This is a genomic window from Acinetobacter sp. WU_MDCI_Abxb74 (genome assembly GCF_025513915.1).
GTDB classification, from domain to species: Bacteria; Pseudomonadota; Gammaproteobacteria; order Pseudomonadales; family Moraxellaceae; genus Acinetobacter; species Acinetobacter calcoaceticus_C.
This window is the reverse complement of record NZ_JAHPRP010000001.1, coordinates 115343-173013: the sequence shown is the minus strand read 5'-3', so window position 1 is coordinate 173013 and position 57671 is coordinate 115343. Positions and strand designations below refer to the sequence as shown.

The window sequence follows — 57671 nt, the reverse complement described above, 5'->3', positions numbered from 1 at the left end:
AACACCGGAAGCACAGCCAATTCCAGTAGAACGCACACTTAATGGATAATATTGAGCAACGTAGCTATAAAGAAGAATTGAGGTACCAATGGTTGCAGCTCCTGCAACAGTCACCAAACCATATAAAACATAGGCTGGTGAGTTAAAGCCTAAACCGATTAATGCCACAACACCCGCTAGCAGCATTACCATAATTACAGGTTTTAAATGGAATTTATCAGAAAGAATACCACCAGCGATCGAACCGATCATTGCACCGACATTTAGGGCAAATAGGAATAAAATACTCTTTCCGAGTGAATACCCTGCGGCAAGCATGAGTTTTGGTAACCAGCTACTTAAGGCATATACCATGAGTAAGCACATAAAGAAAACTAACCAAAACATGAGTGTATTGAATGCGCGGCCTTGTTGAAATAATCCTTTTACAGAACTACCTGCTGGAACATTATCTTCATTAAGCACTAACTGCGTATTGATCGTCATGGTTTGTTCAGGTGAAATTTTTTGAATAATGCGCTGTGCTTGTTCCGTTTTACCAGTTTTAACCAAAAAGGTTAAAGACTCAGGTAAAAACTTCCATATAACAGGCAGCAAAAATAAAGGGATGCCTGCAATCAAAAACATAATTTGCCATCCCTGACTTTCAACCAAATAACTGCCAATCAATGCTGAAAGAATCCCCCCAATGGCATAGCCACTAAACATGGTCCCCACTAAGGTACTGCGTATACGTTTGGGTGCATATTCTGATGTGAGTGCAACTAAATTTGGCATGACTCCACCAATGCCTAGTCCCGCTAAGAATCGAAGCACCCCAAACTCAAGTGGGCTTGATGCAAAAGCACCTAAAAAGGTAAAGCCACTAAAAAGAGCGACACAAATTAAAATCACATTTTTACGGCCTATTTTGTCTGCCAAAGTTCCAAAGAACATTGCTCCAAACATCATTCCGCATAGAGCCGTACTCGCTAACATCCCTGCTTGTACAGCCGTCAATGACCACTCTTGCATCAGCAAAGGTAGCACGACACCATAAATAACCAGATCATAACCATCAAAAATAATAATTAATAAACACCAAAGCAAAATACTCCAGTGATAAGATCTAAATTTGGCCTGATCAATAATTTCATTTACATTTAATTTAGATATTGTCATTTACTCACCTCCTGTGAGATAAATTCATATTCAATTTTTTAAAACGACATACTGCACCCTAAAGAAAAACAGATTATTCAAGGTTTTATTGAATTAATTAAAAATCGTAACTCGCCATCATGTTAAAGCGGTTATCAGTCCCGTTACGGCCATCAAAAGTTTCGCGTTCGCCATAAACATATTCGACACCCAAAGTAATTGGTTTGTAAGGGTTATAAAGTGCATTCACCCAGCCCTGCCAAAGTTCTTTGTTTTGAGTCGTGCTAGTGCGTTGTAATTCGGCAAAACGGTTATCATCTTTGGCTTTCATATAGCCATAACCTAAGGTTGAACGAATTTGTGGCGTAAACTGATGAGTTATGCCCAATGAAACAGTGTCAAATTCATTGTTATGTATATTGTTTTGATCATCTATTGCATAGCCACTGTTACTCCATAGTAGGAAACGTCCATCTCCTTTGACATGGTAGTAATCCGCTTTCAGCAAAGTATCTGGCGTAATCTGATATTTCCCCCCTAGGCCTACACCCCAAGCCACTTCTTCATCATTATTGGTTCTCTTTTCAGCCATAAAACTACGACCTGATAGCATTGAACCATTGGTAAATTTATGATTTAAGCGCCCTACCAAAGCAGGTAAACGCATTTTATTATCAGGGTCTGATGTAGCGGTATATTTCGGATCTTCAACCGATATTGCAAAGCTTGTATTCGCACTTAAGTTGTCGCTATAGCGAACCAGCGGTGATCTTAATAATGCTCCACCTACAAATGTGCCTGCATCAATCGTTTCTGGATAATATTCTGGTGCAATAAATGTCGACCACGTTTGACCGATAAGCCATTTATCAAAAGTTAAATAAGCATGGCGTATACGGAACTGATCACGAGTGGCTGCCCCAAAGAAGTCCATTTCTAACTTTCCACCCACATCACCCACGGCTGTTGGAGTTTTAAAATTCAACCCAAAGCGTGTCACATTAACTGTGCTGTGCAACTGGTCTTTTTGAGCAGATTCTTCAGGAGTATTTTCGAGTGGAACCCCACTAATGTTGTTATATATCGTAGATGCGCCCTTCATTTGATAAGAAGCATCTGCCCGTATATATCCATAGAGGTTAAATTCTGCACCAGACTTAGTTAACCCTTGCTGTATTGGCTGCGCAGCTTGAGGAGTTGCAGAAGTTGCTAGTTCAACTCGTCCTTGCGATAAAGATTTTTGAGCTTGTATATTTGCTTGTAGCATAGCTCGTAGTTCTTTCACTTCTTGTCGAAGTTGTTCTATTTCAGGATCTGTTTTGCCTGCAAAAGCAGAAGACACAAACAGGGTCACAGAAACCGCCAATAGACTTTTTTGAACCGTTGTATTTAAAGCATTTATCATAAAACTTCCTTTTTTGATCTTTAAATAGACTTAAAGATCTCGACATCCTTTTTGTTATGTACCTATTTAGATAGGTCCTTAAAAATTTGAATTCTTTCTCAAGAAAGACCTTCCATCATATTTTTTAGACAAAACCTCCCTAAAGCGGCATTAGGACCACTTTTTAATTTGTTTTAAGTAAAGCGAGTTCTTCTATTTTTTTCAGTTTTCATATTCTCTTCCTCATTGAGAATATTTAGGTGTTAAGACAACATTCCTATGTCTCTACTGGCATTATTTTTTTGCAATAAAACCCTGATAAGTCAGAACCTGTGCATAAGACTGCACGCTTTCAAAGCCAGTCTTTTGCAAAAGTTTTATATAACCTTCTGTGGTTAGGCTAAAAAAGTCTTGAGCCATACGCTCTAACATTTTCTGGCATTGTTCCTCAGTTAAGCCTTGTGCCAAGCATAAATAACGTAAAGCTTGAAGCTGCTGAGGGTTTATACACGTCATTAAATCGTAGGTGAGCAAAACAGCATTTTCTTTTAAGCGATCATAAATATCTTTAAAGAACGCAGGTTTTATATCATCAGCAATAAAATGTGCTACAAGAATAGACAGTGCAGCATCAAAGCAATTCTCAAGAGGTAAAGCTGAAGTTTCACCGTGAATAAAAGTTACTTGTGAAGATTTATCTAAAAGTTCAACCTGTTCTTGGGCTTTTTGAAGCATCGTTAAAGATGGGTCAACGGCTGTAAATTTCCAGTTCGGATGCCTTTTAAGTAAATATTCGAGTTCATAACCTGTGCCACATCCCACAATTAATATGTGAGAGTTCGGTTTCAACACTGATTGCAAAATGGCATCCACCTGTTGATGAATCACTTCATAACCCGGAATTAATTTACGGATATGTTCATCATAACCATCGACTACTTTTGGGCTATTAAAGTCTTTTGCCATTTTGTTTTATCCTCTATTTAAACTGCCTTTCAATTTATAGTTTGCTGCACTTTGACTGGGCTTTTGGCTTTATTTAATCAAAGACATTTCCTGTCAAATTAAGCTCAGCACGCATAATTTCTTGTAACTTAAACTTTTGGGCTTTGCCTGAAGCAGTCATTGGAAATTCATTAAAGAATCGAACATAGCGCGGTACTTTATTATGGGAAATATGCTCTTTACAGAATTGACGAATGCTATTTTCATCAATTTGATGATGTTCATGCAAAATAATACAAGCACAGAGTTCTTCGCCATATCTCGCATCTGGCAAGCCTATTACCTGTACATCGCTCACATCGGGATGAGTATATAGAAAGTCTTCAATTTCTTTAGGAAAGAGATTTTCCCCACCACGAATCACGACGTCTTTAATACGACCTTTAATTTTAATAAAGCCGTCTTGGTCCATTTCTGCAATATCACCCGTATGCATCCAGCCAGCTGAATCAATGACCTCTTTTGTCTTTTCTTCTTCGCCCCAATAGCCAGCCATCACTGAATAACCACGAACACATAGCTCGCCCAAAGTTCCTTGCTGAACAATCTGTCCTTCTAAATCGACAATTTTAATTTCAACATGCGGATGAACATGCCCAACTGTACTTACTCGTTTATCAATTGAATCATTTACCGAGCTTTGTACACTGACTGGCGAGGTTTCAGTCATGCCATAACAAATCGTGATTTCAGACATATGCATTCGGTCTATGACCCGCTGCATAATTTCACGTGGACACGGGCTGCCTGCCATGATGCCCGTTCTTAAACTCGATAGATCAAACTCATTAAACTGTTCATGTTCTAAGGTTGCAATAAACATGGTTGGTACGCCATATGCTGCCGTACAACGTTCTTGATGAATCGCTTTTAACGTTTCTAAAGAATTAAATACCGCCGATGGATAGACCATGGTTGCCCCATGCGTAACACACGCTAAATTCCCCATGACCATGCCAAAGCAATGAAACAACGGCACAGAAATACAGACTTTATCTTGAGGCGTTAAACGAATACCTTCGCCAACAAAATAGCCATTATTTAAAATATTATGGTGGGTCAACATAGTCCCTTTAGGGTTACCCGTTGTACCTGAGGTAAATTGGATATTAATGGTTTCATCAAACTGATGTTGCTTGGTTAACTGTTTTAATTGTTCAAGCTGCTCGGAGTTTGGTGTTGTAACTAAATCGCTAAAACGATGAATGCCAGTATATTGATGGTCATCAATTTTAATGACAAATTTTAAATGTGGCAGTCGTTCTGAACTGAGCACTTTATCAGGACTGTTGGTTAACTCAGGGGCAATTTTTGTGAGTAATTCTTGGTAATCGGTGGTTTTGAATTGAGAAGCAATAATCAATCCTTTACATGAGACTTTATTCAACACATATTCAAGTTCATGGCTTTTATAAGCTGTATTTAGATTGACTAAAATAATACCTGCTTTAAAAGCTGCAAATTGGGTAACTGTCCATTCCACACAGTTTGGTGACCAGATGGCTAATCGGTCGCCTTTTTTTAATCCCAATTTCAACAAGCTACAAGCAAAAGCATTTACTTCATCTTGTAAAGCTTTATAGGTTAACCGTCTGTTTTGATGAAAACTGACAATTGCTTCCTTTTCTGCATATTGCTGACAGGCTTGATCAAATTGTTCACCAATGGTCATACCCAATAAGGGTTGCGTGCTTGGTCCCGAGGCGTAGCTTAACCGTTCTTGTTGCATTGAATCATTCTCCTTGATTCTTTGTAATTCTCTTCATACCTGATCTAATTGTTGTTACTGCAACTACTTTTCCAAACCGCCTATTTTGTGTTGTTTATCCTTTATATGCCCTATTTCTTCTGCACAGCATCCACACAAAAGTCAGCAATCTGTTTTGAAAAATAGTCTTTGTGCGCATGATCAAACTTTGTATTTTGAGCAGGATCAAGGGGTTCAACGACCACGTAGGTCATTGCACCAACAACACAAAGTGCTGCTGTATTTAAATCATCCAAGATAAACTCACCACTTGCATTTCCATCTGCAAGTATTTTTTTAATACTTTGTTTAATCAACTGCTTCACACGAAAACGCTCATGTTCAACCGATGAATCTACAGGTTCAAACATGAGTGAATATGCAAGCTGAGGACTATTGAGTGCCCGTTTTACAAAAGTTGCCACAGCCTTATGTAATTTCTGTTTTGCCGATAAATCACTTTCAGTAATCGAATCAATCACCAATAGTTCTGTATTAATGGCCTCAGACAAAACCTCAATGAGCACTTGGCTTTTATTATCAAAGTAGCGATAAACCAGACCACTTGATACGCCCGCTTGCTCTGCAATTGTTTGTATTTGCGCGTCTTTAAACCCTCCCTCTGAAATTAATTTTCTGGCTGAACTCAAAATCGACTTTCGATTTTGCTCCATCCGCTCTTGCATTAAAGATGATCGTTTATAGCTCATAATTTATTCTCTAACAAATAAAATGAATTGTAAATCATTTTATGAATCTGTATTCACTTTTTTGAAAAATCATTGTATGGTACATATCAAATACCCACAAAATATTTTATGGACAACAAATATAACCAATAGGATGAAAATATCATGAACCTACGCAGCTTGAATTTCGGTCTCGATGAAACTTTAATTGCGCTTCAAGATTCAGTTGCCGCATTTTGTGCAAAGGAAATTGCACCAATTGCTCAACAAGTTGATCAAGACAACAAATTCCCTGCACATCTCTGGAAAAAATTCGGAGATATGGGCCTTTTAGGTATGACGGTTTCTGAAGAATATGGCGGTGCCAATATGGGTTATTTAGCTCATATTATTGCTATGCAAGAAATTTCTCGTGCTTCGGCAGCTATTGGCCTCTCGTACGGTGCTCATTCTAATTTATGTGTAAACCAGATTAACCGTAACGGTAACGAGCAACAAAAGCAGAAATATTTACCTAAACTGATTTCTGGTGAATATGTAGGTGCCCTTGCCATGTCTGAACCGAATGCTGGTTCTGATGTGGTTAGCATGAAATTACGTGCTGAGCAAAAAGGCGATCATTTCGTTTTAAATGGTTCAAAAATGTGGATCACCAACGGCGGTGATGCAGATGTACTTGTGGTTTATGCCAAAACTGACCCTAAAGCTGGTGCAAAAGGCATGACTGCTTTTCTAGTTGAAAAAGGCATGAAAGGCTTCAGTCACGGCAACCATTTAGATAAACTCGGTATGCGTGGCTCTAACACTTACCCACTATTTTTTGACAATGTGGAAGTACCTGCCGAAAACGTACTTGGTGGCGTGGGTAATGGTACAAAAGTACTCATGAGTGGTTTGGACTACGAACGTGCAGTTTTAAGTGCCGGACCTTTAGGAATTATGGATGCCTGTTTAGATGTGGTGATTCCTTACTTACATCAACGTGAACAGTTTGGTCAGGCTTTAGGTGAATTCCAGCTCATGCAGGGTAAACTTGCCGATATGTATTCAACTTGGTTGGCATGTAAAGCATTAGTTTACGCTGTGGGTGCTGCTTGTGACAAAGCCGACCATGACCGCAGCCTACGTAAAGATGCGGCAAGTGCCATTTTATATTCTGCTGAAAAAGCCACATGGATGGCTGGTGAAGCAATCCAGAGTTTAGGCGGCAACGGTTACATCAATGAATTCCCTGCTGGTCGTTTATGGCGTGATGCAAAACTTTATGAAATTGGTGCTGGAACTTCTGAAATTCGCCGCATGTTGATTGGTCGCGAACTCTTCAATGAAACCAAATAATAATTATAAATAAGGACGCATCTTATGAACCAATTACAAAGCAAGATTAATGTTCGAAGTGAAGACTTCAAAACAAACCAGCAAGCCATGCAAACATTGGTCACAGATCTAAACCAAGTTGCCCAGCGTATTGCTTTAGGTGGTGGAGAAAATGCCCGTCAAAAACATTTGGCTAGAGGGAAACTTCTACCCCGTGAACGTATTGATCAACTGATTGATGTCGGCACGGCATTTTTAGAAATTGGTCAATTGGCAGCGTACAACGTTTATGAAGATGATGTTCCTGCCGCGGGTGTAATTGCAGGTATTGGTCAGGTGAACGGCGTAACTTGCATGATCGTTGCCAACGATGCAACGGTTAAAGGCGGAACGTATTACCCACTTACGGTTAAAAAGCATTTACGCGCCCAAGAAATTGCCGAACAAAATCACTTGCCTTGTATTTATTTGGTGGACTCAGGTGGCGCCTATTTACCAATGCAAGATGAGGTTTTCCCTGACCGCGATCACTTCGGGCGTATTTTCTATAATCAGGCACGTATGTCGAGCCTAGGTATTGCCCAAATTGCTGTCGTAATGGGAAGCTGTACCGCAGGTGGTGCGTATGTACCTGCCATGTCTGATGAAACCATTATTGTACGTAATCAAGGCACCATTTTCTTAGGCGGTCCTCCTCTGGTAAAAGCTGCAACTGGTGAAGTAGTGAGCAGTGAAGACTTAGGTGGTGGTGATGTACACACACGTCTTTCAGGTGTAGCTGACCATTTAGCCGAAAATGATGAACATGCGATTGCGATTGCACGGAACATTGTCGCGAACTTAAATAAAAAGCCAAATGATTTAAACAAGCAAATTGATGAACCACTTTTTGACGCATCTGAACTCTATGGTGTGGTGCCAAGTGACGCACGTAAGCCTTTTGATATTCGTGAAGTGATTGCTCGCATTGTAGATGGTTCTCGTTTTGATGAGTTTAAAGCACGTTTTGGCTCAACCCTCATTACTGGTTTTGCTTCGCTCTATGGTATGCCAGTCGGGATTATTGCCAACAACGGGATTTTATTTTCAGAGTCTGCACAAAAAGGTGCACACTTTATTGAGCTATGCACACAGCGCAATATTCCTTTGTTATTCCTTCAAAATATTACTGGCTTTATGGTGGGCCGCCAATACGAAAATGAAGGGATTGCCAAACATGGCGCTAAACTGGTGATGGCTGTTGCCACTGCAAATGTTCCTAAAATAACGCTTATTATTGGCGGTTCGTTTGGTGCGGGTAACTACGGCATGTGTGGACGCGCTTATTCACCACGCTTTTTATGGACTTGGCCGAACTCTCGTATTTCAGTGATGGGCGGCGAACAAGCAGCCAGCGTACTTTCAACCTTAAAACGCGATCAAATTGAGCAAAAAGGTGCCGAGTGGTCAGCTCAGCAAGAAGATGAGTTTAAACAACCAATCCGTGAGCAATACGAGCGCCAAGGCCATCCATATTATGCTTCTGCCCGTCTTTGGGATGACGGTGTAATTGACCCAGCTCAAACCCGTCAAGTACTTGGTTTAAGCCTTGCTGCTGCAATGAATGCTCCAATCCAGCCAACCAAATTTGGCGTGTTCCGCATGTAAGAGGTGTATATGAGCTATCAATTTTTACAACTCGAACAACAAGGTCAAGTTGCCTATGTTTGGCTAAATCGCCCTGAACTACACAATGCCTTCAATACCACAGTGATTGAAGAGCTACATGCCTGCTTTAATCAAATTAATACACGTGATGATATTCGTGTTCTGGTTTTAGCGGGTCGTGGCAAAAGTTTTTCGGCAGGTGCTGACCTGAATTGGATGAAACAGGCAGGTCAAGCATCTTCAGAAGAAAATGAAGCAGATGCTCTAAAACTCGCGCAAATGTTAGATGCACTTGCAACGCTTAAACAGCCAACTATTGCCCGTGTTCATGGCATTGCCTTTGGTGGCGGTATGGGCTTGGCATCGGCTTGTGACATTTGCATTGCCAGCACTGATGCCAAGTTTGCAACCTCTGAAGTGCGTTTAGGCCTTGCGCCATCTACCATTAGTCCCTATGTGATTCGTGCGATTGGTGCAAGACAGGCTTCTCGTTACTTCTTAACTGCCGAACGTATTTCGGCACGTGACGCCAAACAAATTGGCTTGGCACATGAAGTCGCAGATGCGGAAGACTTAGACAGAAAAGTTCAAGAAATTATTGATGCTCTATTACTTGGTGGACCCCACGCTCAGGCTGCATCAAAACAACTCATTCAAATGGTGAGCAACCAATCTATGAGTAATGATTTGCTACAACAGACGGCGCATCATATTGCTCAAGTCCGTCAAGGTGCCGAGGCAAAAGAAGGTCTTAATGCCTTTTTAAATAAGCAACAGCCTGCGTGGACTGCCACCTCAAATAACAACAATTAAGGACGATCATTATGTTTGAAAAGATTTTAATTGCGAACCGTGGTGAAATTGCCTGCCGTGTAATTCGTACCGCAAAAAAACTGGGTATCGCTACAGTTGCTGTTTATTCAGACGCAGACGCAAATGCACAACACGTCAAACTTGCAGATGAAGCGATTTACATTGGTCAGTCACCTGCAACGCAAAGTTATTTACAAGCTGACCGCATTATTCAAGCTGCCATTGATACAGGTAGCCAAGCGATCCATCCGGGCTACGGCTTTTTATCCGAAAATGACCAGTTTGCACTTGCTTGCCAGCAACACAATATTTGCTTTATTGGCCCGCCAGTCGATGCCATTTTAGCAATGGGCTTAAAAGCGACCTCTAAAGCTTTAATGGAAAAAGCAGGCGTCCCTTTAACACCGGGTTATCACGGAACCAACCAAGATGCCGACTTTTTAAAACAACAGGCAGACCAAATTGGCTATCCAGTTTTAATTAAAGCCAGTGCTGGCGGTGGTGGCAAAGGCATGAGTCTGGTTGAACGCAGTGAAGATTTTCTGCATGCCTTAGCCTCATGTAAGCGCGAAGCCAAATCAAGTTTTGGTAATGATGATGTCTTGATTGAACGCTATGTGATTCAACCGCGTCATATTGAAGTACAAGTGTTTGGTGACACACATGGCAACTATGTTCATTTATTTGAGCGCGACTGCTCTGTGCAACGTCGTCACCAAAAAGTGCTAGAAGAAGCCCCTGCTCCACAAATGCCGAGCGAAAAGCTTGATGCAATGCGTCAAGCTGCAATTGATGCTGCTTGTGCCGTAGATTATGTCGGTGCAGGTACGGTCGAGTTTATTGTGGAACAAGATGGTACGGCGTATTTCATGGAAATGAATACCCGTTTACAAGTCGAGCACCCAGTGACTGAAATGATTACCGGTGAAGACTTGGTTGAATGGCAACTTCGCGTAGCTTATGGCGAACCTTTACCAAAACTACAGAACGAATTGCAGATTCACGGGCATGCGCTCGAAGCACGAATCTATGCCGAAGAACCTGAAAAAGGCTTTTTACCTGCAATTGGTAAAATTGACTATTTGCACTACCCAACTCAAAACCAATATGTGCGTGTAGACAGCGGTATTGTTGAAGGCGACGAAATCACGACGTATTACGACCCGATGATAGCTAAACTCATTGTATGGGGTAAAAATCGTGAAGCTGCACTCATTCAAATGCAACATGCCTTAAGTCAATTCCATGTTGACGGTTTAGGGAACAACATTGCATTTCTTGAAAAGATTGTTCGCAGCGACTCATTCAAACAAGCCAAGCTTGATACCAACCTGATTCAACGCGAACAAAACTTCTTGTTTAGCCCTGAAGAGATCAAACCAGAACTTGTGGTGGCAGCAGCATTTATTGAGTTTTTAAGTAAACTTAACAACAACAGCTCAAGCCAAAAACAGCTTTGGCAGGCTCAACCGCTATGGCGTTTAAATATTGCCTATCAGCACAGCATTAAACTGAACTATTTAAACCAAAATATCCAAATCAAATTTGCCTCATCTGAACATGGCTTCAACGCAGAATATAACGGACAAAGCTACCCTATTTCTGGTCAATTGATTGATACACATACTGCCTCTGTTCAAATTGGTGGTACTAAGCAAAAGCTATCTTTTAACCAAAGTCAGCAAGGCATTACGCTATTCCAAAATGGGCAAAGCTATAAGTTTGCTTATATTCGCCAAGACTTTAATCAGGCAGATAGCCAAGCCGATGAAGGCCACTTAAAAGCACCAATGCCGGGTGTAGTCACGCAAGTTCTGGTGAGTGCAAATCATAGCGTGAAAAAAGACGATATTTTAATGACGCTTGAAGCCATGAAAATGGAATACACCATCCGAGCTCCTAAAGACGGCGTGATTGTAGACTCCTATTTCCAAGTTGGCGATCAAGTCAAAGCTGGCGATGAGCTTGTGGAATTTCAGCCCGCTCAGGAGGAAGTTGCATGAGTGAGTTTGTCAAAATTGTGGAGGTCGGTCCCAGAGACGGCCTCCAAAATGAAAAGCAGGCTTTAACAGTTGAACAACGCTTAAACTTTATTAATGACTTAATAAATACTGGCCTAAAATCAATTGAAGTAGGTTCATGCGTTTCGGCAAAATGGGTGCCGCAAATGGCTCAAAGTGATGAGCTATTTAAGCGGTTACCGCAGACCACAGATGTGCAATTTAGTCTGCTTACTCCAAATATCAAAGGTTTTGAGACGGCTCAAGCGGTAGGATGCAAAGAGGTTGCGGTTTTTACCGCAGCTTCTGAAAGCTTTACTCGTAAAAACATTAACTGCTCTATTGATGAAAGTTTTGAAAAATTTAGTGATGTCATGGCAGCAGCGAAAGCACATAACATACGTGTGCGCGGCTATGTCTCTTGTATTGTCGATTGCCCGTATGAAGGCGCGATTGCACCTGAGCAAGTGGTGAAAGTCGTTAAACGGCTCTATGACATGGGCTGCTATGAAGTGTCTTTAGGTGAAACCATTGGCACCGCAACGCCAAATCGAGTTCAAAAGGTTTGGCAAGCGTGCCTCTCTGAACTAGACAGCAAGGTTTTGGCAGGACATTTTCACAATACCTATGGCATGGCAATTGCCAATATTTATCAGTCCCTACAGCAAGGCATTCGCGTTTTTGATTCATCCCTTGCTGGACTTGGCGGCTGTCCTTATGCCAAAGGTGCCTCTGGCAATGTATCGACCGAAGATCTGTTTTATTTGCTGTCACACATGGGATTTGAAACTGGTATCGACTTAGAAAAGCTTATGCAAGCCAGCCAAAATATTAGCAATGTATTAAACCGAAAAAGCTTGTCTAATTATGCAAATGCTTATTGGCAAACCAAGTGTGCGTAACAATAAATTCAATAATTAAAATAGCTCAGTATCTGGTATAAGGCTGAATATATTAGGCTGAGTACCAGATCATCGCGTCTACTTTCTATCTCATTCTATTCATGAATTGGGACTAAATTTCTTTATGCAATTTATTTCAAATCTTTAATTAATCTTTGTATTAAATGCCTCTCTCAACAGAAGCATTCTCTACCCTATTTTTATTCTAATCAGTCTTATTCTTCATCCTTTTCTATCTTAGTCCTTAAGAATTTATCTCATTATTTATAAAAATAAGATGCATCCATTTCAATTCTTGGCGAAATATATTCTTCCACCCAGTCCAACCATGCGCGTGTTTTTGCATCAATAAAATGGCGTGAAGGCAATAAGGTATAAACCCCAATATCGGGCGAACGCCACTCTGGCAAGATATGGCATAATCTTCCATTCTGAACTGCTTCTAATGCCGAAAACATCGGTAATAAGGCCACGCCCATGTCCTGTTGCACCACATCTAATAATAATTCTGGGTTATCTGCAATGAGTTGCCCACCAATATCAATTTGGTATGACTCACCTTTTGCATTTAACAAGTGCCAATCTGCTGTAATTGATGGGTTTACCAAGCGTAAACAGGCATGATTTTTTAAATCTTCTGGTGACTCAGGTTTTCCATGTTTCTCTAAGTACGCAGGTGAAGCACATAAAACAGAAAAAATAGTGCCTATTCTGCGAGCAACAAAGCGGGAATCTGTTAAAGATTCAGTGAGATAGAGACTTACATCCACCCCTTTCGCCAACAGATCTGGAACGTACTGCGATGTCGTATATTCAACCGTTAACTCTGGATAATTTTTGCAAAATTCGGCCATGACTGGAAAAACATAGTGATGCCCAAAGCTTCCCATGCTTAATACACGTAAACGTCCTTTAGGTTTTGAAGCGGTTCCAGCGACTTCTGATTCAGCCTCATCCACCATTGAAATAACTTGACGACAACGTTCCGCATAAGCCGCACCAATATCGGTCAGTGCCTGCTGGCGCGTCGATCGTTGTATGAGTTTTGTACCTAAGCGTGTTTCTAGCTCGCTGATAAGACGTGAAACCTGTGCTGTGGTCAGATCCATCTGCTCAGCTGCTGCCGTGAAACTCCCGCTATCAATCACTTTCAGGAATGCATGCATTGCATGCAAAAGTCCACCATCGAGATTTTTGCGCATAACGTAAATATCTTTTCCTAAATTACGGATTGTTGCACCAGTTTAGATCAACCACAATGACTAAATGTACATACATTGGCACTAATTCTTTTTAAGAAGAGGAACCGATCTTTTTTTATTTTGTATGTCACTTGCTCCAAATATTCAACTGGATGTTGAAAAAAGAAAGTAGTTCGAACTACTAAAAATTCTAAGGAGATATAAATGAACATCGCTACAAAAGTCACTCCAAATATTATTGCAACAAAGGATGTGTCACTTGAAGATAAATATATAAGTGATAACGGTACAGCATATATGACTGGCATTCAGGCGCTTGTTCGCTTGCCTCTTGCCCAGACTCGCCGTGATGCAATCAATGGCTATCATACTGCTGGTTTTATTTCTGGTTATCGCGGTTCCCCTGTTGGTAACTATGATAGTTTCCTTTGGCAAGTTGAAGGATTACTTAAATCCCATAATGTCGTATTTCAACCTGGTGTAAATGAAGACTTAGCTGCTACCGCAATTTGGGGCACCCAACAAGTTAACCTTTCAGGTCAAGGCAAATATGATGGAGTGTCTTCTTGGTGGTATGGCAAAGGCCCAGGTGTTGACCGTTCAGGCGATGTACTCCGCCATGCTAACTTAGCTGGTACCTCTGAACGTGGTGGTGTGGTTGCCTTATTTGGTGATGACCACTCTTGTAAATCTTCTACAATCCCTCACCAATCAGAACATGTCATGATTGGTTGCGGTATTCCAATTTTTTATCCAACATCCGTTCAACAGATTTTAGATTTTGGTGTTCATGCCATTGCAGTTTCACGTTTTTCTGGCCTATGGTCTTCAATGAAACTGGTCAGTGAAATTGTGGAAACTTCCGCTTCAGTTCATGTTGATCTAAACCGAGTCACCCCAGTTATACCAGAAGATGTCGATTTCCCTGCCGACGGCGTTAATATTCGTTGGCCAGACCATGGCATTCAACAAGAAGAACGTCTTTATAAATATCGCTTACCTGCTGTTTTGGCCTATGCCCGTGCTAATAAAATTAATACCGTAACATGGCCTTGTGAAAATGCCCGTATTGGTATTGCCGCAAGTGGTAAAGGTTATTTAGATACAATTGAAGCGTTACGCATTTTAGGTATTGAAGATGAAACTGCCCAACAGCTTGGGCTACGTGTTTACCAAGTTGGAATGATTTGGCCTTTAGAACCTCAAGGTGTTCGTGAGTTTGCAGAAGGCTTGCAAGAACTGATTGTCATTGAAGAAAAACGTCCAATTATTGAAACACAAATTAAAGATGAGCTTTACTCACTTCCTGATGGCAAACGCCCACATGTGATTGGTAAAGCAACTGATGGTAAAGGTGAATGGAGTACCTCTATTGAAGAAGCACCGCTCATTGGTCACTATGAGTTTCAACCTGAACCTATTGCAAAAATGCTGGCTACTCGCTTCTTAAAACTAGATATTCCAGAAAACTTAAAAGTACAAATTCAAAATAGAATCGACTTATTACTAAAAGCAGAGCAAGAATCAAAACGTGTTATTGATCTTGCCGAGCGTAAACCTTATTTCTGTAGTGGGTGCCCACATAACTCATCAACTGTAGTCCCTGAAGGTAGCCGAGCACTGGGTGGTATTGGTTGTCACTATATTGCTGTTTCGCTTGACCGTGGTACCGAAACCTTCTCTCAAATGGGCGGTGAAGGTGTAAGCTGGGTGGGTGCATCGCACTTTACTAATGAAAAACATATTTTCGCGAACCTTGGTGATGGAACCTATTTCCACTCGGGTTACTTAGCAATCCGTCAATCTATCGCTGCAAAAACTAATATTACCTACAAAATCCTCTACAACGATGCTGTCGCTATGACGGGTGGTCAACATGTAGATGGGCATTTGAGCGTTGCACAATTAACTCGCCAACTCGATGCCGAAGGTATTAAGAAACAAGTCATTGTGACTGATGAAGTTAAACTGTTAAACGAAGAAGATGGTATTGCACCAGGTGTAGAAATTCGCCACCGCAATGAACTCGATGCTGTTCAACGTGAATTGCGTGAAGTTTCGGGTGTTACCGCTTTAATTTATGTACAAACTTGTGCAAGTGAAAAACGCCGTCGCCGTAAACGTGATGCCTATCCTGATCCAGCTGAGCGTTTATACATTAACAGTGATATTTGCGAAGGCTGTGGCGACTGTTCGAAAAAATCAAACTGTTTATCTATCGAACCTGTAGAAACAGCTTTAGGTACTAAACGTCAAATTAACCAAAGTAGTTGTAATAAAGACTTCACTTGTGCCGAAGGGTTCTGTCCAAGTTTTGTGACGGTTCATACACGTGATATGAAACGTCCAGCAAAATTTGAAGGAATTGGCGCAGGCTGGCCGACATCACCAATCATTCCTCAGTTATATGATGTTCCAAGTCGTATTATGGTCGGTGGTATCGGTGGTACAGGTGTTGTGACTATTGGTGCCCTCCTTGGTATGGCCGCTCACTTAGAAGGCAAAGCGACACGTGTTATGGACATGGCTGGACTTGCTCAAAAAGGCGGTACGGTTTATTCATATGTACAACTTGCAGCAAGTGATGATCAAATTTCCTCTACCAAAATTCCGGCAGGACAATGTGAATTACTCATTGGTGCCGATGCCGTAGTCGCGGGTGGTAGTGCAGCTCTTTCTCGCTTAAGAGATGATGCTTTAGTCATTGTTAATGAAGACAGCACGCCTACTTCTGAATTTATTAAATCTCGTGACTGGTTTGCACCGATTACCGATTTAATTGATCGTCTTCGTGGTCATGTTCATCAAGGTCAACTGGTTTCTCTACCAGCAGCTCGTATTGCAACACAACTAATGGGCGATGCAATCTATACCAACCAGTTATTACTAGGTATGGCATGGCAATCTGGCCGCATCCCGCTATTACGTGAAAGCATTGAAAAAGCAATTAAGTTAAATGGTACGGCAGTTGAAAAGAACCTTGAAGCTTTCCGTGTGGGTTGTCACCTTGCAAGTGATCCAACTTTAGCTGCACGTTTACTCGCAGCAATGCCAAAAACCAAAACACCGCAAACCTTGGCTGAACTTATTGAAGACCGCTCTGCTCGTCTGACAGAATATTGGAATGACGCTTACGCAACTAAATACCGTACCCTTGTAGAACTGGCTGCTAAAAAGTTACCAGAAGAATTAACCGGCACCATCGCAACTCAGTTATACAGAGTCATGGCGTATAAAGATGAATATGAAGTTGCACGTTTGTTAACAGGCAAAAGCTTCAAAGAATCGATTGAAACACAGTTCGGCAAAGGCTTACGTTTAACATACCATCTTGCTCCACCAGCGTTACTCGGTGGCCTGAAAAATGTGCGTAAACGTGCGTTTGGTTACTGGATGCGTTTCCCAATGATGATGCTTGCTCGCTTGCAATGGCTCCGTGAAACTTTCCTCGACCCATTTGCGCGCCAAGAAGAGCGTCAACACGAACAAGCATGGCGTGACCGTTACATCGCATTTGTTGAAGCACTTGTTGAAGCTCCAGAAAATCATAACTTGGCTGTTGCTGAAGAAATTGCAAAATTACCAGCAGAAGTACGTGGTTATGGACATATCAAAATGAAAGCAATGGACGCTGCAAAAGTACGTTGGGATGAACTTACACCAACACTGATTAAAGTTCGTAGCTAATAAATTGCTTAAAAATTAAAACTCGAAATAAAAAAGTCATCCTCAGGGATGACTTTTTTATGGATTCAAATATTTATTTGGTCATCTTACGTAAAGTCAAAATCTGCTCGCTTCTTCCAAATGGACCATAGAGGTCATGTAAAACTGCACTTGTTAAGCCAATGCCATCCGATCCATATTGCTGAACAGTTTCCAAACCTAACCATTTACCTTGCGGATAACGATGCATGTGAATTTGCAAATCAAGATTTGGAAAGCCCCACGTAAATTCACCTTCTTGTCTTGGTACAATTCCGTTTGCGGTATCCACCATGCCAATCAAATGTGCAAAATCTGTGGTCGGTTGCCCTTCAACAATTTCTTTATCGTTATTGAGCCAAACAATGCCTTTACCCGCACGATGCTGATCATCAATTTTTGTCACTAGTGTTTGAATAAAACCACCCGGCCATCTTTTCATACCCTTCCACTCTGTAAAAGAGTCCGGATGATGAACTGGCTGGTCTTCAAGCCCAGCAATATCAGAACTGTCTTGAGTACACATTCGCCATGCTCTGGCAACAATACAAGTTTTACCTTGTGCTTGCATTTCAGCTTCAATCAGCTCAATTGTTTTTCCAGCACGAATCACTTGGGTCTTAATCGTAAATTCACCAAATGCAATAAGACCGAAAATATCAAAACTAATTCGACCAATTCGCATATCTTGTCGTGGTGAAAACTGCTCTAACTCCGCTGCGATTACTCCACTTGCGGGTGCCATATGCTGTTCATGAGGGTTCCAAGCCCCTTGTGCATGAACAGTTGAGCAATAATGAGCAATGACTTCACCTTGAGGACCAATTGATCTATTCAGTAATTGATAATAAGCATTCATGATTTTCTTTCCTTAGTCCTTATCAAACATCAATATTTAATGAAAGTTCACGTTTTAATGCTTATATTAGTGATCTATTCCTTTGGCTAAATTGGTTTTTCCTACCAAAAACTCATGAGTCTAAAGTTACAAATTTAATCAATGGGTAAAATTCCAAATGAAAATCCCGCCCATTGACTCTCAAAAACTACTATTAATTAAAATGCAAAATCTTCTTGATCAAGCTCCATAACAGATTCAGCCCCCGACTCAATTGCAGCTGCATGGCTTTGGGTACGATGCAAAAGTTTTTGATAGAAAAACTTAGCTGTACTTAGTTTCGCTTTATAAAAAGCTTCCTCTTGTGTACCCGCCTCTAATTTTTCATGGGCAACTTGAGCCATTCGAACCCAAAGATAGGCAAACACGACGTAACTCGAAAAATAAAGATAATCTACAGAAGCAGCACCAATTTCTTCGGGGTTGTGCTTTGCTTTTTCGGCAATTGTTTTAGTGAGCGATAACCATTGTTGCTTAAGTTCACCTAATTTTTCTAAATAAGGTTTCAGCACTTCATTGGATTGATATTGAATAATGAATTGATCAATTAGATCCGTCATATTCTTTAAGAGCTTGCCTTCCGACTTTAGAACTTTGCGTGCAAGCAAATCTAAAGACTGAATTTCGGTTGTTCCTTCATATAATGTTGAAATGCGGGCATCGCGTACAATTTGCTCCATTCCATGCTCAACAATAAAGCCATGCCCGCCAAATACCTGAACACCATGTTTTGCAGACTCATTACCAGACTCAGTTAAAAACGCTTTAGCAATAGGCGTTAAAAAAGCCAGTAGATTATCAGACTGTTTTTGCTGTTCTTGATCGGCTGAACTTTCAACAATGTCTACATGTTGAGCTAGAAAATAAGCTAGCGCACGTCCACCTTCAGCAAATGCTTTTTGTGTCATTAACATTGAACGCACAGCAGGATGCACAATAATCGGATCAGCATTTTTTTCTGGATATTTTGGGCCAGATAATGAACGCATGGCGAGTCGCTCTTTTGCGTAACTTAATGCACCCTGAAATGAAATTTCAGAAGCAGCAAGCCCTTGTACTGCCGTGCCAATACGTGCCGTATTCATAAAGGTAAACATACAATTAAGCCCACGATTTTCCGGACCAATCAAATAACCTTGAGCACCATCAAAATTAAGAACACAGGTGGCATTTCCGTGAATTCCCATTTTATGTTCAATGGCACTACAGACCACCTGATTGCGATCTTGCAAATTACCTTCATCATCTACATTAAATTTAGGCACGATAAATAAAGAAATACCTTTTGTACCTGCGGGCGCCTGAGGTAATCGAGCTAAAACAATATGAATAATATTTTCAGAAAGATCGTGTTCACCTGCCGATATAAAAATCTTTTCCCCAGTAATTGAGTAACTACCATCCGGATTTGGTTCTGCTTTAGTTCTAATTAAACCCAAGTCCGAGCCCGCATGTGATTCGGTTAAACACATGGTTCCGGTCCAGACTCCACTAATTAACTTGGTTAAAAATTTCTGCTTTTGTTGTTCTGTTCCGTGGTGTTCAATTGTTCTCATCGCACCATGAGATAACCCTTGATACATTGCCCAAGCCCAGTTAGAACCACACAACATTTCAGAAATCGCAATGCGTAATAGCGTTGGTAAGCCTTGCCCACCATATTCAGGGTCGGCGGTTAGTGAGGTAAACCCAAGTTCGGCATATTTTTGGTAGGCTTCTTTAAAACCTTTTGGTGTAGTCACCACGCCCTGATTTAAATGACACCCTTCTTGATCGCCATTTTGATTAATAGGTGCCAATTCATTTTCACAGAAATCTGCCGCTGCCTCTAAGTATTGATCAATTAATTCTCGATTTACACTTTCCTGATATTTGCTTAAACGTTGGTAGTTCTCTTCTGTTTGAAGCATTTCATGCAGAACAAATTGCATATCACGTAATGGAGCTTTGTATAAAGGCATAGTTTTTCCCTTTCACTTCACTGTCTGTTTCATGCAGGCAGATATGTTTTTCCTTGAATAGACTTTTATTTTTTCAACTCCACCAAAATATCAAAAAATTTCTTATAGCAAAACTAGTTTTCACTATTTTCATAAAATTTAATAAATAAAAACATCCATTAAATATTTAAAATATTGTATTTAAATAAAATTATTAAATATACGGGTATAGAAATAAAAAATTGATTGTTATTTTAATTTTGTATTGCAAAATATTATTCCGTAAAAAATCAATTTATAGTATTGTTATTACATTGCTTAATCATCCAAGGACGATTTATGGATAGCCCGAAATACACAGGTCTTGAATTTTTAACAGCTTTAAAAAATGGCAAAGTTTCTCCATCGCCTATGGCTCACACCATCCCTATGCAACTAGTAGAAGTTTCCGAAGGTAAAGCCACTTATAAAGTTACCCCTAGACAAGAACATCGAAATATACAAGGCGGTGTACACGGCGGCTTTTGTGCTACAGCTTTAGATACTGCTACCGGAAGTGCTGCGCATACTTTACTCGAACATGGTGTTGGTTATGGGACTATTGATTTGAATGTAAAGATGATTCGTCCCATGCAAGTTGATACGTCTTATTATGCTAAGGCCGAGTTGATTAATGCGGGGCGCAATATTATTAGTACCGAAGGTAAAATCGTGGATGAAAACGGAAAAGTGTATGCTTTTGCCACAGCCACATTAATGATTATTCGAAAATAAAAGTCGTGTTAAGCTCCTCCTTATGGAGCTTTTTCTTGCTTGGCAATTTTGTCCATTTCATAGAAATCTAAGCGATCAATCATAAAACTCACAATGGCTAGACTTATACCTAAAGCTACACAGGCTTCCCATCCCCAGTGTTTCCACGCATAAACTGCAATAAAAGAACCCAAGGCTGCCCCACCGAAATAGAGCGTCATATAAATTGAGTTAATGCGAGAACGAGCCTGCGCGGAAATTCGATAAACCAGATTTTGGTTGAGTACATGAAATGCTGACAGTCCAAAGTAAGCCATAATCACGCCAACCGCATAGGCCACTAAAGACTGTTGTGCAAAAAATAATGGTATCCATGCAGTAATTAATAAAACCATGCTAACCAGTGCAACTTTATTCTCAAGTCCCGCTGCAATTTTCTTACCCGCCCACGGTGTGGCAAACACCCCAGCTAACCCGACAATTCCAAATAGACCAATTTGGAAATCATTAAAATGATAAGGAGCATTGGCTAAAAGGAATGTCATGGTTGTAAAAATAAGTGCCAAAATACCAAAACCAATTCCACCAGCAAAACCACGGCGAAGCAGATGAGGTTGATGTACTGCTAATGAAAACAATGAACTGTAAATTTGTAAAATATTGAGTTGATGAGATTTACGCGCAACTGGTAATTTTGACCACATGATCCAAGCAAAAACCAGAATGACGATGCCACTAATTAAATAAACGGCATGCCAAGACCAAACCGTAGAAAGTAAACCCGCAATAGAGCGCGCCAATAAAATTCCCAAGAACAAACCACTCATGAGAGTCCCAACAACTTGCGGGCTTTTTTTCGGACCTGCCAAACCTGCGGCGAAAGGAACCAAAACTTGAGTTGCAATAGAAAAGAATGTCGCTAAAAAGGTAAAGCCATATAACACTGGCAAGGTTTGGCTAAAAGAAAGCCCCACTTGCGCAAGCCCCGTACAACACATGAGCAAGCAAATATAACTACGCTTTTCAAAGAAATCACCGAGTGGAACCAATAGAAACAGACCTACCGCATAAGACAGTTGTCCAATCACAATGGTTAAAGCCACTTGCTCGGCATTAGCCTGCAAGGCTTTGGCAATTGAATAAATTAAAGGCTGGTTATAATAGTTCGAGCCCGCACAAATCCCGCATGTCATCGCCATGATAAAAATAAAGCTTTTTGACAAAATATTGTCTGCATCGGGTCGAACTATTTTTTCCATTTTTAATTACGCCCTATTTTAAAATTTATACATCGACACAAAGTTTACACGCGATACATCAGCTGTTCTGCCATCAAAGACTTCTCGTTTACCTTGATGGTATTCCATGCCGATATCCATTTGTTCAATCGGTGAATAAAACACGTTAGCAGCATAGTCAGTTAAACGTTTATTGGCATCGGGATTGAGTTTTGCATAAGCCGTATCATCATCATAATCAAACATTGAAGCCGATAAGTTTGCACGCCATTGCTCATTGAATTTATATGAATAACCAATATTTACGCTATTCAACTTATTCATAACCAAATCTGTTTTTTCTTCATTTAAAGAAAAATCACCCGCTGCATTTAAACTTGTCGAATTTGCCAAGCCACTTTGGGTGGTGTACGGCATAAATTTTTGATCACCAACAATATATTGATAATTTGCTTGCACCGATTGCTGTGGCGTTAATTGGTATTTTAAGCCGCCGCCTGCGCCCCAACTTACTTTCTTAACTGTTGAGGTGGCTACATCTGCTGACTTCTCATTAATAAAACCTTGAGCCAGTGCGGTTAAAGGTCCTTGTTTAAAGCTATAGCGACCCGTTAAAGTTGGAAAAGCTGAGACTCGGGAACCTGTATATTCTAGAGCCACTTTTAAATCATTATTGGCATCAATTTTCCAGTCATAGCGAATTTGCGGAGTCCGTGTATAAGAAGTTCCCACAAATTGTGTGTAATCCACAGATTCTGTACGTGTTTCCATGTTGGACATGAGTGACCATGTTTGACCGAATGTCCAATCCTTATAAGTGAAAAATGCATGACGAATACGGAATTTACCATCACCCGTTCCCATGTTAGAGCTATCAAAGAAATCGGCTTCAATATTTCCCGTAACCGCTTTATTGGGACTATTAAAATAAACACCTAGTCGACTCGCATTAATCATGGCATCCGAACGCGCATGATTTGAACGTTTTTCACTTTCAAAAGGTGTGCGGTTTAAGCTACTTGTCGTTCTGCCTCCCGAATCAGGTGAAGATTTAAAATCAACCGCTGCATCAATACGAGCAATACCGTAAACCTTAACATTGTCGGTCCAAGTCACCCATGACGGAGCAACCGGCTTAGCTGTTTCAATGCTCTTATTCTTTTCGACATTTTCTTCAATTTGAGCCTGTTTGACCTGTAAATTATTTTGAGTTTCTTTTTGAGCAGCAAGGTCTGCTTTTAGCTTTTGTAGTTCGCTTTCGAGCAAATTAATTCTTTGTTCTGTCGTATCTGAAGAATTTGCAAAAATAGTCCCTGAGGCCGCAGCGCAAGCTGCAGCTAAAATTAATTTTTTCATCTTTTAATCCTTAAAGAAGCGTTTTTCCGCGTGTAATTTAGGCTACACGTGCATCTATCAAATCACAGTCTGTAACTGCCTGTAATTCATCAAAACTTAGACCTTCCACCATTTCCGTGACATAAGCTTTTTGATCTTTTAGTTCAATAATGCATAAATCGGTATAGATACGATCTACACACTGCTCACCTGTCATTGGATATGTGAGTTCTTTTACAATTTTGGACTCACCTTTTTTTGTGACATGTTCCATATAGACATAAATTGTTTTGGCACCAACCGCCAAATCCATCGCACCGCCTACGGCAGGTACATCATCTGGTTTGCCTGTATGCCAGTTTGCCAAATCTCCATTTACCGCGACTTGGAATGCACCAATAACGCAAATGTCTAAATGGCCTCCACGCATAATGTCAAACGAGTCGCCATGATGCATAAAGCACCCACCTTCTAATAAGGTGACAAGTTCTTTTCCGGCATTGACTAAGTCTTCATCTTCTTCACCTGGCTGTGGCGGTGGACCAAAAGCCAAAACACCATTTTCAGAATGTAAAAAGATTTCTTTGTCTTTTGGCAAAAATTTAGCAACGTTGGTAGGCAAACCAATACCTAAATTGACATAAGAGCCTTCAGGAATGTCATTGGCAATGAGTTTGGCAATATCTTCACGAGAACGTTTTTGAGCTGACATTAGATATCTCCTGCTTTTACAACATGCTGTACAAAAATTCCTGGTGTGATAATGCACTCTGGATCAAGCGTTCCCAGCTCTACAGTGTCATTGACTTGAACAATGGTGGTCTTGGCAGCTTTTGCCATAATTGGACCAAAATTACGAGCCGCTTTACGGTAGGTTAAATTGCCCCAACGGTCTGCCTTATCTGCATAAATCAGTGCAAAATCAGCTTCAAGTGGGTATTCAAGCACATAATTTTTACCGTTAATGGTTCGGGTTTCTTTACCCTCGGCAACTTTGGTGCCATAGCCAGTTGGAGTAAAAACAGCTCCTAATCCTGCGCCTGCTGCTTGAATACGGCATGCCAAATTCCCTTGCGGAACCAGCTCTAGCTCGATCTTTCCAGCTCGATATAAATCTTGAAAAACGGTTGACCCAGCAGATTTAGGGAATGAACAAATCATTTTCTTAACACAACCGGCAATAATCAGATTCGTTAAACCCCGATCACCAGAAGCTGCATTGTTATTAATAATGGTAAGTTCTTTCTTGCCTAAATCAATTAAGGCCTCAATTAATTCAACAGGCTGCCCCGTAACACCGAACCCACCTGTCATGATGGTTGCCCCATCAGGAATAGCTTTTAAAATCGGTTCAATATCACTGGTCACTTTATTAATCATTTCTTCAATCTCCTTAGTTATTCAGCTTTTTGAGGATCGTATAAACGATCTTTAATAAATAAGGTTGGGATAAGCCCACAGACAAAATATGCAATACCCATCAGTAATAAACCTGCACCAATGGAACCATGCATTGCCAAATAACCAATGGTCAGTGGTGCAAAGATCGCTCCAATACGTCCAATATTAAATGCACCACCCACTGCTGTACCTCGAATAGAGGTTGGGAAGCTTTCGGTTAAATACGTTGCGTTAATAGCGTACGGAATACCATAAAGGAAACCAAAAACCAGCATCAGCCAACCAATGTTTTCAGGCGTATGCATATACACCACCACTGGTATAAACAGTGCGGTTCCAATCGTACCGAAGGCAAAAACAACTCGGCGTCCAATTCGGTCTGCTACAAAACCAGCAAGCACTTTGGCAAACATCATGGTCAAAAATGTTCCAATCATATAGATTGCCATTTCTTTAAATTTAATCCCTAACTCGGACTCTAGATAAGCAGGCAACCAGTTACTCACCCCCAAATAACCAAACATCAAGAACCCAGAACTAAATGACCAAAGCATGAGCATCTTGCCGTGTTTTTTATCTTTAAATAGGGCGATATACGGATTCTCAGCTTTTTTGGCAGTGCCAACAGCAGGGTTAACAAGTTTTAAAGCACGGGCTTTTCTCCATGACTCAGGCTCAGGCACAAAGAAGAACATGAGAACAGCCAAAACAATCGGGATAATCGTAATGAAATACAGCATCCGCCAGCCAAATTCAGGAATAATCCAACCTGATAGACCTGTAATGGTTAAAGAACCGAGGGTATAACCAGTCATCAGTGTTGCTAACACCGTTGTACGATATTTGGTCGGCACCATCTCAGACATTAAAGTATTACAGCCGATGTAGAGACAACCCAATCCCATACAGGTAATAATTCTTAAGATCGCGAGTTGCCCATAGGACTGTGCAAACCCCGTCAGGCTCGACAGTATCGCAAATGCTGCTGTTGAAATGACAATAATGCGGACTCGTCCAAAACGGTCACTTGCCCAGCCACCAATCAGTCCGCCAATCGCCATACCAAAAATTGACCAACTGCCTAATGCACCTGCCTGAATTGTGGTTAAACCAAATTCGGCCTTAATACTGGTCAGAGTAAAAGCTAGAATGCCAACATCAGCACCATCACAAAGTAAAGTGAGAAATGAAAATATAAAGGCTAGAACCCAGACTTTTTTAGGTGTCTGAGTAACCTCATTGTCTTGGAATGTACTTATAGCTTCCATTTTCATATTTTTACCTATCCATTACATAAAAGTGAGTATTCCTAAGCTCATTTATTTGAAAGAGAATATTTTTATAAAAATCATCCATCTTTCTATTTATCATTTTTTTTCATGCAATAAATTAACTGGTAACCGTGCATGATTTAGGTTCAGACCTGATCATGATCAAGTCTGAAACACTGCTGAATTAATCAGCTTTTTGCGGGTTAAATAATCGGTCTTTAATAAATAACAGTGGAATCACACCGCAGATAAAATAAGCAGCTGCCATCACCAATAGCCCTAAACCAATAGAACCACTTTGCGATAAATAACCAATTGTAAGTGGAGAGAAAATTGACAGAACCTTGCCAATATTATAGGCACCCCCAACCGCAGAACCACGAATCGAAGTCGGGAAGCTTTCAGTCATATAGGTGGCATTAATGGCGTATGGAATACCGTAAAGGAAACCGAAGAACAGCATCATCCATAAAATATTGGTTGGTGTATTTAGATAAACAATGACAGGAATAAACAGTGCTGTACCAATGGTTCCAAAAGCAAACACAGCACGGCGACCCAATTTATCCGCAACAATGCCGGCAATTACTTTGGCAAACATCATAATCAGGAAGGTACCAACCATATACATCGCCATTTCTTTAAATTTGATCCCCAGATCAGATTCAAGATAAGCAGGTAGCCAGTTACTTACCCCGTAATAACCAAACTGTAATGCACCTGTACTGATAATCCACAACACAAACATGGTGCCGTGTTTTTTATCTTTTAAAATTTCAAGATAAGGATTCTGACGTTTCACTTTTTGGGTTGGATCGACTGTCGTTGCAGCTAATGCTTTCAGTTCACGTGATTTTTTCCAAGATGCAGGTTCAGGCACACAAAAGTGCATCAAAATCGACAACACCACAGGAGTAATTGCAATCCAGTACAGAAAACGCCAACCATGCTCAGGAATAATATGACCTGCTAACAAGGTTGCAAGTAATGAACCCAAGGTATAACCCGTCATCAAGGTTGCCAATACGGTGGTACGATGTTTAGTCGGCACCATTTCTGACATTAAAATATTACAGGCAATATATAATGCACCCAGCCCCATCGAGCCAAAGACTCGTACAATGGCAAACTGCATATAAGAATCAGTAAAACCAAGCGCACAGGTTAAAACTGAAGAATAAGCAATAAAAAACACAATAATGCGCACGCGTCCAAAACGGTCACACGCCCAACCACCAATCAGACCGCCAATTGCTGAACCTAAAAGTGTTAAACTTCCTAAAGTACCTGCCTGTACACCCGTTAAATGAAATTCCGTTTTTAAACTGGTTAAGCTGAGCGCGAGAAAACCCAAATCTGCGCCATCACATAACAAGGTAAGAAAGGCAAAGATAAATGCAGTAATCCAAATCTTTTTGGGGGTTTGAATCCCTTCAGGGCTTGCTTCCTGCTTCAGTGTTTCTGTGGTCATATCCATATCCTTAGAGGAACATGAGGCATCCGATGCCTCATGGCATTTAATTTTTTATTAGGCTGTAGCTTCCCTAATCATGTTTTTAGCAATAATAATTTGTTGAACTTGCGTGGTTCCTTCATATAAACGGAACAAACGCACATCTCGGTAAAAACGTTCAATGGCATAATCACTGATGTAACCCGCCCCACCGTGAATTTGTACGCAGCGATCTGCAACTCGGCCACACATTTCGGTCGCAAACATTTTTGCGCAAGATGCTTCTGTACTAATATTTTCACCATTGTCACGACGGCGAGCTGCATCTAAAACCATACATTTAGCGGCATAAATCTCGGCTTTTGAGTCCGCAAGCATGGCTTGAATAAGCTGGAAGTTAGCAATGGGCTGACCAAATTGCTTGCGTTCAATCGCATAGTGTAGGGCGTCATTTAACATACGCTCAGCAACACCGACACTATATGCCCCAATGTGCAAACGCCCTTTGTCTAAAACTTTCATTGCAGTTTTAAAACCAATACCTTCAATACCACCAATAAGTGCAAATGCAGGTACTCGGCAATTTTCAAAAATCACATCACATGTATGCGAACCTTTTTGTCCCATTTTTTGGTCAATTTTGCCCAAAGTAATGCCTGGTGTATTTGCTTCTATTAAAAAAGCTGAAATACCCCCCGAGCCTTTAATTTCAGGATTAGTTCGTGCCATGACCGTGAAAGTTGCTGCATGTGGCGCATTAGTAATAAAACGTTTGGTCCCATTTAGAACGTAAAAATCACCGTCTTTTACTGCACTGGTTTTTAAAGATGCAGCATCAGAACCAGATTCAGGTTCGGTTAAACAAAATGAACCAATAATTTCACCGCTTGCGTAACGTGGTAAATATTTTTGTTTTTGCTCTTCTGTGCCATCAATCAAAATCGCGCTTGAACCAATACCGTTATTGGTACCAATTAAAGAACGAAAAGCTGGTGAAGTTTGTCCCAGCTCAAATGCGACTCTTACCTCTTCTTCCATGGTGATGCCTAAGCCACCATATTCTTCGGGAATTGTGAGCCCGAACAAACCAAGCTCACGCATTTGCTGCACAATGTCATCCGGAATTTTATCTTTCTCTACCACTTCGTTTTCACGAGGGATCAATTCATTTTTTACAAAATCTCGAATTGTTGAAAGTAATTGCTCCAACATCCCTTCATCACGGATCATTAATGGTCTCCCTTCTTATATATTTCCATCGTACCCACCAGCCATATTTAGCTTTTCTGGCTACCATGTTTTAAATCTTGTTTACTGCAGATGTGTTTCATAGTACGAGAACGAAAATACAAATTTCAAGCTTTTTTGAAAATTAATTTCGTTTAACGAAATTTAAAAATAGACCAATACGTAATATCAATAACTTACAATCAAAATGGATTTATAAACACTCTATTCAACTAAATAAGACTTGAAATAAATTCCAAAATAAGCATCATAAAAGGAATATAGTTTTGATATGCGAAACAAGGAATTCAAAAATGAGTGCAATCACAGGGAACAATTTCGTAGAAATCGACTTTTCTATTTCAAAAATAGCTGTAGTAAAAATAAACCGGCCTGAAGCTAAAAATGCACTCAACACTGAAGTTCGCAAACAATTAGCACAAGTCTTCACAGAATTAAGTTTTAACGATGAGATCAATGCTGTTGTACTGACGGGCGGCGAAGAAGTTTTTGCCGCTGGTGCAGATTTAAAAGAAATGGCAACCGCAACTTCCACAGAAATGTTATTACGCCATACCGAGCGCTACTGGAATGCGATTGCCCAGTGCCCTAAACCTGTCATTGCTGCGGTAAATGGTTATGCATTGGGTGGCGGATGTGAATTGGCAATGCATGCCGATATTATTATTGCAGGCAAAGGTGCGACTTTTGGTCAACCAGAAATTAAAGTCGGGTTAATGCCGGGTGCTGGCGGCACACAACGTTTATTTCGTGCAGTCGGTAAGTTTCATGCCATGCGCATGATTATGACAGGTGCAATGGTGAAGGCTGAAGAAGCTTATATCATTGGGCTTGTTTCACAAGTGACTGAAGACGACGAAACTATTCCCACCGCTATTCAAATGGCGCAAAGCCTAGCAAAAATGCCTCCTATCGCCTTGCAACAAATTAAAGAAGTTGCACTTATGAGTGAAGATGTTCCATTAAATGCAGGCTTAACCCTAGAGCGTAAAGCATTCCAACTGCTGTTCTCTACCGAAGATAAAAATGAAGGTGTTCAAGCTTTTATTGAAAAACGCAAACCATCTTATCAAGGTAAATAATTTAAATAGATAACAACAAAGGAATGAAAATGGCTAAAAAAGTATTTATTAGTGCAGGCGGTTCAGGGATTGGACGATGCATTGCTGAGGCATTTTTAAACAACGATTATGAAGTTTTCGTTTGTGATATTAATGCTCAAAGTCTAGAACAGTTTCAGAAAGATTATCCAAAGCTGTACATATATGCATGTGATTTAGCAGAGCCTGAGCAAATTAAGCTTATGTTTGCCCAAGCAGTCCAAAAACTTGGTCATATTGATGTTTTAGTTAACAACACAGGCATTTCAGGCCCGACCATTGCAGCAGATGAACTGAGTTTTGAAGATTGGAACACGGTCATTAATTTAAACCTGAATAGCACTTTTTTAATTACTCAATTAGCGATTCCCTATTTAAAACAGTCAGATTCTGGTGTGATTATCAATATGTCATCAATTGCAGGTCGCTTAGGCTATCCATACCGTTTGGCGTATTCCACTTCAAAATGGGGACTTATTGGTTTTACCAAAACACTTTCTATGGAACTCGGTGCAGATAATATTCGAGTTAACGCGATTCTTCCGGGTGCTGTTGATGGTGACCGTGTCCAACGCGTTCTACAAGCCCGCGCAGATGTCGCCCATAGCTCACTTGAAGAAGTGACTCAAAACGCACTGAAAAATCAGTCACTCAAATATTTTGTAAATCCAAAGCATATTGCAGATTTGTGCCTATTTTTAGCCTCTGACAGTGGACGTTCTATTTCAGGCCAGATCTTACCAATTGATGGTGATAAACAATGCTTAAGTTAAATCACCAACCCTTATTTATCCGCTTAATTTCAAATACAGATCAATAATCAGGATGATCGACATGACTTATGATATTAAAAGTATGGCTGTGATTGGTGTCGGTATTATGGGCAGCGGTATTGCTCAAATTGCTGCACAATCAGGACATACCACTTATTTATATGATGCTAAAGCAGGTGCAGCAGAACAAGCAAAAGAAAAACTTGCTGCTACATTTCAAAAGTTGGTCGACAAAAATAAAATTACGGCTGAACAAGCAGCATCGGCAAATAGTCATTTAATTGTTGCGCAACAAATTGAAGATTTAAAAGATTGTGACCTGATTGTAGAAGCCATTGTTGAACGTCTGGATATCAAACAAAGTTTGATGCAACAACTTGAAGAGGTTGTTTCCGAAAATACCATCCTAGCTTCCAACACATCTTCTCTTTCTATCACGGCAATTGCTGCAAACTGCAAAAAACCTGAACGTGTGGTGGGCTACCATTTCTTTAACCCTGTTCCACTCATGAAAGTTGTTGAGGTCATTCGAGGCTTAAAAACTGATCCAAGTATAATTGATGCTTTAGATAAACTATCACGTGCTATGGGCCACCGCCCGGTGGTTGCTAAGGACACACCAGGATTTATTATTAATCATGCGGGTCGGGCTTACGGAACTGAAGCTCTCAAAATTTTAAATGAAAACGTCTGCGATATTAGCGAAATTGACCGAATTTTACGTGATGGTGTTGGTTTTAGAATGGGGCCTTTTGAACTGCTCGATTTAACAGGACTTGATGTTTCACATCCTGTGATGGAATCGATTTACCATCAATATTATGAAGAAGCACGCTACAAACCAAGTCCTTTAACCAAGCAACTGTTAGACGCCAAACAACTTGGACGCAAAACCAATCAAGGTTTTTATAATTATGAAACTGGTTCAAAAACAGGTGAAGAACCCGCTAAGTTTGTAGAGCGTTTAGAACAATATCCAAAAGTTTGGGTGGCGGCAGATTTCTCTGAAGATAAAACACAGCTCGAAGACTATTTAACTCAGCAAAATATTGCCTTAGATAATGGCACTGAACCGCAATCAGACAGTTTATGTTTACTGGCTTGTTACGGTGAAGATACAACTCAAGCGGCTATTCGCCTAGGGGTTAACCCAGAACAAGCTGTTGCTATAGACATGCTTTATGGCATTGCAAAGCATCGTACATTAATGCCTTCACTTGTTACGAAAGCTGACTACCGTCAGGCAGCTCACTCTATTTTCAATTTAGATGGAAATACGGTCAGCATGATTGCTGAAAGTATTGGCTTTGTTGCTCAGCGTGTTTTGTCCATGGTCATTAATTTAGGTTGCGATATTGCCCAGCAAAATATTGCAACAGTAGATGATATTAATGCGGCAGTACGTCTTGGCTTAGGCTATCCATTCGGTCCAATTGAGTGGGGCGACCAAGTAGGCAGCCAAAAAATCTTACTCATTCTCAATCGTATAACAGCACTTACCCATGACCCGCGCTATCGCCCTAGCCCATGGTTACAACGTCGCGTCGCGCTTAATTTACCTCTCACTTTTACTCACGAGTCTTGAAAAGGAACTTCTCAATGTTAAATGCTTATATTTATGATGGTTTACGTAGCCCAATTGGTCGCCATGCAGGTGAACTTGCCTCAATTCGTCCAGATGATTTAGCAGCGACAGTCATTCAAAAGTTACTTGAAAAAACTGGTGTTCCGGGTGCTGATATTGAAGATGTAATTTTGGGTGATACCAACCAAGCAGGTGAAGATAGCCGTAATGTTGCGAGAAACGCGCTTTTACTTGCAGGCTTACCAGTTACTGTACCCGGTCAAACCGTAAACCGTCTATGTGCCAGTGGTTTAGCTGCTGTAATTGACTCTGCTCGCGCCATTACTTGTGGTGAAGGTGAGTTATATATTGCTGGTGGTGTAGAAAGTATGTCACGTGCGCCCTTTGTGATGGGTAAAGCCGAAAGTGCTTATAGCCGTGATGCTAAAATTTATGACACTACCATTGGCTCTCGTTTTCCGAATAAAAAAATTATTGCTCAGTACGGCGGTCATTCAATGCCTGAAACGGGTGATAATGTTGCTGCCGATTTTGGTATTACCCGTGAGCAAGCAGATTTATTTGCAGCTCAATCACAAGCCAAATATCAAAAAGCAAAAGAAGAAGGTTTTTTTGCGGGTGAAATTACCCCAATTGAAGTTTTCCAAGGCAAAAAATTACCGCCAAAACTGGTGTCTGAAGATGAGCACCCTCGCCCAAGTTCAACTGTTGAAGCACTCACAAAGTTAAAACCTTTATTTGAAGGCGGTGTGGTCACTGCTGGTAATGCTTCAGGTATTAATGACGGTGCAGCAGCATTACTCATTGGTTCAGAAGCCGCAGGCCAAAAATATGGTTTAAAACCAATGGCAAAAATTTTGTCAGCAGCGGCAGCTGGTATTGAACCACGCATTATGGGTGCTGGTCCTATTGAAGCCATTAAAAAGGCAGTTGCACGTGCAGGGCTAACTTTAGATGACATGGACATTATTGAAATTAATGAAGCCTTTGCTTCCCAAGTCTTGTCTTGCCTAAAGGGTTTAAATGTTGATTTTAATGACTCTCGCGTAAATCCAAATGGCGGTGCGATTGCCATTGGACATCCACTTGGTGCTTCTGGCGCTCGTCTTGCTTTAACAGTGGCACGTGAACTTATCCGCCGAAATAAAAAATATGCTGTCGTAAGCCTATGTATTGGTGTAGGTCAAGGCCTCGCTATGGTGATTGAAAACGTTTCATAATCATCGAACTAGGTATCCATTCATCACAACAGCGCAGTGATGAATGGATTTATTTTGCAGAGCGAAATATAATGGCAAAACTTTTGCTTTATTATATTTGAGGATCGAATGTCTCAAAACTCGGACACTGAAAAACCAATAAATTTTGATGAGATACGTCTAGATCCTATTTCACATATTCATCGGGAAAATAACCCTCAATTTATTGCTTCTTTAGCACGTGGTTTAGAACTTTTAAGATGCTTTTCTGCAAGCAATCAGGTACTTGGTAACCAAGAACTCGCAAAAATGACAGGTTTACCTAAACCGACCATTGCACGTATTACCAATACATTAGTGTCTTTGGGTTATTTAAAACAGTTGCCTAATTCGACCAAATATACATTAGACATTGGTGTTTTATCTTTAGGATATGCAGCGTTGTCGAATATCTCTATCCGTAATATTGCCCATCAATATATGGAAGAGATGAGCCAATATGTACAAGCTCCTGTGGCAATGGCAACACGTGACCGTCTGAACATGGTGTATATCGATGTTGTACAAACTGAAACTGCCTTAAATATGCGCCGCCCTATTGGTTCGACTTTGCCACTTCATAGTAGTTCAATGGGAAGAGCCTGTTTAGCGGCAACCCCAGAACGCGAACGTAATTTTTTACTTGATGCGCTTAAACAAAAAAACGCTGAAAACTGGCCTGCAATTAAACGTTCCCTAGAAAGAGCTTTCCGAGATTATCAAGATTACGGATATTGTTTGTCTTTAGGTGAATGGCATAAAGAAGTGAACTCGGTCGCTGTACCATTGGTTAGCTCTAAACACGGTCTTTATGTCTTTAACTGCGGCGCGCCAAGTTTCCATTTAAATCCAGAAAAACTTGAAGGTGAAATTGGACCACGTTTAATTCATATGGTGCACAACATTCAAGATGCTTTGAATTAAACGCACTACCAACCATGCTTAGAAAAGTAATGGTTGTGATGATTAAAGTTCCTCTTTCATTATGACAAAAAGGCATGATGAAAAACACACTCTATACTCCAACCATTATTTTAATGGCTATTGCAGCAGGCATCTGTACAGGTGGAAATTATTTTAGCCACCCCCTCATTCATTCGATTAGTTTAAGCTTAGATTTAACCGAAACCACCACGGCATGGGTGCCGACTTTAGCCCAGATTACCTATGCATGTGGTCTACTCTTTTTAATGCCACTAGGCGATATATTAGAAAAGCGTAAGCTGCTCTTCATCTTTATGTTACTGGCTGCAAGTGGATTAATTATTAGTGGTTTTTCACACAATATTTATCTGCTCTTACTAGGTACAATCATTACTGGTCTATTTTCCAGTTCAGCCCAGCTTTTGTTACCGCTTGCAGCAAGTTTGGTTCCCATTCAACAAAGTGGTCGTGTTGTTGGTTTTTTACTAAGTGGTCTCATGATGGGGGTTTTATTAGCTCGCTCCCTATCAGGTCTAATGTCTACGCTTTTTGCATGGAATGTGATTTATCTGGTCAGTGGTTTTTTATTATTGGTCATCGCCATTATTTTGCACCGTAGCATTGGATTGTTCCCACCCACCAAATCTGAAAACTATGCAAAAACCATCCGCTCACTTCCACAGATTTTTATCCAAAATCGACGTTTAAGAACTCGAACTTATATTGGTGGTTTTACATTTGCTTGTGTAAGTTTAACCTTTACCACCATGTCATTACTGTTGGCTCCCGCTCCCTATTTTTTTAGTGACTTTACGATTGGTCTTTTCGGTTTTGTTGGTGTTTTAGGAACTTTCGTTGCCAATTTTTCAGGCAAATTTATTGACCAAGGGTATATCCATAAAATTTCAATTTATTGCGGTATCGGGCTAATTTTAAGTTGGATTCTTTTTTCACTTTTACCCTACCATTTCGCCTTTTACATTATTGCCTTACTCATTCTCTACGCTTCACTTTCCGCAGTTCATGTCACCAATCAAAGTATTGTATTTAAGCTCAATCAAGAATTACGTTCACGTTTTAATGCGATTTATATGACGGGTTATTTTGCTGGTGGAGCTTTAGGCACCACAGCGGGCAGTTATGCTTGGAAACATTTTGGTTGGACGGGTGTCTGTATTTTAGGCTTAATTTTTGCCGTCTTGTGTCTTTATTATTGTATTGCCGATGCAAAAGATCAGCACAACTAGCAAGCTTGTACTGATCTTAAACGAATAACTTTCAATAATTTCGTGATAAACGTTATGAGCTAAAGTTAAATTTTATAAAAGCCCCAATAAACGTCCACGAATAATATCTTCAGCATCTTTAACAATACGGCTGACCAATTCATCACAGGTCGGAATATCATGAATCAAACTTGCCACTAACCCACATGACCATGCTCCGGCATTTACATCGCCATCTATCATGACTTTAGGATAAACCCCTGCAACCTCTTCAATAATATCTTCAAATTTAATGTTATCGCCAAGCGCTTTTTCTTTCGCTACAATTTTTTCAACGGCCACATTATTCAGTACACGCTCGGTGTTGCGTAAAGCACGCATAATTAAACGGGTATCTCTTTCAGTTGCATTCAGAATCGCCTGTTTCACATTTGCATGAACTGGAGCTTCCTGAGTTGCAATAAAACGTGTTCCCATATTAATTCCATCTGCCCCCATGGCTAAAGCTGCCGCGAGTGAACGTCCATCCGCCATCCCACCTGAAGCAACAAATGGAATTTCTAATGCATCGGCTGCTAAAGGTAATAGAATCATATTCGGTACATCATCTTCACCTGGGTGCCCACCACACTCAAAACCATCTACAGAAACTGCATCGCATCCAATTTGCTGGGCTTTTAGACTATGTCGAACAGATGTACATTTATGAATCACTTTAATGCCAGCAGCCTTTAAATAAGGCATGACCTGTTCAGGATTACGACCTGCTGTTTCTACAACCTTAACTCCGCCCTTAATAATTGCGTCTACAAAACCCGGATAATCTGGTGTATTTACGGTAGGCAAGAAAGTTAAATTTACGCCAAAAGGTTTATCGGTCATTTCTCGACAGCGCGCAATTTCTTTTGCTAGATTTTCAGGTGTTCTTTGCGTCAGGCCAGTAATAATGCCTAATCCACCTGCATTTGAAACCGCAGCAGCAAGCTCCGCAAAACCGACATAATGCATACCGCCTTGAATAATCGGGTGCTCGATTTCAAATAATTCTGTAATTTTCGTCTTCATATTATTTCCACTCACTTTTTATATACCTAGCTTCTGATTTCCTTAGCATGTCTAGGTACTTTATTACCCATAAATCCTGTAAACATTTCTAAACTTAAAAAGCTTAAAATTTCGCATTACAAAATTTTATACCACAATATAAAACAAATTAATTGATAATGGAATTTGTTTTCGATAGGATCATCTTATTAATTTAAAGTTTTAATTTCAAATCTATCTAAGAATATTTGGTTTGAATCAAAAATAAAGCAAATATTTTTCAAATATTTAAACAAAAGGAATGAATGATGCAGCAGGATGATATGAGTCAAAATAAATTGACAGTAGGTGTGATTAAGCAACATTTAGATAAAAATATACTCACACTAATGATGAGCAATCCCACCAAAAAGAATGCGATTAATTATGAAATGTATTCTGCACTCAGTCAGGCATTAGATGAGGCCGCAATCAATCAAGAAGTTCATGTTGTTATGCTCACAGGCGAAGGATCTGCATTTACCAGTGGCAATGACGTAAATGCATTCGAAACGCGTAATACAATCAGTACCGAACCACCCTCTTCGATTGTGTTTCTAAAAAGCCTAACAAGATTTCCAAAACCGATTATTGCTAAGGTAAATGGTGTGGCAATTGGCATTGGCAGCACCATGCTTTTACATTGTGACCTCGTATATGCGAGTCAAAACTCTATTTTTCAGTTTCCTTTTGTGAACCTCGGACTTGTGCCTGAAGCAGGTTCTAGTTATATCTTACCGAGATTATTAGGTTTCGCTCGAGCTTCTGAAATTATTTTACTCGGCGAGAAATTTTCGGCGCAACAAGCTAAAAATTATGGTTTAGTAAATAAGGTATGCGAAGAAAACGAGCTTGATCAATTTGTTGAAGATACGGCAACCAAACTCGCAAATAAACCAACTCAAGCTTTACAGCTCAGCAAAAAATTATTAAGAGATATGCCTATTGATGATCTATTAAATCGTATTGATCATGAGTCGACTATTTTTTCTCATTGTTTGCAAGGTGAAGAATTTAAAGAAGCTCTAAGCGCCTTCCAAGAAAAAAGAAAACCGAACTTTCATAAGCACGTCATTTGAAATATAACTTATGAAAAAGGCCAGCAATCAATATCTTTGCTGGCCTTTTTGATTTTTTAATTCAGTACAATTAACTAATCTCAGTACGGATGTTATTCACCATATGCAAAAGACGTGGTGCAATATCTTCTTCAAGTTTTTCTCGGTTCATAATAAAGCTTGGACCGCCACAGTTGAACACCAGTAAACCATGTTGTTCATGAATCAATGGAACTGCAACTGAGTTCACATCTTTATGCCATTCGCCAATTGAAAAACAATATCCAAAATCTTGATAGTCTTTAAAAGCTTTGTCTAAATCACGATTAATTTTGATCCAGTCTTCTTTGTGTTTGCTACGAATCGCATCAAGCAAAAACTCTCTTTCATCTTCAGGCATTGCAGCCAAACATGCACGTCCCATCGAACTTAAATGAATCGGTAAATAAGTTCCGACCTGACGGCGCATGGTCATATTTCCTTTACCTTGCACCACGTCAAGATAAATCATATTGAGTCGATCACGTGTTGCCATTGCAACCGCAGCGCCAGCATAGTCTGCCAGATTTTTCATATATGGATGAGCAATAGAACGAATCGACACGTTAGAAAGCATCGAATAACCAAAAGCAAGAACCCCAACTGAAAGTTGAAATTTGCTCGAATTGGGGACTTGTTTGATATAACCCAAACGAGACAAAGTGTGCGTTAGACGAGTAATGGTTGGCTTAGGTAAACCCGTCATTTGTGCGAGTTCTTGGTTCCCTAAATGCTGATGTTTTGGCGTAAAACAACGTAATAGCTCTAAACCACGGGCTAATGCAGTAATAAATTGGCGATCATTTTCATCCTGCATGTCTTGAATCGGATGTAATAATTCATGTCTTAAAGGCGCTAATAATTTTTCTGTTTGCTCTGCATCTATTGCATCATTCATATTTATACCAATCCACATTTTGTTTCGCACTGCGAAAATTATAATCTATTTTTTCTATAAATAGCAAAAAAGCAAACGTCCTAATCTGCATCTAAAATATAACTTGATTTAAACCATTCAAGCGAAAGGCTAAATATTTTATTTTCTAATTTTAAAAATAATTTTAACCCTTCGCTTTCAGGCCAGCTTAGGCAATCACGCCTTTTTTCTTAAGCTCATCTAATTTTTCTAGAGAAACGACTCGACCTAAAACCACTTGAGTATGTTCACCTAACAGCGGAGGAGCGGTTTTGTACTCAACAGGTGTCCGTGAAAGTCTGATTGGCGAACCAATTACCTTCAATTTTTCACGTTGCGGGTGATTCATCTCGACCAACATTTCTCTAGCAATGACTTGTGGTTCTTGAAAAGCTTGTTCCAAGTTATTGATTACCCCTACCGGAACTTTAGCTGCATAAATCGCATCTACCCACTCATCTGCAGTTTTAGTTAAGAAATGGTTTGATAAAATTTCGATAATTTCATCACGATGTTTAATTCGTTCTGCATTTCGGGCAAAACGCGCATCATTGGGTAAATCGGGTAAACCAATACTTCTACAGAGCTGAATAAATTGAGTGTCATTTCCACATGCAATAATAAAATCACGGTCAGAAGCTTTGAATACTTGGTAAGGCACAATATTGGCATGTGCATTGCCATAACGCTTAGGGATATTACCCGATGAAAGATAATTCATTCCCTGATTTGCCATAGTCGCAATTTGCACATCTAGCAAAGCCATATCAATGTATTGTCCTAAACCCGTCACATGACGGTTAAGTAAAGCAGCTTGTATGGCAATCGTAGAATAAAGTCCTGTAGCTAAATCAGAAAAGGCCACACCTACTTTTTGGGGACCACCGCCCGGTAAATCATCACGCTCACCTGTGACTGACATGAGTCCGCCCATTCCCTGAATAATAAAGTCATAACCAGGTTCTTCTGCTCTCGGGCCATTTTGACCAAAACCTGTAATTGAGCAATACACCAATTTCGGATTAATTGCAGATAAAGACTCATAGTCCAAACCATATTTTTTTAAAGAACCCGCTTTATAGTTCTCAATCACCACATCTGTGTCTTGAATTAAAGCTTTAATCAATTCTTGGCCATCAGGACTGGCAATATCGATGGCAACCGATAATTTATTGCGGTTTGTAGACTGATAATAAGCTGCTTCTTGAGTATCAGACCCAGAGTCATCTTTCATCCAAGGTGGTCCCCAAGAACGGGTATCGTCACCTACTTTTGGCCTTTCAATTTTGATAACTTCTGCACCTAAATCGGCCAGCGTTTGTCCACACCAAGGCCCAGCCAATACCCGACTTAAGTCAAGCACCCGAATTCCATTTAAAGCACCCATCTTCATCCCACTCTATCTGGTGATTCATTTCCTATAGGAAAATTTATCCATTTAAAATTTCGCATAGCGATATATATTTTTAATATACACACCTCATTTTAAAAATCAAACTTTAATTTTCCACTAAAAATGATGAATTTTTATAAGAAAATATAGCTTAAATAAATCAATAAATTAGCCAATCAAATACTAATAACAATATATCGCATTGCGAAATTAATTTTCAAAATATATTGTTTTGCGTTCATTCTTTGATTACTATCGCTTCAAATATTGATGATTTTACGAACATCACATTGATGTTTTTAGCATGTAGTAAAAGGATGAGACTATGATTCGAGATCAGGAAACACTAAATCAACTTGTTGATATGATTCGACAATTTGTTGAAGGTGTATTAATTCCTCATGAGAATGAAGTCGCTGAAACGGATGAAATTCCTCAAGATATTATTGAGCAAATGAAAGCGCTGGGCTTATTTGGTTTAACCATTCCAGAAGAGTACGAAGGCCTTGGACTTACAATGGAAGAAGAAGTCTATGTTGCTTTTGAATTAGGACGGACCTCTCCTGCTTTTCGTTCTCTGATTGGTACCAATAATGGCATTGGTTCAAGTGGTCTCATTATTGACGGTACTGAAACTCAAAAATCATTTTTCCTGCCACGTTTAGCTCGCGGTGAAGTAATCAGTTCTTTTTGCTTAACTGAACCCGATGCTGGTTCTGATGCTGCATCTTTAAAGACTAGTGCAGTAAAAGATGGCGACTTTTATATTTTAAATGGCACCAAACGCTTTATTACCAATGCCCCTCATGCTGGCGTATTTACAGTAATGGCACGCACAAGCTCTGATATTAAAGGCGCAGGGGGTATTTCTGCTTTTATTGTCGACAGCCAAACACCTGGCATTTCTTTGGGCAAACGCGATAAAAAAATGGGGCAAAAAGGCGCTCACACTTGTGATGTGATTTTTGAAAATTGTCGTATTCCTGCTTCAGCACTCATTGGTGGAGTTGAAGGCGTTGGTTTTAAAACTGCCATGAAAGTGCTTGATAAAGGCCGATTGCACATTGCTGCGTTAAGTGTTGGAGCCGCGACAAGAATGCTAGACGATTCTTTAAATTACGCCATCGAACGTAAGCAATTTGGACAACCGATTGCTGAATTCCAACTTATTCAAGCCATGCTTGCTGACTCAAAAGCCGAAATTTATGCAGCTAGATGCATGGTGTTAGACGCTGCACGTCTACGTGATGCAGGACAAAACGTCAGCACTGAAGCTTCCTGCGCAAAAATGTTTGCAACCGAAATGTGTGGTCGAGTCGCTGATCGCTGCGTACAGATCCATGGCGGTGCGGGTTACATCAGTGAATATGCGATTGAACGTTTTTATCGAGATGTTCGTCTGTTCCGTCTCTATGAAGGCACCACCCAAATTCAACAAATAATTATTGCCCGAAACATGATTCGCGCTGCGTCTTAATCAAATTTTAAGCACTTTAAAAAGATTTGAAGTGCATTCAATCAAATGTAGGTAATGGATTATGGCTACGAATTACAAAGAAGGTCTTTCTCGTATACAACCGCATACATGGAAAATTGCATTTATTTTTGCATTTCTGGCTCTATTGGTTGATGGTGCAGACCTGATGCTACTGTCTTATAGCTTAAATAGTATTAAGGCAGATTTTGGATTAAGTTCAGTCCAAGCAGGTATGCTCGGTAGTTTTACTTTAGCAGGTATGGCGGTTGGTGGAATTTTTGGGGGATGGGCATGCGATAAATTTGGTCGCGTGCGTATTGTTGTTATTTCTATTTTAATTTTCTCGCTCCTCACCTGTGGCTTAGGTTTTACTCAAAGCTTTCTTCAATTTGGTATTTTAAGATTTTTTGCATCACTTGGACTGGGTTCACTCTATATTGCCTGTAATACATTGATGGCCGAATATGTTCCGACACGTTACCGCACAACAGTCCTTGGAACCTTACAAGCGGGTTGGACGGTTGGATATATTGTTGCGACCTTACTTGCAGGCTGGATTATTCCCGATCATGGCTGGCGCATGCTGTTTTATGTTGCGATTATTCCCGTCATTATTGCTGTTCTCATGCATATTCTTGTACCAGAACCACAAGCATGGCAACAATCCCGTTTACAACAACCAACCGCTATACAAAACATTGAAAAAACCTCAGCGTTTAAGCTTATTTTTCAAGATAAACAGAACCGTAATATGTTTATTTTATGGGCATTAACCGCGGGCTTCTTACAGTTTGGCTACTATGGTGTAAATAACTGGATGCCTTCTTACTTAGAAAGTGAGTTAGGTATGAAGTTTAAAGAAATGACGGCCTATATGGTCGGTACATATACCGCCATGATTTTAGGTAAAGTCCTTGCAGGCATGATGGCAGATAAACTAGGTCGTCGTTTTACCTATGCCTTTGGTGCCATTGGTACTGCTATCTTCTTACCGCTTATTGTTTTTTATAACTCTCCAAGCAATATTTTATATTTACTCGTTACCTTCGGTTTCCTATACGGTATTCCTTACGGTGTAAATGCAACCTATATGACTGAAAGTTTTGCGACAGCCATCCGCGGTACAGCAATTGGCGGTGCTTATAATGTGGGTCGTCTTGGAGCAGCCCTTGCACCTGCCACAATTGGCTTTTTAGCATCTGGCGGTTCTATTGGTTTAGGTTTTGTTGTAATGGGTGCCGCATATCTGATTTGTGGTGTGATCCCCGCCCTATTCATTAAAGAAAAATTATATGACCCACAAAAGTCGTAAAGAGATCCATCACAAAATACCATATAGGTCATGTGTCTATACGGTGATGGTTCTAACGATCTAAACATGTGTTTTAAATCGTTAGCAGGAAATAAGGAGTTTTCTTTCGCAAGGTTGCTCCTTATTTCCAAACATGTAGAGTTTATCTACTCTTCATTTTAATTTTTTAGGTAAGCTTAGTTCTCAAGGGAGCTAAGCTTAAAAATGCAGGCTCCCTCATTACTTAGAAAATCAACTTGCGTGCTTAAAACTATCAATTTGCTTAATTTCATAAGGCAAACCGACATAGTTTTCAGCCAAGGTCGTTTTACCTGCAATTGACCCGAGCACGTAACTCAACTCTGCTTGTTTAATCTTATGATCAAACTCACTTTCAGTTTCAAAACGATGCAATAAATGAGTCATCCACCAAGAAAAACGCTCAGCTTTCCATACACGTTGTAGGCATTTTTCAGAATATTCATCAATGCCCTGTTCAGAACCTTCGGCATAATATTGAATGAGTGCACTTGATAAATACGCGATATCAGAAGCCGCGAGATTTAAGCCTTTTGCTCCTGTCGGTGGAACAATATGAGCAGCATCACCTGCTAAAAACAGTTTTCCGAAACGCATCGGTTCTGTCACAAAGCTACGTAACGGCGCGATACTTTTTTCAATAGAAGCTCCAGTAACGAGCTTTTCACGGCTTTCAGGGTCTAGGCGGTTTTTTAACTCATCCCAAAACTTTTCATCAGACCAGTCTTCTACGTGATCGGTTAAAGGGACTTGTAAATAATAACGGCTACGTGTTTCTGAGCGCATACTGCATAAAGCAAATCCACGTTCTGACTGTACGTAAATTAGTTCATCGGCTACAGGTGGAACATCGGCCAACACACCTAACCAGCCAAACGGATAAACTTTTTCAAAAGTCTTAATCTTATCTTCGGGCACACTTGCACGGCAGACGCCATGGTAGCCATCACAACCTGCTATAAAGTCACACTCAATTTGAAAGGCTTTACCTTGGTACTCAAACTCAACTTTGGGCGCAGTGTAGAAATCTTTAACCTGTACATTTTGAGCTTCATAAAATGAAGTCAGCTGCTCTGCTTCACGCGCAGTCATTAAATCTTTAGTCACTTCGGTCTGACCATATACGGTCACTTGTTTTCCACCCGTTAGTGCGGCCAAATCAACCCGATGTTTTACACCATTGGTTAAGATTTCAATGCCTGAATGCGGTAATCCTTTGGCTTTTAAATTTTGGTCAACGCCTGCTTGTTTAAGTAAGTCGACCGAAACTTGCTCTAAAATTCCTGCGCGTATCCGTGAAGCCACATATTCAGCACTACGTTGCTCAACAATAATATGATCGATTCCAGCTTTATATAGAAGTTGCCCAAGCAATAACCCTGCTGGTCCAGAACCAATAATTGCAACCTGTGTCTTTAAAATATCCATAACTTCATCCTTGTTTCATCCTGACTTTTAAATTACTGGCTTTAAGTTTTGTGCACTATGTATCCAAGACGAAAATAACCGTTTATCATTTAGTTTGTCCGAATAGCGGACAGAAACAACCAAAATAACAGGAATGAAAGGATGCCTTCTCTCAATGCTTTTTTAGAGCACCCAAACTCGCATGAGAAAATTCGTCAAGAAGACTACATTGCAGGATTAGCAAAAGGCTTAGCTTTACTGGAAGCTTTTGGAACAGATCGACAACGGCTCAATGTGACTCAAGTGGCCGAACGAACCGGTATTAGTCGCACGGCGGCAAGGCGTTATCTAAAAACTTTAAAATACTTAGGCTATTTAGAAACAGATGAACATTACTTTTGGCTCACCCATCGTGTACTACGCTTTTCGAGTTCTTATTTAAGCTCTGCCCATCTGCCTAAAGTTGCTCAATCATTTTTAAATCTTTTGTGTGCGCAGACGTCTCTGACTTTTTCGATTGTGGTGCTGGACGATAATGAAGTCGTGCCGATTGCCCGCAGTTATTTACCGCAGCAAGATAATTTACGCGTAAGCCCTTATGGGATGCATTTAGGAAACCGACTCCCTGCCCATGCAACTTCCACAGGTAAAGTGTTACTTGCAGCACTGCCTGAAGAAGCTCAGCACACATGGGTAAAAACCTATGGTTTAAAACGCTTAACGCCATTTACCATTGTCGATGAGTCACAGTTTTTTGAAGTGCTTAAGGGCATTTCATTATCAGATTATTGCCTTTCCAAAGAAGAACATGAGCTTGGCGTGATTGCGATTGCAGTGCCTGTTTTTAATGCACAAGGTCAAGCGGTGGCAGCGCTTAACTGCATGTCTCAAACCAACCGTGTACAAGAAGATTATTTGGTTCAGCAAATTTTGCCATTGCTGCGCAACACGGCAAATGAACTCAGAAATGTGATTTAAATAGACATAGAAACTCTTGTCATCAATTAGAGGTACAAGAGTTTCAACTCATAATTTTAAATTGCGAACCTTTTAACTCGCTGGTTTGCCAGAACTAATGAAAGAACGAATACGAGCCCATTGAGCCGCTAAAAAATATTGAAAAAATTACTTACAGCAATTTTTAGGCATTGATTTGGTGAGGAAGATTTTGTTCTATAGACATGGCTTTTTGCCAGCTTTCTAAGCTTTCTAGACTTTTTACATATTGTTCAATATTAAGATATTTTGATCGAATATTTAAAGAATTAATTAGACCATAGACTACGAAACCAATCATAAAATCTGCACCCGTTAAGCAATTGTCTACTAAGAATTTTTTGCCTACTAATTGTTGATCTAAATATGAAAAAACTTTATCCAATTCAGCATGCGCATATTGATCTAAGAACTTTAATTGAGTGCCATTTTTTAACTCAATCGAATTAAAAATATTTAATAAATATGGAACCATAGCTGAACTTTCTGAAAAATGAACCCACTGTAAATAATCAAGATAACTGTCTGAATCTTTCGCAGGCATAAGTTGAGGAGCAAACTTTTCAATCAAAATTTCTACAATGGCACCTGATTCAGCAATTACTTTTCCATCGAGCTCAATCACAGGTGATTTTCCTAAAGGATGAATGTTTTTTAATTCTTGAGGTGCAAGATTTGTAGTTTTATCTCGAAAATAACTTTTTAATTCGTAAGGTTGTTTAATTTCTTCAAGTAACCACAGAATGCGAAATGAGCGTGAAGCATTTAAATGATGAAGAATAATAGACATTAATTTTCTCTTTTAAACTAGAAGGTCAACAAAGTGAGGCCTAACTATATAGACCTATAGACGACCGGTCTAATATTTTTTGTTATCAGCTCAGCATTTGTCTGATTAAGTAATAAAGTAAATGTGTTAAAAACATAAAAAAACCACATCCGTAGATATGGTGACAAATTGGCTTTTAATTTTATCGACTGTCTAGCGTATTCTGAGGCCTCAAATTACATTAACTACCTAAACTGCGAAAAAAACAATCCACTACTATTACAACAAGAACGTATTGGCGTGATCGATTTTGATGCACAAGGTCAAGCTGTGGCAGCACTTAACTGTATGTCTCAAACCAACCGTGTACAAGAAGATTATTTGGTTCAACAAATTTTGCCATTGCTGCGCAACAAGCAAATGAACTCAGAAATGTGATTTAAATAATGTATTAAAAAGACCTCATCTACTTGAACAAGGCCTTTTAATACGCAAAGCGAAAGTTTATTGCTCAGATTCAAACTCTTTAATTGCCTCTTTAGCAATACGAAAACTATCTACAGCAGCAGGCACACCACAGTAAATTGCAACCTGTAAGAGCACTTCACGAATTTTCTCTTTAGGTACACCATTCCGTAGTGCACCTTTAACATGTAATTTTAATTCATGCGGACGATTTAAAGCCGAAATCATTGCCAAGTTAATTAAACTACGCTCAGGCTTACTTAACTCTTCACGTCCCCAAACAGCTCCCCAGCAATATTCAGTGACTAACTCTTGAAGAGGAAGATTAAATTCATCCGCATTGTTGATTGAATTATTTACATATTCTTCACCAAGAACTTGTTTACGGATTGCCAAACCCTTTTCAAATTTTTCATTACTCATATATTCAATCCTCCAAACAAGGTGTATTTAATTTCTAGATAATCTTCAATACCGTATTTAGAACCTTCACGCCCCATACCAGACTGTTTAATTCCACCAAAAGGCGCAACTTCATTTGAAATAAGGCCCTTATTAATTCCGACCATGCCATATTCAAGCTGTTCACTCATTCGCCAAGCACGACCTAAATCTTTGGTGTAACAATATGCAGCTAAACCAAATTCAGTTGCATTTGCCATTTCAACAGCTTGTTGCTCGGTTTCAAATTTGAATATGGCAGCCAATGGACCAAACGTTTCTTGGGTTGCAACATCCATATCTGCGGTAACGTCTGCAATAAGAGTCGGTTCAAAAAACAATTCACCCGCTATATGCTTTTTACCACCAACCACAAGACGACCTTTTTTATCTAAGGCATCTTGAATATGAGCTTCAACTTTTTTCACCGCATTGGCATTAATTAAAGGTCCAATGTCATGCCCTACTTCTAATCCATTACCAATATTAAAGTTTTGAATTTTTAAGCTCAAAGCAGCAATAAACTTTTCATAAATGCCAGCCTGCACTAAAAATCGATTAACGCACACACAGGTTTGCCCTGCATTTCTAAATTTAGCAATGAGTGCCCCCTCAATTGCTGCATCTAAATCGGCATCATCAAATACAATAAACGGCGCATTGCCACCCAACTCTAAGGAAACTTTTTTTAAGGTTTTTGCTGAACGCTCAAGCAGCATTTTGCCGACTGGAGTTGACCCCGTAAAAGTAAATTTGCGTACAACATCACTTTCAAAAATCGCATCACCAATATGAACTGCATCGCCTGTAATCACACTAAAGATTTCAGCAGGTACACCAGCTTGCACAGCTAAGTCCACTAAAGCCAAAGCAGTAAAAGGCGTTTCAGGCGCCGGTTTTACAATACAAGGACAACCTGCCGCCAAGGCTGGAGCAACCTTACGCGTAATCATGGCAGCTGGAAAATTCCACGGCGTAATAGCTGCAACGACGCCAATAGGCTGTTTATTTACGACAATTCGAGCATCAGGATATGGGCTTGGGATAATATCGCCATATACTCGTTTTGCTTCTTCGGCAAACCATTCAATAAAACTTGCAGCATATAAAATTTCACCTTTAGCTTCAGCTAAAGGCTTTCCTTGCTCACTCGTTAAAATAAAAGCCAAGTCATCTGCATTTAAAATAATTAAATCGAACCATTTTTTTAAAATCATTGATCGATCTTTTGCTGTTTTATTTTTCCATAGCGGCCAAGCTTCTTTGGCAGCTTCAATGGCACGCTCGGCTTCAGCCTTACCCATATTTGGGACAGTACCAATAACTTCTAATGTCGCCGGATTTAAAATTTTGGATGTTTGTTGATGGTCCGCATCGCACCACTTTCCAGCAACAAAGGCTTGCTGACGAAATAAAGCGAGTTCATTAAGCTGCATGATCATTATCCTGTTGAGATCTTCTGCATTGATAGTGGAGCGATACATAAATTAAATAGCTCACCATCAACTTTGTATTATGGCATACCAAAAATTAATTTAAAAAATTTTCGGTATGCCCGAATGTTTAAATATCTTTAAAAATAATAAAACAGCGTTAAGTTAAGCAACTTATTCCACTGGTTATCATCCCCTTGTGCCAATGAATCTTGAGTCCCACCAATGAATGGGTCATTTTTACTCATGATGTATTCAGCCACCAAAGATAGCTGTTTATGGTCAATAGACACACCAATAATATTACGGATCGAATCTTTCATATTGTCCTGATCTTTGTCGTACTGACTGTACATAAAGTACGGCGTAATGTTTCCAATCTGCTTAACATTTTTGAAAGAATAGCCCACATCTGCCGTATAGAACGTTCCTTTGTTAGCGACATAATATTCAGTGTCGTAAGAGCCCATGAGCGACTGATTAGGATTAAGCTGGTCCTGATTAGTTACGTCATTTTTACCGCCTGTAAGGGTCACATTAAAATTGCCATAATTGGCTTTACCAAAAAGAGCCCATGCATGACGACGCCCATCACTCGAAGCAGCTTTATTTTCAATATCGGATGTCCAATATGAACCACCGAGCTGTGTTGTTAAACCATTAATTCCAAGATTTACATCTTGAGTCACTCGGCCTACCCACATGTTCTTTTCTTGCAAATCAGTTTTATTCGGATCGTCTGAACTGACATAATTTGCAGTGTAGCGAGCTGAATCTTGTGTAGAACCTGTGTAGTTACCACCATCTACCGCAAAATACCCTACATCAAACTTGGTTGCTGTTGGCAATTCAAAGTGATAATTCAAACCAAGATTATGAACGTCTTCTAAACCGGCTGTTGTGCTCATACTTCCATATAAGCTATTGCCCCAGAAACGTCCCGGTCCAAATGGAATCGGCTGAACACCTGCCACAACTTGATCTGTTTTATTTAATTTGTACCCTACATAACCATCAATCAACGTAGAAAAATCACATAGACGATCATATTGATAACAACGATATTCCGCATGACCAAATAACGATCCACGCTCATAGTCCAATTTTAACTGCGCAGCATCAAAACGAATTTTTTGATCAGAAGCAGACTCTCCATAGTGTTTATCTTGATAGTTAGCGCGAACATAACCTGATACGGTGAGCTTCCCGTATTCACTATCGCTATTTCCAAAATTTACACCTGCGTAACTCGGATAGATTACGGCCATCAATGCTGTGCTTAGAGCCGCTTTTAAATAGCTTTTTTTCATTGTCGGATTCCTTTCACTACAATGCTTATTGAGGTAATTTTGCATTTAACGCGGGTGCAGAACATTTAATCTTTCCTAGATTAAAGATGTAATACACCACCAGACTCACCACCAATCCAATGACCCATGAAATATCCGCATCCGGAATTACATCGGCTAATGCACCTGTAAAGAACGCATTTTTTAAGAACGGAATTTGTACCGCGATACCAATGAAATAAGCCGTAAGCGCTTTTGCATTAAATTTGCCGTAAATACCACCATCACGTGCAAAGATTGATTGAATGTCATAAGACTTTTTATTAACTACATAGAAATCTAATAAATTAATAGAAACCCATGGCACCAAAATAAATAACAAGGCAAAAATCACATTTAAGAAGAAACTAATAAAGTTACTTGATGCCCAAAGCGCAGTTAAAGTCGCTAGAATTAACACGATGATTGATAACACGACTCGGATATTTCGGCTTGGCATCCATTGCCCTGCAAAAGTCTGAATAGAGGTAATACACGACAGAACCGCACCATATAGGTTCATGGCATTGTGACCAATGATATTGCATAAGAACAAAATCATAAGAACATAACCGAATAGCCCAGTACCAGACTTTACCGCTTCCATTGCATCTGTGGTTGAACCAATGCTGACCGCAATCGTGCCAAATGCCATGGCAAAAATAGTTCCCAAAGATGCACCTAAATAGGTAAAGATGAATGGTTTATAAATGCCAATCGACTTTGGTAAATATCTTGAATAGTCTGAGGTATAAGGTGAAAAACTAATTTGCCATACAGCACATAATCCGAACATGGCAAACCAGCTTTTCATGTGGAAAGAACCTTTGGCTAACACATCTGCATTAATATGCGGCACCATAATCATTAGGCCAATGAGCAATGAACCACCCATGAACCAAGTCCCAATTTTATTGAACTTGTGAATAAAGTGGTAACCGATCACCCCTATCGTTGTTGCAGCAATTGCCCCAAGAACTGTAGCAATTGGAACAGGAATCGCTGGAACAACGGTATGAAGGGTTTTCCCTGACAAAATAATGTTAGAGATGAAAAAACCTAAATAGATGAGTGTTGTAAACAGTACAACTAGCAATGCCCCATAACGCCCAAACTGTGCGCGGCTCTGAATCATTTGAGGAATGCCGACCTGTGGTCCTTGTGCAGAAGTCAAAGCTAGAATTGCTGCGCCAAAAAAATGTCCGCAGCAGATCGCAAGCAATGCACTTACAATATTGAGGTTAAACGTTAAAACTGACATTGCTCCCGTAATTACGGCAAGCGGTGCAATATTGGTACAAAACCATAATGTGAATAGATCGCGAACTTTCCCATTACGTTCAGAGGGAGCAACATAATCAATAGAATGGCTTTCGATTGCGAAAGCATTATTGCTATTTTCGTTTTGGCTCATATCCTTAATCTCTCTTTGAGGAATTCATTTCCTCAACATCAAAAAATCTGCTCAGCCAAAGTCATTTCAATATGACTTGGCTTCATCTTTTTATTTCCTTTTACAAACCGATCATTGATCTGTTTGTGTTGTTTTAGCCAAGAAAAAGGTAAAGCCCGTCCGATTGATACTATTATTGAGCATCAATACATCTAGTTTTACTTTTTAACTATTTAAAGGCTTTAGTTGATTGTTAAATTTGACTGATTCATTTTTTCATCCTTGAAATTAAAATCCCGATATAGTTTCTGACCCAAGTCATGACTTATCTCATGACGAATGGATCATCAATTGGCTCATCTGAGGTACGTAACCAAACTGTTTTAGTGGTGGTGTAATCTAAAACAGCATTTGCGCCGCCTTCTCGACCATGCCCCGAAAGCCCATGTCCACCAAAAGGTGCGAGTGGAGAAACAGCGCGGTAGGTATTTAGCCAAACAATTCCCGAACCAATCACTTTAGTCATACGATGAGCACGACTTAAATTGGTGGTAAAGACTCCTGCTGCCAGTCCGTAAGGCGTACTATTGGCTTTTTGCACGGCTTCCGCTTCATCTTTGAAACTATCTACTGATAAAACCGGACCAAATAGTTCAGTTGTAATGCAATCTGCTTGAGGTGCATCAGTACAATCTAAAATGGTCGGTGGATAGTAATAACCTGCTCGCTCAAGGCTTTTACCACCGGTAAGAAGTTTTGCACCTTGCTGGATTGAGCTTGCAACGACTTGCTCAATTTTTTGGCGTTGGCGTAAGGTACAAAGTGGTCCAAACTCAGTTGCCATCTCATGCGGTAAACCAATTTTTATGGTTTGTACACGCTCAACCAAACGCTGAACAAATTCATCTTTAATGCTTTCTTCAACCAGTAAACGAGAACCTGCTACACAACTCTGCCCAGTGGCAGCAAAAATAGCAGCGACCTGAGCATTTACAGCACTTTGAATATCTGCATCAGCAAATACAATAAATGGAGATTTACCACCTAATTCGAGTGAGACTTTGGCAAGATTTTCAGCCGAGTTACGTACAATGTGCCGCGCAGTTTCTGGACCACCCGTAAACGCAACATGGGCAACAGCAGGATGACTACTCAGCACGGCGCCACATTCAGGTCCGAAACCTGTAATCACATTGACCACTCCAGCCGGAAAACCAGCCTCATGTACTAATTTAGCAAAAGCTAATAATGGCCCAGGGCCATCTTCAGATGCTTTTAGCACGACTGTACAACCTGCCGCTAAAGCTGGACCAACCTTCACTGCCGATAGAAATAACTGACTGTTCCAAGGGACAATTGCAGCAACCACGCCTACTGGTTCACGAACAATCCATGCTTGCATATCCGCTTTATCAATCGGTAGAAAACTACCCTCTAATTTGTCGGCAATACCTGCATAGTATCGATAATATTCAGCAACATAGGCAATCTGGCTAGAGGTTTCACGAATAATTTTGCCTGTATCACTGGTTTCAATTTGAGCAAGTTGCGGTGCAGCTTTTTCAATTAAATCAGCTAACTTATAAAGTAATTTACCCCGCTGTGAAGCAGTTAAACCCGCCCAATCAGGTGCTTTTAACGCGTGAGATGCTGCCTCAACCGCTCGATTCACTTCATCGGTTCGAGCTTCCGGCATGTTTGCCCAGACCTCACCCGTTGCAGGATTAATACTTTCAAAAGTTGCTGCACCAGATTCAAACTGACCATTAATATAAAGCTGAAAGTCTGCTGTCATGATATTCGCCTCTATGCAAATGCCGGCATAACTTCATTGATCATACGTTCCAATGATGCTTTTTTACGTTCAAAGCTCATGCCCGTATCAATCCAGAAAGAATATTCGTTGTAGCCCATTGCTTCATAAGCTTTTAAGCGTTCAATGACTTCTTGAGCTTGTCCAATCACGTTATTTTTGCGCATCGCTTCTGGTGTATAAAAAGGATGTGCAGCCATTTCCTCTTTTGTGATAGGTGCAATTAAACCTTGAGTAATTTCACGCTCATTTTTAAACCAAGCACCAAAGTAGTTATAGAATGCATTGATTTCATCTGCTGCCAGTTGTGCATCTTCTTCACTGTCTGCAACATAAGTATGGCGCAGCAACATAATTTCAGGGCGCTGAATTTCATTGAACTTTTCACAAGCCGCATTGAAATGCCCCATAAGCTTTTCAACTTCTTCATCACCAAAATGCAAAGGTGTTACCTGTACATTACAGCCATTTTGCACAGCAAATTCATGGCTATTTGGATCACGGGCTGCAACCCAAATTGGTGGGTGCGGTTGTTGAAGCGGTTGAGGTGCCGAGGTCGTTTTTGGAAACTGCCAAAATTCACCTTTATGCTCATAATCGCCTTTCCAAAGGTTTTTAATTGCGGGAATCATTTCACGTAAACGCTGACCAGCACTCCATGCATCCATGCCCGGAACCATACGTTCATATTCAAACGAATAGGCACCGCGAGCAATACCAATATCTAAACGACCATTGGTAATAATGTCGGTCATTGCAGCTTCACCTGCAAGTTTAATCGGATGCCAAAATGGTGCTACCACCGTGCCAGTACCTAGACGAACATTTTGAGTTTTATTCGCTAAATCAACCAGATTTAAAAATGGGTTTGGTGCAATGGTAAAGTTCATGGCATGGTGTTCGCCTGTCCAAACCGCATGCATACCGCCACGGTCTGCAATCTGGCAAAGCTCAATCATTTCATCATAGAGTTGTTTCTGGGTTTGCTGATCAGAAACACGTTCCATATGCACAAATAATGAAAAACGCATGATTAAACTTCCTCTTTAACGATTTGACGAACTGTACCTGTTGTCTGATTTCCGTAATAAACACCATAAGTTTTTAAATGGTTTTCTTTACGATAGCGCATCAACATACTTTCTAGAGCGCTGTCTACAAACTCAAGTTTCTCTAGGTCATTTAAATCGACAAACTGACCTTTAGTTGCTTGAGCTACGGGTGTATTGCATAAAAATGAAATATATTGCTGCTGGTTTTCAACGTTTTCATATACAGAGTAAATGAAGTTAGCAGAAGCATCTGGCTGATATTGTGCAAAAATTTTCTCAAGCGCTTTATCTGCACCGTCTTTATCAACCATTACATTTGGAATAGTCCATTTATGATCGGCAGTTTCTTCAAGTAAAATGGTATTTTCATGACCAATAATTGCGCTCATCACGACTTTAGGACCAGAAATGACCTCGGCAGAAAGTTTGGCTGGTGTAAAATATCCACCACGATAATAGCCAAGGCCTGCAAAACCGGTTGAAGCAAAATCTTCAACTTTACCAATTAAAATTGCATGGTCCCCTGCATCGACAACTTGATAGGTTGTACAGTCGAACCATGCACTGACATGATCGATAAGCGGATTTTGGCAAGCACTTTTTGACCATGAAAGATTTGCAAAACGGTCTTCACTTGGACGAGCAAACGTATTAGAAACATCTTTTTGCTCTTCTGCCAAAATATTGATCGCAAAATGAGGTGTGTTTGCAAAGTTATGATAATTGCTTGATGTCTTGGCAATACTTACAAGAAGTAAAGCTGGGTCCAAAGACACCGAAGCAAAAGAGTTCGCTGTAAAGCCAAGTGGCGTTCCATCGTCTTTACAGGTTGTGACTACCGTAACGCCTGTCATAAATGATCCGAAAGCATCACGTAGTTCACGTATTTTATTAATAGTATCCATTTCACTCATTGTTATATTCCTTCAGCAATGTGTGGCAAATTAAACGCTGGTTTCCAACCACGTTTGCATTGCATTATTCACTTTGTCAGGTGCAGTTAAGTTCACCATGTGACGTTCATTTTCAATGACAATTGCAGTGCCATGTTTTGCCTGATTCGCCATTTGCTGTGCCATTTCTGCTGTTGAATTCGGATCATCCGTTCCGGTCAACACCAAAGCAGGACACGTTATCTTTGACCAATCATCTGCATAGGTTTCATCACCTTGCGCAAACGCAGAATATGCAGTTGTATAACCAGACAAGTCGACATTTTCCAACCATGATTTCACTTTGGCTGCTGCTATACGCTCTACTTCGCTTTCACCAAACCAGCGCTGTAGCGGAGTCTCAACATCAATACGGCCTGTTTTTAACTCTTCAGCTCTTTGGATTACAGCATTACGTGCCTGTGCTGTACGTTTATATACACCATTGAGTACAGCCATCCGTTTAACTAAATCAGGACGGGTAACACTGACTCCTGTCGTAATGAGAGATCCCATTGAATGTCCAGCTAAATTTACAGGACCTAGATTTAAGGCTGTAATAAATTCGATGGTCCATTCAACAAAATCTTGTAATTTTGCTTCTGCCGGTAATTTAGTGCTTTGCCCATGTCCCGGCATATCCAATGAAATTACATGATAATGTTTAGAAAAATATTCAATTTGTGGATACCATGCCGCAGCTTGCATTCCCACTCCATGGATCAGAACCAGAGGCTCTCCTTCGCCTTGCTCAAAATAGTGAGCAATACGGTTATTTGACAGCTGCAGGGTTTTTGACATCATGGCCTAACTCTTCCAAATCTTTATAACGATCACCAATACGATGATGTGGTCGACCACCTGTTGCTGCACCAATTACAACAACAAGTTCATCAGCAGCAGGCGCATCTGGAATTGCAAATTGCAGTGTTAAGTAATGAGAACGGCGGCCCTCATCATTTTTATCCATCATTGGAATTAAAATCGGTGCATTTGCTGGGCCACGCGTATTATTAAATGCCAAATAAGATTTCGCACCGACTGCACTACGGTAAGTATTACCAAAATGTAAGGTGTGAATTAAAGCGGATGCATGTTCAAGTTCACCGTTTAAGCCAACCACCGCACTTTTACCAAAAGCTTCAACTGCTTCACCAGAACCCACTTCATCAAGAATAAGCTTGGTTAAATGTTCGCTTAAGATGGGTGCAATACGGCGAATTTCTGGTGCTAGGTCTTCTACATAGCCTTGGCCTGCCCACGGATTTTTAATTACCGCTGCGGCTGCCACCATTTTTAAAGGCTTTGCTGCTTCTTTGCCACCATCAACATAAGTTGTTTCTACATGAAGCACTGTTTTACGTATGAGTTCCATTGCTCTTCCTTGCAAGTAAATTATCTTGTCATTCGTATTATGGTATACCATAATACATACTGAAAAAAAAGCAAGAGTTTGCTATGCTAATTTTTATTGAAAAACATGTAATGAAACTCAACATGTTAAAAAACAGGAAAATTTAATTATTTATGAATCTTAAAATTGAAAACCCGCCCGTAACTTTACGTGAGCTGTGTTTAGATAAAGTACGTAATGCTATTATTACCGGTTATTTCCCATCAGGAAAAAGATTGGTTGAAAGAACGTTATGTGAAGAGCTCGGAGTGAGCCGCTCTGTGGTTCGTGAAGTGATACGTTATTTAGAGGCAGAAGGTTTAGTTGAGATTTTGCCCAATAAAGGCCCGATCGTTTCTCTACTTAACTGGGAAATTGCTTCACAAATTTATGAAATTCGCCTTTTATTAGAACAAAGTGCTGTTGTGGACTGCACCAAAAACCTAGATGAAGAAACTGCTGAAAAATTAAAACTTCTATTAGAAGATCTTAAAGCTGCTTTTGCTGCGGATGACATCAATCTTATTATTGCGACTTCAACCCAGCTTTATCAAACCATCTTCACAACCGCAAAACACCATATTGCATGGGAAGTTGTTCAACGCTTAAATGGTCGAATTAGTCGTCTTCGTGCCATGACCATGAAATCGACAAAACGTGAAATCTCAGGTTATCAACGCATCAAAAATATGTGTGAAGCAATTTATCTTCATAAAGACCCTGAAATGGCAAAACAAGCCGTTGCTGAGCATGTTACCGAAGCGGCTGCCATTGCTAAAAATATTTTAGAGGCCTGAGATAACACAATTTAGAAAAATTTATATAGTTTTAGCTTAAAAATATAGGGAAATACGATATGTCTGCATACTGGATTGCTCATGTCACTATTCATGATATGGAACAGTACAAACAATATATAGCAACAGCTCCACAAGCTTTTCAAAAGTATGGAGCTAAATTTCTTGCCCGTGGCGGAGCTTCAGAAGTCTTAGAAGGAAAAGCATTTGAACGCCATGTGG

At 40.1% G+C, this 57671-nt stretch carries 49 protein-coding genes and 1 pseudogene (2 of these 50 running past the window's edge); 20 read left to right on the top strand and 30 right to left on the bottom strand.

Features of this window, described 5'->3' with window-relative positions; all coding sequences use genetic code 11:
- The 5 genes from KTH84_RS00770 to KTH84_RS00750 form a co-directional block, all read right to left on the bottom strand.
- On the bottom strand, window positions 1–1161 hold the 5' portion of the coding sequence (locus KTH84_RS00770; protein ID WP_262471632.1) for an MFS transporter. Its footprint begins 195 nt before the window's first position; 1161 of the gene's 1356 nt are visible here — the first part of the coding sequence; it begins with the start codon at window positions 1159–1161; the stop codon falls past the left edge of the window.
- Window positions 1162–1258: 97 nt separating this feature from the next.
- Window positions 1259–2542 carry a DcaP family trimeric outer membrane transporter gene (locus KTH84_RS00765; RefSeq protein ID WP_262472465.1) on the bottom strand — a complete coding sequence of 428 codons (1284 nt, stop codon included), beginning with the start codon at window positions 2540–2542 and terminating at the stop codon, window positions 1259–1261.
- 276 nt (window positions 2543–2818) lie between these two features.
- On the bottom strand, window positions 2819–3490 hold the full coding sequence (locus KTH84_RS00760) for a class I SAM-dependent methyltransferase (protein ID WP_262471631.1): 672 nt from the start codon (window positions 3488–3490) through the stop codon (window positions 2819–2821).
- A gap of 73 nt (window positions 3491–3563) precedes the next feature.
- Window positions 3564–5258, bottom strand: a complete 1695-nt coding sequence (locus tag KTH84_RS00755; protein WP_262471630.1) for an AMP-binding protein — start codon at window positions 5256–5258, stop codon at window positions 3564–3566.
- 110 nt (window positions 5259–5368) lie between these two features.
- Window positions 5369–5986, bottom strand: a complete 618-nt coding sequence (locus tag KTH84_RS00750) for a TetR/AcrR family transcriptional regulator (RefSeq protein ID WP_202742391.1) — start codon at window positions 5984–5986, stop codon at window positions 5369–5371.
- A 144-nt stretch (window positions 5987–6130) separates the two neighbouring features.
- On the opposite strand from KTH84_RS00750, the gene KTH84_RS00745 reads away from it, so the two are divergent.
- The 5 genes from KTH84_RS00745 to KTH84_RS00725 are packed head-to-tail and all read left to right on the top strand — an operon-like array spanning window position 6131 to window position 12644.
- Complete coding sequence (locus KTH84_RS00745) at window positions 6131–7303, top strand: isovaleryl-CoA dehydrogenase (RefSeq protein WP_042896709.1); 1173 nt, start codon at window positions 6131–6133, stop codon at window positions 7301–7303.
- Window positions 7304–7327: 24 nt separating this feature from the next.
- Window positions 7328–8929, top strand: a complete 1602-nt coding sequence (locus tag KTH84_RS00740) for a carboxyl transferase domain-containing protein (protein WP_262471629.1) — start codon at window positions 7328–7330, stop codon at window positions 8927–8929.
- Window positions 8930–8938: 9 nt separating this feature from the next.
- Entirely contained in the window at window positions 8939–9742 is an 804-nt protein-coding gene (locus KTH84_RS00735) for an enoyl-CoA hydratase/isomerase family protein (protein WP_262471628.1), read from the top strand.
- 11 nt (window positions 9743–9753) lie between these two features.
- Window positions 9754–11745, top strand: a complete 1992-nt coding sequence (locus KTH84_RS00730; RefSeq protein ID WP_262471627.1) for an acetyl/propionyl/methylcrotonyl-CoA carboxylase subunit alpha — start codon at window positions 9754–9756, stop codon at window positions 11743–11745.
- Window positions 11742–12644: a hydroxymethylglutaryl-CoA lyase gene (locus KTH84_RS00725; RefSeq protein ID WP_262471626.1), complete on the top strand. Its 903-nt coding sequence runs from the start codon at window positions 11742–11744 to the stop codon at window positions 12642–12644. The genes KTH84_RS00730 and KTH84_RS00725 overlap by 4 nt, the downstream gene beginning before the upstream one ends.
- Before the next feature lie 260 nt (window positions 12645–12904).
- Here KTH84_RS00725 and KTH84_RS00720 read toward each other — a convergent pair whose 3' ends face one another.
- On the bottom strand, window positions 12905–13846 hold the full coding sequence (locus tag KTH84_RS00720) for a LysR family transcriptional regulator (RefSeq protein ID WP_042896715.1): 942 nt from the start codon (window positions 13844–13846) through the stop codon (window positions 12905–12907).
- A gap of 204 nt (window positions 13847–14050) precedes the next feature.
- Here KTH84_RS00720 and KTH84_RS00715 point away from each other — a divergent pair, with 204 nt between their 5' ends.
- Window positions 14051–17533, top strand: a complete 3483-nt coding sequence (locus KTH84_RS00715; RefSeq protein WP_262471625.1) for an indolepyruvate ferredoxin oxidoreductase family protein — start codon at window positions 14051–14053, stop codon at window positions 17531–17533.
- A 73-nt stretch (window positions 17534–17606) separates the two neighbouring features.
- On the opposite strand, the gene KTH84_RS00710 is transcribed toward KTH84_RS00715, so the two are convergent.
- Both KTH84_RS00710 and KTH84_RS00705 read right to left on the bottom strand, forming a co-directional pair.
- Window positions 17607–18410 carry a thioesterase family protein gene (locus KTH84_RS00710; protein ID WP_202742399.1) on the bottom strand — a complete coding sequence of 268 codons (804 nt, stop codon included), beginning with the start codon at window positions 18408–18410 and terminating at the stop codon, window positions 17607–17609.
- Between the two features lie 197 nt (window positions 18411–18607).
- Window positions 18608–20410 carry an acyl-CoA dehydrogenase C-terminal domain-containing protein gene (locus KTH84_RS00705; protein WP_262471624.1) on the bottom strand — a complete coding sequence of 601 codons (1803 nt, stop codon included), beginning with the start codon at window positions 20408–20410 and terminating at the stop codon, window positions 18608–18610.
- A gap of 303 nt (window positions 20411–20713) precedes the next feature.
- Between KTH84_RS00705 and KTH84_RS00700 the strand changes: the two genes are divergently transcribed.
- Window positions 20714–21163, top strand: a complete 450-nt coding sequence (locus KTH84_RS00700; protein ID WP_262472464.1) for a PaaI family thioesterase — start codon at window positions 20714–20716, stop codon at window positions 21161–21163.
- Window positions 21164–21183: 20 nt separating this feature from the next.
- On the opposite strand, the gene KTH84_RS00695 is transcribed toward KTH84_RS00700, so the two are convergent.
- The 7 genes from KTH84_RS00695 to KTH84_RS00665 form a co-directional block, all read right to left on the bottom strand.
- Complete coding sequence (locus KTH84_RS00695) at window positions 21184–22401, bottom strand: MFS transporter (RefSeq protein WP_262471623.1); 1218 nt, start codon at window positions 22399–22401, stop codon at window positions 21184–21186.
- 18 nt (window positions 22402–22419) lie between these two features.
- Window positions 22420–23736 (bottom strand): outer membrane trimeric porin-like protein DcaP, encoded by a 1317-nt coding sequence (gene dcaP, locus KTH84_RS00690; RefSeq protein ID WP_262471622.1) that lies wholly within the window; start codon window positions 23734–23736, stop codon window positions 22420–22422.
- Window positions 23737–23773: 37 nt separating this feature from the next.
- A complete protein-coding gene (locus tag KTH84_RS00685; protein WP_262471621.1) occupies window positions 23774–24427 on the bottom strand; it encodes a 3-oxoacid CoA-transferase subunit B in 654 nt (217 codons plus the stop codon).
- A complete protein-coding gene (locus KTH84_RS00680) occupies window positions 24427–25095 on the bottom strand; it encodes a 3-oxoacid CoA-transferase subunit A (RefSeq protein ID WP_262471620.1) in 669 nt (222 codons plus the stop codon). Before KTH84_RS00680 ends, KTH84_RS00685 begins: the two co-directional genes overlap by 1 nt.
- 17 nt (window positions 25096–25112) lie before the next feature.
- Window positions 25113–26390: an MFS transporter gene (locus KTH84_RS00675; RefSeq protein ID WP_202742404.1), complete on the bottom strand. Its 1278-nt coding sequence runs from the start codon at window positions 26388–26390 to the stop codon at window positions 25113–25115.
- A 181-nt stretch (window positions 26391–26571) separates the two neighbouring features.
- Window positions 26572–27858, bottom strand: a complete 1287-nt coding sequence (locus tag KTH84_RS00670) for an MFS transporter (RefSeq protein WP_004642397.1) — start codon at window positions 27856–27858, stop codon at window positions 26572–26574.
- Window positions 27859–27915: 57 nt separating this feature from the next.
- Window positions 27916–29070 carry an acyl-CoA dehydrogenase family protein gene (locus KTH84_RS00665; protein ID WP_262471619.1) on the bottom strand — a complete coding sequence of 385 codons (1155 nt, stop codon included), beginning with the start codon at window positions 29068–29070 and terminating at the stop codon, window positions 27916–27918.
- Between the two features lie 311 nt (window positions 29071–29381).
- On the opposite strand from KTH84_RS00665, the gene KTH84_RS00660 reads away from it, so the two are divergent.
- From KTH84_RS00660 to KTH84_RS00635, 6 genes are all read left to right on the top strand, one after another.
- Complete coding sequence (locus KTH84_RS00660; RefSeq protein ID WP_262471618.1) at window positions 29382–30170, top strand: enoyl-CoA hydratase; 789 nt, start codon at window positions 29382–29384, stop codon at window positions 30168–30170.
- Window positions 30171–30199: 29 nt separating this feature from the next.
- The gene (locus KTH84_RS00655; RefSeq protein ID WP_202742408.1) at window positions 30200–30961 is read left to right on the top strand and encodes an SDR family oxidoreductase; all 762 of its coding nucleotides are present in this window, start codon (window positions 30200–30202) and stop codon (window positions 30959–30961) included.
- Window positions 30962–31022: 61 nt separating this feature from the next.
- Window positions 31023–32546, top strand: coding sequence for a 3-hydroxyacyl-CoA dehydrogenase (locus KTH84_RS00650; protein WP_262471617.1), 1524 nt, complete (start codon window positions 31023–31025; stop codon window positions 32544–32546).
- A gap of 14 nt (window positions 32547–32560) precedes the next feature.
- Window positions 32561–33766 (top strand): 3-oxoadipyl-CoA thiolase, encoded by a 1206-nt coding sequence (locus KTH84_RS00645; RefSeq protein WP_133974181.1) that lies wholly within the window; start codon window positions 32561–32563, stop codon window positions 33764–33766.
- A 108-nt stretch (window positions 33767–33874) separates the two neighbouring features.
- Window positions 33875–34708, top strand: a complete 834-nt coding sequence (locus tag KTH84_RS00640) for an IclR family transcriptional regulator (RefSeq protein WP_133974183.1) — start codon at window positions 33875–33877, stop codon at window positions 34706–34708.
- Window positions 34709–34782: 74 nt separating this feature from the next.
- A complete protein-coding gene (locus KTH84_RS00635; RefSeq protein ID WP_262471616.1) occupies window positions 34783–35955 on the top strand; it encodes an MFS transporter in 1173 nt (390 codons plus the stop codon).
- Window positions 35956–36027: 72 nt separating this feature from the next.
- Here the strand turns inward: KTH84_RS00635 and KTH84_RS00630 are convergent, their stop codons facing one another.
- Window positions 36028–36999: an NAD(P)H-dependent flavin oxidoreductase gene (locus KTH84_RS00630; RefSeq protein ID WP_202742412.1), complete on the bottom strand. Its 972-nt coding sequence runs from the start codon at window positions 36997–36999 to the stop codon at window positions 36028–36030.
- A 287-nt stretch (window positions 37000–37286) separates the two neighbouring features.
- On the opposite strand from KTH84_RS00630, the gene KTH84_RS00625 reads away from it, so the two are divergent.
- Window positions 37287–38096 carry an enoyl-CoA hydratase gene (locus tag KTH84_RS00625; protein ID WP_262471615.1) on the top strand — a complete coding sequence of 270 codons (810 nt, stop codon included), beginning with the start codon at window positions 37287–37289 and terminating at the stop codon, window positions 38094–38096.
- A 70-nt stretch (window positions 38097–38166) separates the two neighbouring features.
- On the opposite strand, the gene KTH84_RS00620 is transcribed toward KTH84_RS00625, so the two are convergent.
- Window positions 38167–39012 carry an IclR family transcriptional regulator gene (locus KTH84_RS00620; RefSeq protein ID WP_262471614.1) on the bottom strand — a complete coding sequence of 282 codons (846 nt, stop codon included), beginning with the start codon at window positions 39010–39012 and terminating at the stop codon, window positions 38167–38169.
- Between the two features lie 187 nt (window positions 39013–39199).
- Window positions 39200–40417: a CaiB/BaiF CoA transferase family protein gene (locus tag KTH84_RS00615; protein ID WP_262471613.1), complete on the bottom strand. Its 1218-nt coding sequence runs from the start codon at window positions 40415–40417 to the stop codon at window positions 39200–39202.
- Between the two features lie 331 nt (window positions 40418–40748).
- Between KTH84_RS00615 and KTH84_RS00610 the strand changes: the two genes are divergently transcribed.
- Both KTH84_RS00610 and KTH84_RS00605 read left to right on the top strand, forming a co-directional pair.
- Entirely contained in the window at window positions 40749–41900 is a 1152-nt protein-coding gene (locus tag KTH84_RS00610; protein ID WP_262471612.1) for an acyl-CoA dehydrogenase family protein, read from the top strand.
- 61 nt (window positions 41901–41961) lie between these two features.
- The gene (locus tag KTH84_RS00605) at window positions 41962–43212 is read left to right on the top strand and encodes an MFS transporter (protein WP_262471611.1); all 1251 of its coding nucleotides are present in this window, start codon (window positions 41962–41964) and stop codon (window positions 43210–43212) included.
- Between the two features lie 231 nt (window positions 43213–43443).
- On the opposite strand, the gene pobA is transcribed toward KTH84_RS00605, so the two are convergent.
- A complete protein-coding gene (gene pobA, locus KTH84_RS00600) occupies window positions 43444–44658 on the bottom strand; it encodes a 4-hydroxybenzoate 3-monooxygenase (protein ID WP_262471610.1) in 1215 nt (404 codons plus the stop codon).
- Window positions 44659–44799: 141 nt separating this feature from the next.
- Between pobA and pobR the strand changes: the two genes are divergently transcribed.
- Window positions 44800–45615 carry an IclR family transcriptional regulator PobR gene (pobR, locus tag KTH84_RS00595; RefSeq protein WP_262471609.1) on the top strand — a complete coding sequence of 272 codons (816 nt, stop codon included), beginning with the start codon at window positions 44800–44802 and terminating at the stop codon, window positions 45613–45615.
- Between the two features lie 163 nt (window positions 45616–45778).
- Here the strand turns inward: pobR and KTH84_RS00590 are convergent, their stop codons facing one another.
- Window positions 45779–46423 carry a glutathione S-transferase family protein gene (locus tag KTH84_RS00590; protein WP_262471608.1) on the bottom strand — a complete coding sequence of 215 codons (645 nt, stop codon included), beginning with the start codon at window positions 46421–46423 and terminating at the stop codon, window positions 45779–45781.
- A gap of 279 nt (window positions 46424–46702) precedes the next feature.
- On the opposite strand from KTH84_RS00590, the pseudogene KTH84_RS00585 reads away from it, so the two are divergent.
- Window positions 46703–46845 (top strand): annotated as a pseudogene (locus KTH84_RS00585) (IclR family transcriptional regulator C-terminal domain-containing protein); the annotation flags it as partial.
- Between the two features lie 61 nt (window positions 46846–46906).
- Here the strand turns inward: KTH84_RS00585 and KTH84_RS00580 are convergent.
- From KTH84_RS00580 to KTH84_RS00535, 10 genes are all read right to left on the bottom strand, one after another.
- Window positions 46907–47290, bottom strand: coding sequence for a carboxymuconolactone decarboxylase family protein (locus tag KTH84_RS00580; RefSeq protein ID WP_000064100.1), 384 nt, complete (start codon window positions 47288–47290; stop codon window positions 46907–46909).
- Entirely contained in the window at window positions 47287–48744 is a 1458-nt protein-coding gene (locus tag KTH84_RS00575) for an NAD-dependent succinate-semialdehyde dehydrogenase (protein ID WP_262471607.1), read from the bottom strand. The genes KTH84_RS00580 and KTH84_RS00575 overlap by 4 nt, the downstream gene beginning before the upstream one ends.
- A gap of 137 nt (window positions 48745–48881) precedes the next feature.
- Entirely contained in the window at window positions 48882–50051 is a 1170-nt protein-coding gene (locus tag KTH84_RS00570) for a hypothetical protein (RefSeq protein WP_133974214.1), read from the bottom strand.
- 25 nt (window positions 50052–50076) lie between these two features.
- Complete coding sequence (locus tag KTH84_RS00565) at window positions 50077–51483, bottom strand: purine-cytosine permease family protein (protein WP_075431355.1); 1407 nt, start codon at window positions 51481–51483, stop codon at window positions 50077–50079.
- 38 nt (window positions 51484–51521) lie between these two features.
- A complete protein-coding gene (locus KTH84_RS00560; RefSeq protein ID WP_128814422.1) occupies window positions 51522–51659 on the bottom strand; it encodes a hypothetical protein in 138 nt (45 codons plus the stop codon).
- A 128-nt stretch (window positions 51660–51787) separates the two neighbouring features.
- A complete protein-coding gene (gene tgnC / locus KTH84_RS00555) occupies window positions 51788–53257 on the bottom strand; it encodes a (Z)-2-((N-methylformamido)methylene)-5-hydroxybutyrolactone dehydrogenase (RefSeq protein ID WP_042896750.1) in 1470 nt (489 codons plus the stop codon).
- An 11-nt stretch (window positions 53258–53268) separates the two neighbouring features.
- A complete protein-coding gene (gene tgnB, locus KTH84_RS00550) occupies window positions 53269–54306 on the bottom strand; it encodes a flavin-dependent trigonelline monooxygenase oxygenase component (protein ID WP_262471606.1) in 1038 nt (345 codons plus the stop codon).
- 2 nt (window positions 54307–54308) lie between these two features.
- Entirely contained in the window at window positions 54309–55241 is a 933-nt protein-coding gene (gene tgnA / locus KTH84_RS00545) for a flavin-dependent trigonelline monooxygenase reductase component (RefSeq protein WP_262471605.1), read from the bottom strand.
- A 30-nt stretch (window positions 55242–55271) separates the two neighbouring features.
- Entirely contained in the window at window positions 55272–56063 is a 792-nt protein-coding gene (locus KTH84_RS00540; protein ID WP_133974216.1) for an alpha/beta fold hydrolase, read from the bottom strand.
- On the bottom strand, window positions 56032–56634 hold the full coding sequence (locus KTH84_RS00535; RefSeq protein WP_151962534.1) for an amino acid synthesis family protein: 603 nt from the start codon (window positions 56632–56634) through the stop codon (window positions 56032–56034). Before KTH84_RS00535 ends, KTH84_RS00540 begins: the two co-directional genes overlap by 32 nt.
- A 152-nt stretch (window positions 56635–56786) precedes the next feature.
- On the opposite strand from KTH84_RS00535, the gene KTH84_RS00530 reads away from it, so the two are divergent.
- Window positions 56787–57449 (top strand): GntR family transcriptional regulator, encoded by a 663-nt coding sequence (locus tag KTH84_RS00530; protein ID WP_262471604.1) that lies wholly within the window; start codon window positions 56787–56789, stop codon window positions 57447–57449.
- Window positions 57450–57508: 59 nt separating this feature from the next.
- Window positions 57509–57671: the 5' portion of a DUF1330 domain-containing protein gene (locus KTH84_RS00525; RefSeq protein WP_133974218.1), read on the top strand. The gene runs 122 nt beyond the window's last position; only the first 163 of its 285 coding nucleotides appear in the window; its start codon is at window positions 57509–57511; its stop codon lies beyond the right edge, outside the window.

Bases quoted from the DNA above. Each gene is read 5' to 3' on its own strand.
- KTH84_RS00760 (WP_262471631.1), bottom strand. From the start codon at position 3,490: ATGGCAAAAGACTTTAATAGCCCAAAAGTAGTCGATGGTTATGATGAA.
- KTH84_RS00755 (WP_262471630.1), bottom strand. From the start codon at position 5,258: ATGCAACAAGAACGGTTAAGCTACGCCTCGGGACCAAGCACGCAACCC.
- KTH84_RS00750 (WP_202742391.1), bottom strand. From the start codon at position 5,986: ATGAGCTATAAACGATCATCTTTAATGCAAGAGCGGATGGAGCAAAAT.
- KTH84_RS00745 (WP_042896709.1), top strand. From the start codon at position 6,131: ATGAACCTACGCAGCTTGAATTTCGGTCTCGATGAAACTTTAATTGCG.
- KTH84_RS00740 (WP_262471629.1), top strand. From the start codon at position 7,328: ATGAACCAATTACAAAGCAAGATTAATGTTCGAAGTGAAGACTTCAAA.
- KTH84_RS00735 (WP_262471628.1), top strand. From the start codon at position 8,939: ATGAGCTATCAATTTTTACAACTCGAACAACAAGGTCAAGTTGCCTAT.
- KTH84_RS00730 (WP_262471627.1), top strand. From the start codon at position 9,754: ATGTTTGAAAAGATTTTAATTGCGAACCGTGGTGAAATTGCCTGCCGT.
- KTH84_RS00725 (WP_262471626.1), top strand. From the start codon at position 11,742: ATGAGTGAGTTTGTCAAAATTGTGGAGGTCGGTCCCAGAGACGGCCTC.
- KTH84_RS00720 (WP_042896715.1), bottom strand. From the start codon at position 13,846: ATGCGCAAAAATCTCGATGGTGGACTTTTGCATGCAATGCATGCATTC.
- KTH84_RS00715 (WP_262471625.1), top strand. From the start codon at position 14,051: ATGAACATCGCTACAAAAGTCACTCCAAATATTATTGCAACAAAGGAT.
- KTH84_RS00710 (WP_202742399.1), bottom strand. From the start codon at position 18,410: ATGAATGCTTATTATCAATTACTGAATAGATCAATTGGTCCTCAAGGT.
- KTH84_RS00705 (WP_262471624.1), bottom strand. From the start codon at position 20,410: ATGCCTTTATACAAAGCTCCATTACGTGATATGCAATTTGTTCTGCAT.
- KTH84_RS00695 (WP_262471623.1), bottom strand. From the start codon at position 22,401: ATGGAAAAAATAGTTCGACCCGATGCAGACAATATTTTGTCAAAAAGC.
- dcaP (WP_262471622.1), bottom strand. From the start codon at position 23,736: ATGAAAAAATTAATTTTAGCTGCAGCTTGCGCTGCGGCCTCAGGGACT.
- KTH84_RS00685 (WP_262471621.1), bottom strand. From the start codon at position 24,427: ATGTCAGCTCAAAAACGTTCTCGTGAAGATATTGCCAAACTCATTGCC.
- KTH84_RS00680 (WP_262471620.1), bottom strand. From the start codon at position 25,095: ATGATTAATAAAGTGACCAGTGATATTGAACCGATTTTAAAAGCTATT.
- KTH84_RS00675 (WP_202742404.1), bottom strand. From the start codon at position 26,390: ATGAAAATGGAAGCTATAAGTACATTCCAAGACAATGAGGTTACTCAG.
- KTH84_RS00670 (WP_004642397.1), bottom strand. From the start codon at position 27,858: ATGACCACAGAAACACTGAAGCAGGAAGCAAGCCCTGAAGGGATTCAA.
- KTH84_RS00665 (WP_262471619.1), bottom strand. From the start codon at position 29,070: ATGATCCGTGATGAAGGGATGTTGGAGCAATTACTTTCAACAATTCGA.
- KTH84_RS00660 (WP_262471618.1), top strand. From the start codon at position 29,382: ATGAGTGCAATCACAGGGAACAATTTCGTAGAAATCGACTTTTCTATT.
- KTH84_RS00655 (WP_202742408.1), top strand. From the start codon at position 30,200: ATGGCTAAAAAAGTATTTATTAGTGCAGGCGGTTCAGGGATTGGACGA.
- KTH84_RS00650 (WP_262471617.1), top strand. From the start codon at position 31,023: ATGACTTATGATATTAAAAGTATGGCTGTGATTGGTGTCGGTATTATG.
- KTH84_RS00645 (WP_133974181.1), top strand. From the start codon at position 32,561: ATGTTAAATGCTTATATTTATGATGGTTTACGTAGCCCAATTGGTCGC.
- KTH84_RS00640 (WP_133974183.1), top strand. From the start codon at position 33,875: ATGTCTCAAAACTCGGACACTGAAAAACCAATAAATTTTGATGAGATA.
- KTH84_RS00635 (WP_262471616.1), top strand. From the start codon at position 34,783: ATGATGAAAAACACACTCTATACTCCAACCATTATTTTAATGGCTATT.
- KTH84_RS00630 (WP_202742412.1), bottom strand. From the start codon at position 36,999: ATGAAGACGAAAATTACAGAATTATTTGAAATCGAGCACCCGATTATT.
- KTH84_RS00625 (WP_262471615.1), top strand. From the start codon at position 37,287: ATGCAGCAGGATGATATGAGTCAAAATAAATTGACAGTAGGTGTGATT.
- KTH84_RS00620 (WP_262471614.1), bottom strand. From the start codon at position 39,012: ATGAATGATGCAATAGATGCAGAGCAAACAGAAAAATTATTAGCGCCT.
- KTH84_RS00615 (WP_262471613.1), bottom strand. From the start codon at position 40,417: ATGGGTGCTTTAAATGGAATTCGGGTGCTTGACTTAAGTCGGGTATTG.
- KTH84_RS00610 (WP_262471612.1), top strand. From the start codon at position 40,749: ATGATTCGAGATCAGGAAACACTAAATCAACTTGTTGATATGATTCGA.
- KTH84_RS00605 (WP_262471611.1), top strand. From the start codon at position 41,962: ATGGCTACGAATTACAAAGAAGGTCTTTCTCGTATACAACCGCATACA.
- pobA (WP_262471610.1), bottom strand. From the start codon at position 44,658: ATGGATATTTTAAAGACACAGGTTGCAATTATTGGTTCTGGACCAGCA.
- pobR (WP_262471609.1), top strand. From the start codon at position 44,800: ATGCCTTCTCTCAATGCTTTTTTAGAGCACCCAAACTCGCATGAGAAA.
- KTH84_RS00590 (WP_262471608.1), bottom strand. From the start codon at position 46,423: ATGTCTATTATTCTTCATCATTTAAATGCTTCACGCTCATTTCGCATT.
- KTH84_RS00580 (WP_000064100.1), bottom strand. From the start codon at position 47,290: ATGAGTAATGAAAAATTTGAAAAGGGTTTGGCAATCCGTAAACAAGTT.
- KTH84_RS00575 (WP_262471607.1), bottom strand. From the start codon at position 48,744: ATGCAGCTTAATGAACTCGCTTTATTTCGTCAGCAAGCCTTTGTTGCT.
- KTH84_RS00570 (WP_133974214.1), bottom strand. From the start codon at position 50,051: ATGAAAAAAAGCTATTTAAAAGCGGCTCTAAGCACAGCATTGATGGCC.
- KTH84_RS00565 (WP_075431355.1), bottom strand. From the start codon at position 51,483: ATGAGCCAAAACGAAAATAGCAATAATGCTTTCGCAATCGAAAGCCAT.
- tgnC (WP_042896750.1), bottom strand. From the start codon at position 53,257: ATGACAGCAGACTTTCAGCTTTATATTAATGGTCAGTTTGAATCTGGT.
- tgnB (WP_262471606.1), bottom strand. From the start codon at position 54,306: ATGCGTTTTTCATTATTTGTGCATATGGAACGTGTTTCTGATCAGCAA.
- tgnA (WP_262471605.1), bottom strand. From the start codon at position 55,241: ATGAGTGAAATGGATACTATTAATAAAATACGTGAACTACGTGATGCT.
- KTH84_RS00540 (WP_133974216.1), bottom strand. From the start codon at position 56,063: ATGATGTCAAAAACCCTGCAGCTGTCAAATAACCGTATTGCTCACTAT.
- KTH84_RS00535 (WP_151962534.1), bottom strand. From the start codon at position 56,634: ATGGAACTCATACGTAAAACAGTGCTTCATGTAGAAACAACTTATGTT.
- KTH84_RS00530 (WP_262471604.1), top strand. From the start codon at position 56,787: ATGAATCTTAAAATTGAAAACCCGCCCGTAACTTTACGTGAGCTGTGT.